The organism is Streptomyces sp. PsTaAH-124, from assembly GCF_000373685.1.
In the GTDB taxonomy this organism is placed as follows: Bacteria; Actinomycetota; Actinomycetes; order Streptomycetales; family Streptomycetaceae; genus Streptomyces; species Streptomyces andamanensis.
Genome location: NZ_KB892191.1, coordinates 56,589 through 112,958 on the forward strand (window position 1 = coordinate 56,589; position 56,370 = coordinate 112,958).

General features: G+C 72.4%; 51 protein-coding genes (2 of these 51 running past the window's edge). 18 read left to right on the plus strand and 33 right to left on the minus strand.

Features of this window, described 5'->3' with window-relative positions:
- The 5 genes from B086_RS0127850 to B086_RS0127870 form a co-directional block, all read right to left on the minus strand.
- Positions 1–320: the start of an NAD(P)-dependent alcohol dehydrogenase gene (locus B086_RS0127850; RefSeq protein WP_018569717.1), read on the minus strand. 787 nt of this gene lie to the left of the window's left edge; the window shows 320 of its 1,107 coding nt (coding positions 1–320); the start codon lies at positions 318–320; its stop codon lies off the left edge, out of view.
- Positions 317–1,726 (minus strand): aldehyde dehydrogenase family protein, encoded by a 1,410-nt coding sequence (locus tag B086_RS0127855; RefSeq protein WP_018569718.1) that lies wholly within the window; start codon positions 1,724–1,726, stop codon positions 317–319. The genes B086_RS0127850 and B086_RS0127855 overlap by 4 nt, the downstream gene beginning before the upstream one ends.
- Before the next feature lie 7 nt (positions 1,727–1,733).
- Positions 1,734–2,489, minus strand: coding sequence for a (5-formylfuran-3-yl)methyl phosphate synthase (locus B086_RS0127860; protein WP_026252835.1), 756 nt, complete (start codon positions 2,487–2,489; stop codon positions 1,734–1,736).
- Between the two features lie 236 nt (positions 2,490–2,725).
- Complete coding sequence (locus B086_RS0127865; RefSeq protein WP_018569720.1) at positions 2,726–5,449, minus strand: molybdopterin-dependent oxidoreductase; 2,724 nt, start codon at positions 5,447–5,449, stop codon at positions 2,726–2,728.
- Positions 5,446–6,267: an FAD binding domain-containing protein gene (locus B086_RS0127870; protein WP_018569721.1), complete on the minus strand. Its 822-nt coding sequence runs from the start codon at positions 6,265–6,267 to the stop codon at positions 5,446–5,448. The genes B086_RS0127865 and B086_RS0127870 overlap by 4 nt, the downstream gene beginning before the upstream one ends.
- Positions 6,268–6,480: 213 nt before the next feature.
- Here B086_RS0127870 and B086_RS0127875 point away from each other — a divergent pair, with 213 nt between their 5' ends.
- Positions 6,481–8,106 carry a PucR family transcriptional regulator gene (locus tag B086_RS0127875; protein ID WP_051115943.1) on the plus strand — a complete coding sequence of 542 codons (1,626 nt, stop codon included), beginning with the start codon at positions 6,481–6,483 and terminating at the stop codon, positions 8,104–8,106.
- Here the strand turns inward: B086_RS0127875 and B086_RS0127880 are convergent.
- Both B086_RS0127880 and B086_RS0127885 read right to left on the minus strand, forming a co-directional pair.
- A complete protein-coding gene (locus B086_RS0127880) occupies positions 8,054–8,452 on the minus strand; it encodes a TOBE domain-containing protein (RefSeq protein WP_026252837.1) in 399 nt (132 codons plus the stop codon). The genes B086_RS0127875 and B086_RS0127880 overlap by 53 nt on opposite strands.
- Before the next feature lie 111 nt (positions 8,453–8,563).
- Entirely contained in the window at positions 8,564–9,283 is a 720-nt protein-coding gene (locus tag B086_RS0127885; RefSeq protein WP_018569724.1) for a type 1 glutamine amidotransferase, read from the minus strand.
- Between the two features lie 365 nt (positions 9,284–9,648).
- Between B086_RS0127885 and B086_RS0127890 the strand changes: the two genes are divergently transcribed.
- Positions 9,649–13,686, plus strand: a complete 4,038-nt coding sequence (locus B086_RS0127890) for an endo-alpha-N-acetylgalactosaminidase family protein (RefSeq protein ID WP_018569725.1) — start codon at positions 9,649–9,651, stop codon at positions 13,684–13,686.
- A gap of 87 nt (positions 13,687–13,773) precedes the next feature.
- On the opposite strand, the gene B086_RS42115 is transcribed toward B086_RS0127890, so the two are convergent.
- From B086_RS42115 to B086_RS41030, 4 genes are all read right to left on the minus strand, one after another.
- Entirely contained in the window at positions 13,774–15,237 is a 1,464-nt protein-coding gene (locus B086_RS42115) for a DUF4157 domain-containing protein (RefSeq protein WP_018569726.1), read from the minus strand.
- 222 nt (positions 15,238–15,459) lie between these two features.
- Positions 15,460–16,731 (minus strand): phosphatase PAP2 family protein, encoded by a 1,272-nt coding sequence (locus B086_RS0127900; RefSeq protein WP_018569727.1) that lies wholly within the window; start codon positions 16,729–16,731, stop codon positions 15,460–15,462.
- A 207-nt stretch (positions 16,732–16,938) separates the two neighbouring features.
- A complete protein-coding gene (locus tag B086_RS0127905; RefSeq protein WP_018569728.1) occupies positions 16,939–18,459 on the minus strand; it encodes a UbiD family decarboxylase in 1,521 nt (506 codons plus the stop codon).
- Positions 18,456–19,094, minus strand: a complete 639-nt coding sequence (locus B086_RS41030) for a UbiX family flavin prenyltransferase (RefSeq protein ID WP_051115936.1) — start codon at positions 19,092–19,094, stop codon at positions 18,456–18,458. The genes B086_RS0127905 and B086_RS41030 overlap by 4 nt, the downstream gene beginning before the upstream one ends.
- A gap of 104 nt (positions 19,095–19,198) precedes the next feature.
- On the opposite strand from B086_RS41030, the gene B086_RS0127915 reads away from it, so the two are divergent.
- The gene (locus B086_RS0127915) at positions 19,199–19,666 is read left to right on the plus strand and encodes a MarR family winged helix-turn-helix transcriptional regulator (RefSeq protein ID WP_018569730.1); all 468 of its coding nucleotides are present in this window, start codon (positions 19,199–19,201) and stop codon (positions 19,664–19,666) included.
- Positions 19,667–19,744: 78 nt separating this feature from the next.
- Positions 19,745–20,389: a dihydrofolate reductase family protein gene (locus tag B086_RS0127920; RefSeq protein WP_018569731.1), complete on the plus strand. Its 645-nt coding sequence runs from the start codon at positions 19,745–19,747 to the stop codon at positions 20,387–20,389.
- Positions 20,390–20,500: 111 nt separating this feature from the next.
- On the opposite strand, the gene B086_RS0127925 is transcribed toward B086_RS0127920, so the two are convergent.
- From B086_RS0127925 to B086_RS0127940, 4 genes are all read right to left on the minus strand, one after another.
- Positions 20,501–21,091, minus strand: a complete 591-nt coding sequence (locus B086_RS0127925) for a TetR/AcrR family transcriptional regulator (RefSeq protein ID WP_018569732.1) — start codon at positions 21,089–21,091, stop codon at positions 20,501–20,503.
- A gap of 163 nt (positions 21,092–21,254) precedes the next feature.
- A complete protein-coding gene (locus tag B086_RS0127930) occupies positions 21,255–21,671 on the minus strand; it encodes a hypothetical protein (protein WP_018569733.1) in 417 nt (138 codons plus the stop codon).
- 168 nt (positions 21,672–21,839) lie between these two features.
- Positions 21,840–23,045 carry a PP2C family protein-serine/threonine phosphatase gene (locus tag B086_RS0127935; RefSeq protein WP_026252838.1) on the minus strand — a complete coding sequence of 402 codons (1,206 nt, stop codon included), beginning with the start codon at positions 23,043–23,045 and terminating at the stop codon, positions 21,840–21,842.
- A gap of 11 nt (positions 23,046–23,056) precedes the next feature.
- Positions 23,057–24,688: a HAMP domain-containing histidine kinase gene (locus tag B086_RS0127940; protein ID WP_018569735.1), complete on the minus strand. Its 1,632-nt coding sequence runs from the start codon at positions 24,686–24,688 to the stop codon at positions 23,057–23,059.
- Positions 24,689–24,893: 205 nt separating this feature from the next.
- Between B086_RS0127940 and B086_RS0127945 the strand changes: the two genes are divergently transcribed.
- The gene (locus B086_RS0127945; protein ID WP_018569736.1) at positions 24,894–25,322 is read left to right on the plus strand and encodes a response regulator; all 429 of its coding nucleotides are present in this window, start codon (positions 24,894–24,896) and stop codon (positions 25,320–25,322) included.
- A gap of 129 nt (positions 25,323–25,451) precedes the next feature.
- Positions 25,452–25,574, plus strand: coding sequence for a hypothetical protein (locus B086_RS45980; protein ID WP_018569737.1), 123 nt, complete (start codon positions 25,452–25,454; stop codon positions 25,572–25,574).
- 96 nt (positions 25,575–25,670) lie between these two features.
- On the opposite strand, the gene B086_RS43275 is transcribed toward B086_RS45980, so the two are convergent.
- The 3 genes from B086_RS43275 to B086_RS43285 form a co-directional block, all read right to left on the minus strand.
- Positions 25,671–25,856: a hypothetical protein gene (locus B086_RS43275; protein WP_420712577.1), complete on the minus strand. Its 186-nt coding sequence runs from the start codon at positions 25,854–25,856 to the stop codon at positions 25,671–25,673.
- Positions 25,857–25,897: 41 nt separating this feature from the next.
- Complete coding sequence (locus B086_RS44770) at positions 25,898–26,170, minus strand: hypothetical protein (RefSeq protein ID WP_158690437.1); 273 nt, start codon at positions 26,168–26,170, stop codon at positions 25,898–25,900.
- A gap of 599 nt (positions 26,171–26,769) precedes the next feature.
- Complete coding sequence (locus B086_RS43285) at positions 26,770–27,663, minus strand: hypothetical protein (RefSeq protein WP_078531234.1); 894 nt, start codon at positions 27,661–27,663, stop codon at positions 26,770–26,772.
- Between the two features lie 198 nt (positions 27,664–27,861).
- Here B086_RS43285 and B086_RS0127970 point away from each other — a divergent pair, with 198 nt between their 5' ends.
- Positions 27,862–29,112, plus strand: a complete 1,251-nt coding sequence (locus B086_RS0127970; protein ID WP_018569741.1) for an MFS transporter — start codon at positions 27,862–27,864, stop codon at positions 29,110–29,112.
- Positions 29,113–29,519: 407 nt separating this feature from the next.
- Here the strand turns inward: B086_RS0127970 and B086_RS0127975 are convergent, their stop codons facing one another.
- The 5 genes from B086_RS0127975 to B086_RS0127995 form a co-directional block, all read right to left on the minus strand.
- A complete protein-coding gene (locus B086_RS0127975; RefSeq protein ID WP_078531222.1) occupies positions 29,520–30,869 on the minus strand; it encodes an MFS transporter in 1,350 nt (449 codons plus the stop codon).
- A gap of 229 nt (positions 30,870–31,098) precedes the next feature.
- A complete protein-coding gene (locus B086_RS0127980; RefSeq protein ID WP_018569743.1) occupies positions 31,099–32,610 on the minus strand; it encodes an amidohydrolase family protein in 1,512 nt (503 codons plus the stop codon).
- Positions 32,607–34,070, minus strand: a complete 1,464-nt coding sequence (locus B086_RS0127985) for a chlorohydrolase family protein (protein ID WP_018569744.1) — start codon at positions 34,068–34,070, stop codon at positions 32,607–32,609. Before B086_RS0127985 ends, B086_RS0127980 begins: the two co-directional genes overlap by 4 nt.
- Positions 34,067–35,125: a sugar phosphate isomerase/epimerase family protein gene (locus B086_RS0127990; RefSeq protein WP_037874062.1), complete on the minus strand. Its 1,059-nt coding sequence runs from the start codon at positions 35,123–35,125 to the stop codon at positions 34,067–34,069. Before B086_RS0127990 ends, B086_RS0127985 begins: the two co-directional genes overlap by 4 nt.
- A gap of 32 nt (positions 35,126–35,157) precedes the next feature.
- The gene (locus tag B086_RS0127995) at positions 35,158–35,982 is read right to left on the minus strand and encodes a hypothetical protein (RefSeq protein ID WP_018569746.1); all 825 of its coding nucleotides are present in this window, start codon (positions 35,980–35,982) and stop codon (positions 35,158–35,160) included.
- Between the two features lie 237 nt (positions 35,983–36,219).
- Between B086_RS0127995 and B086_RS0128000 the strand changes: the two genes are divergently transcribed.
- The gene (locus tag B086_RS0128000) at positions 36,220–37,170 is read left to right on the plus strand and encodes a LysR substrate-binding domain-containing protein (protein ID WP_018569747.1); all 951 of its coding nucleotides are present in this window, start codon (positions 36,220–36,222) and stop codon (positions 37,168–37,170) included.
- A gap of 59 nt (positions 37,171–37,229) precedes the next feature.
- On the opposite strand, the gene B086_RS0128005 is transcribed toward B086_RS0128000, so the two are convergent.
- Complete coding sequence (locus tag B086_RS0128005) at positions 37,230–38,441, minus strand: carboxylesterase family protein (protein ID WP_018569748.1); 1,212 nt, start codon at positions 38,439–38,441, stop codon at positions 37,230–37,232.
- Positions 38,438–39,694, minus strand: coding sequence for an MFS transporter (locus B086_RS0128010; RefSeq protein WP_018569749.1), 1,257 nt, complete (start codon positions 39,692–39,694; stop codon positions 38,438–38,440). The genes B086_RS0128005 and B086_RS0128010 overlap by 4 nt, the downstream gene beginning before the upstream one ends.
- A 394-nt stretch (positions 39,695–40,088) precedes the next feature.
- On the opposite strand from B086_RS0128010, the gene B086_RS0128015 reads away from it, so the two are divergent.
- The 6 genes from B086_RS0128015 to B086_RS0128040 are packed head-to-tail and all read left to right on the plus strand — an operon-like array spanning position 40,089 to position 44,471.
- Positions 40,089–41,564, plus strand: coding sequence for a 2-hydroxymuconic semialdehyde dehydrogenase (locus tag B086_RS0128015; RefSeq protein ID WP_018569750.1), 1,476 nt, complete (start codon positions 40,089–40,091; stop codon positions 41,562–41,564).
- Between the two features lie 40 nt (positions 41,565–41,604).
- A complete protein-coding gene (locus B086_RS45115; RefSeq protein WP_018569751.1) occupies positions 41,605–41,760 on the plus strand; it encodes a hypothetical protein in 156 nt (51 codons plus the stop codon).
- Positions 41,757–42,521, plus strand: a complete 765-nt coding sequence (locus B086_RS0128025) for a 2-keto-4-pentenoate hydratase (protein WP_018569752.1) — start codon at positions 41,757–41,759, stop codon at positions 42,519–42,521. Before B086_RS45115 ends, B086_RS0128025 begins: the two co-directional genes overlap by 4 nt.
- On the plus strand, positions 42,521–42,958 hold the full coding sequence (locus B086_RS0128030) for a RidA family protein (RefSeq protein WP_018569753.1): 438 nt from the start codon (positions 42,521–42,523) through the stop codon (positions 42,956–42,958). Before B086_RS0128025 ends, B086_RS0128030 begins: the two co-directional genes overlap by 1 nt.
- Complete coding sequence (locus tag B086_RS0128035; protein ID WP_018569754.1) at positions 42,955–43,476, plus strand: 3-hydroxyanthranilate 3,4-dioxygenase; 522 nt, start codon at positions 42,955–42,957, stop codon at positions 43,474–43,476. The genes B086_RS0128030 and B086_RS0128035 overlap by 4 nt, the downstream gene beginning before the upstream one ends.
- A gap of 2 nt (positions 43,477–43,478) precedes the next feature.
- Positions 43,479–44,471 carry an amidohydrolase family protein gene (locus tag B086_RS0128040; protein ID WP_018569755.1) on the plus strand — a complete coding sequence of 331 codons (993 nt, stop codon included), beginning with the start codon at positions 43,479–43,481 and terminating at the stop codon, positions 44,469–44,471.
- Here B086_RS0128040 and B086_RS0128045 read toward each other — a convergent pair.
- The 4 genes from B086_RS0128045 to mhpD form a co-directional block, all read right to left on the minus strand.
- Positions 44,456–45,442, minus strand: a complete 987-nt coding sequence (locus tag B086_RS0128045) for a LysR substrate-binding domain-containing protein (protein WP_026252840.1) — start codon at positions 45,440–45,442, stop codon at positions 44,456–44,458. The two genes, B086_RS0128040 and B086_RS0128045, sit on opposite strands and share 16 nt — an antisense overlap.
- A gap of 191 nt (positions 45,443–45,633) precedes the next feature.
- A complete protein-coding gene (dmpG, locus tag B086_RS0128050; RefSeq protein WP_026252841.1) occupies positions 45,634–46,650 on the minus strand; it encodes a 4-hydroxy-2-oxovalerate aldolase in 1,017 nt (338 codons plus the stop codon).
- Positions 46,647–47,594, minus strand: a complete 948-nt coding sequence (locus B086_RS0128055) for an acetaldehyde dehydrogenase (acetylating) (protein WP_018569758.1) — start codon at positions 47,592–47,594, stop codon at positions 46,647–46,649. The genes dmpG and B086_RS0128055 overlap by 4 nt, the downstream gene beginning before the upstream one ends.
- Positions 47,591–48,412 carry a 2-keto-4-pentenoate hydratase gene (gene mhpD / locus B086_RS0128060; protein WP_018569759.1) on the minus strand — a complete coding sequence of 274 codons (822 nt, stop codon included), beginning with the start codon at positions 48,410–48,412 and terminating at the stop codon, positions 47,591–47,593. Before mhpD ends, B086_RS0128055 begins: the two co-directional genes overlap by 4 nt.
- Positions 48,413–48,593: 181 nt before the next feature.
- On the opposite strand from mhpD, the gene B086_RS0128065 reads away from it, so the two are divergent.
- A complete protein-coding gene (locus B086_RS0128065; protein ID WP_018569760.1) occupies positions 48,594–49,337 on the plus strand; it encodes an IclR family transcriptional regulator in 744 nt (247 codons plus the stop codon).
- Positions 49,338–49,916: 579 nt separating this feature from the next.
- Here the strand turns inward: B086_RS0128065 and B086_RS0128075 are convergent.
- A complete protein-coding gene (locus tag B086_RS0128075; RefSeq protein WP_018569762.1) occupies positions 49,917–50,894 on the minus strand; it encodes a pirin family protein in 978 nt (325 codons plus the stop codon).
- 248 nt (positions 50,895–51,142) lie between these two features.
- Here B086_RS0128075 and B086_RS0128080 point away from each other — a divergent pair, with 248 nt between their 5' ends.
- Complete coding sequence (locus tag B086_RS0128080; protein ID WP_018569763.1) at positions 51,143–51,715, plus strand: DUF3558 family protein; 573 nt, start codon at positions 51,143–51,145, stop codon at positions 51,713–51,715.
- A gap of 176 nt (positions 51,716–51,891) precedes the next feature.
- Here the strand turns inward: B086_RS0128080 and B086_RS0128085 are convergent, their stop codons facing one another.
- Complete coding sequence (locus B086_RS0128085; RefSeq protein ID WP_018569764.1) at positions 51,892–52,329, minus strand: universal stress protein; 438 nt, start codon at positions 52,327–52,329, stop codon at positions 51,892–51,894.
- Positions 52,330–52,523: 194 nt separating this feature from the next.
- Between B086_RS0128085 and B086_RS0128090 the strand changes: the two genes are divergently transcribed.
- Positions 52,524–53,573, plus strand: a complete 1,050-nt coding sequence (locus B086_RS0128090; RefSeq protein ID WP_018569765.1) for an aldo/keto reductase — start codon at positions 52,524–52,526, stop codon at positions 53,571–53,573.
- A gap of 67 nt (positions 53,574–53,640) precedes the next feature.
- Here B086_RS0128090 and B086_RS0128095 read toward each other — a convergent pair whose 3' ends face one another.
- Both B086_RS0128095 and B086_RS0128100 read right to left on the minus strand, forming a co-directional pair.
- Positions 53,641–54,357 (minus strand): SDR family oxidoreductase, encoded by a 717-nt coding sequence (locus B086_RS0128095; RefSeq protein ID WP_018569766.1) that lies wholly within the window; start codon positions 54,355–54,357, stop codon positions 53,641–53,643.
- 159 nt (positions 54,358–54,516) lie between these two features.
- A complete protein-coding gene (locus B086_RS0128100) occupies positions 54,517–56,052 on the minus strand; it encodes a ricin-type beta-trefoil lectin domain protein (protein WP_018569767.1) in 1,536 nt (511 codons plus the stop codon).
- A 160-nt stretch (positions 56,053–56,212) separates the two neighbouring features.
- Between B086_RS0128100 and B086_RS0128105 the strand changes: the two genes are divergently transcribed.
- On the plus strand, positions 56,213–56,370 hold the 5' portion of the coding sequence (locus B086_RS0128105) for a thioesterase family protein (RefSeq protein ID WP_026252842.1). It continues 238 nt past the right edge of the window; only the first 158 of its 396 coding nucleotides appear in the window; its start codon is at positions 56,213–56,215; its stop codon lies off the right edge, out of view.

The following is a 56,370-nucleotide window of genomic DNA, read 5'->3' on the forward strand; positions in this document are numbered from 1 at the left end:
TCGCAGTAGGCGGGGGCGGCGGCCCGGCAGCTGCGGCAGTGCCCGCAGGAGTCGAAGCTGAGGACGACGTGGTCGCCGACGCCGATCTCGGTGTCCGGGCCGCCGCCGGTGCGGACCACCACCCCGGCCCCCTCGTGGCCGAGGACCGCGGGCAGCGGGCTGCGCCCGGCCGAGCGGCGGACCGCCAGATCGGTCCGGCACATGCCGCTGCCCGCGATCTCGACCAGGATCTCGCCCGCGCCGGGCTCCTCCCGCAGGTCCACCTCCTCGACGGTGAACGGGGCGTCGCAGGAGCGCAGTACGGCCGCCTGGATCCTCATCGGGCGTCCTCCCGCGGGCGGTGGACGACGAACGGCCGGAGGTTTCCGTAGAGCCCCCACGGTCCGCCCGCGACGCCGACGCCGCTGTCCTTGATGCCCGCGAAGGGCTGGGCGAGGGAGAGTTCGGCGTGGTGGTTGATCCAGGCGGTGCCGCATTCGAGGCGGTCGGCCACCGCCTCGGCCCGGTCGAGGTCGGTGCCCCACACCGAGCCGCCCAGTCCGTAGCCGGTGGAGTTGGCCGCCTCGACGGCCTCGTCCAGGTCGCGGTACGGCAGCACCGGCAGGACCGGGCCGAACTGCTCCTCGGTGACGACCGGGCTGCCGGGCGGGACGTCGGTGAGGACGGTGGGGGCGAAGAAGTGCCCGGGGCCCTCCAGCCGGTGGCCGCCCGCCGCGGCGCGGGCGCCGTCCGCCAGGGCCCGCCGGGTGACCTCCTCGACGCGGGCCAGCTGCGGGGCGTTGTTGACCGGGCCCAGCCGGGTGTCCGGGTCGAGGCCGGGGCCGACGACGACGCTCTTCGCGCGCTCGGCGAGGGCCTCGACCACCCGGGAGTGGATGCGGGCCGGTGCGTAGACGCGCTTGACGGCCATGCAGACCTGCCCGCAGTTGCGGAACGCGGCCCAGAACAGCCGGTCGGCGAGGCCGTCCACGTCGGCGTCGTCGAGCAGGACGGCCGCGTCGTTGCCGCCCAGTTCCAGGGTGACCCGGGCCAGGGAGGCCGCCGCGCCCTCGGCGACGGCCCGTCCGGTGGGCACCGAACCGGTGAAGGTGACGTGGCGGATGCCCGGGTGGGAGACGAGGCGGGCGCCGAGGGGTTCGCGTCCGGTGACGACGGTCAGGACGTCCTCGGGCAGCGCACCGGCGAGGACGGAGCCCAGCAGCGAGGTGGCGAGCGGGGTGAACGGGGAGGGCTTGAGGACGACGGTGTTCCCGGCGGCCAGCGCGGGCGCGAACTTCGCCGCCGCGAGCTGGAGCGGGAAGTTCCACGGCACGATCGCGGCGACCGGTCCCAGCGGGCGCCAGCGGATCTCGCTGTGCACCGGCCGGCCGTCGGTGATCTGCCGGGTCCTGGGGGCCAGGCCGGCGAAGTAGCGCAGGCGGGCCGCGGTGCGGGTGGTCTCCGCGTACGACTCGGCCAGGGGCTTGCCCTGTTCGCGGGTGAGCAGCCGGGCGAGGTCGTCGGCCGCCGCCTCGACGGCGTCGGCCGCCGCGCGCAGCGCGGTGGTGCGGGCCGCGGCGTCGGAGCGCCAGCCGGGCCAGGCCCGGTGGGCGCGGCCGACGACGGCGTCCAGCTCGTCGGGGTGCTGGTCGGGGGCTTCGTCGACGGTCTCGCCGGTGGCGGGGTCGAGGACGGCGAGAGCCCCGGCCCGGTGTCTCGGGACGGTGTCGGCTCGGAGGTCCGGCATGCCGGGGTCAGTTCGCGGCGGGGACGGCGGCGGCGTGCTCCCGGGCCTGCCGCTCCATCTCCGCCCGGAAGGCGGCCACCAGATGCGGCTGAATCCTTCCTGCGGTGCGGTCGCCGCCCTCGCAGACCGCGCCGCGCACCCCCACGATGTCCGTGCCGATCCGGGTGAGCGGACCGAGGTCGGCCTGTTTGACGCTACCGGCGAGGGCGGCGAGCAGACCCATGTCGTGCGCGAGCCGTACGAACTCGGCGCAGACGTCCGGCGGGACGTGGTCGAACAGCCTGCTGCCGTCCTTGATCGCGGTGTCCAGCATGGCCGCGTCGGCGCCGGAGCGGGCGGCGATGTCGGGCAGGGCGAGCGGGTTGACGCAGCCGATCCGGTGAGCGTCCGCGTAGCCCGAGGCGACGACGAGCGCCTCGGGACGGTGGTCCTTCACCGCCCGCACCACCCCGCGCATCACCTCGACGGCCTGCTGGGGCGTGGTGCAGCCGTAGAGCCCGACCTTGATGTACGTGGCTCCGGAGACGACCGCGCCGAGCGCCGCCTGGGCCACCGTGCCGGGCTTGTAGGGCACGTCGCCCACCGTGGCGGAGACCGGCTTGCCGGCCGGGACCGCCTCGCGGATCTCTCTGATGACCCAGGGGTAGTTGGCGCCCAGCGAGCCCTCATCGGGCTTCTTGACGTCGACGATGTCGAGGTGTTCGGCGGCCTTCGCACAGTCGAGGGCCTCCTCGACGCTGTCCGGGGAGATGAGAAGCAACACCATGGGCTCCTTCCGCCGCAGGTCCGCCTGCCGTGCGGGCAGGGGTGCGGATCGCCTGGTTCGTGCGCGGTGTGCTCATCATTTACTCCGTCCGCGAGCGCCGGTAGAGCGTGCGGAGTCCTCATGGGGCGCCTGTGACCACGCGCAGTGCGCCGTGCGCACCGGCGTGAACCGGTCCCGCCGGTGCGCACCCGGCCGGCCCGCCGGAGTGCGGCCGGCCGGTCACCGGCGGCCGGTCAGCGCACACCCCGCTGGTGCAGCGCCAGCCACACCCGGTCGCGGGTCAGCGGGAGTTCGGTGAAGCGGACGCCGGTGGCGTCGCGCAGCGCGTTGGCGAAGGCGGGGGCGACCGGGTTGAACGGGCTCTCGCTCATCGACTTGGCGCCCAGCGGGCCGATGGTGTCGGCGGTCTCCATGAAGTGCACCTCGGTGCGTGGCACATCGGCGTACTGGGGCAGCCGGTAGCGGCGGAAGGCGGCCGTCTCCACCGCGCCGCGCCCGTCGATGCGGACGTTCTCGAAGAGGGTGGCGCCGAGCGCCTGGGCGACGCCGCCCTCGACCTGGCCGCGGCACTGCATCGGGTTCATGACCTGTCCGGCGTCGGCCGCGTGCACGCTGCGCAGGATGCGGATCTCTCCGGTGCCGGGGTCGACGGCGACCTTGAACCACTGCGCGTTGAAGGCGACCGAGCGCGGGGTGCCGCCGAAGTGGCCGTCGGCGGCGCACTCGACGCCGACCGCGCGGGCGCTCTCGTACAGCTCCTTGAGCGGGAGCAGTCCGCCGGGGTGGGCCACGGCCTCCTCGGTGAGCCGGCAGTCGGCGCGCGGCACGCGCAGCTGGGCGGCGGCGAAGTCGAGGAGCAGGTCGGCGAGGGCGCGGGCGGCGCGCAGGGTGGCCTTGCCCGCGACCACGGTGCCGGTGGAGGCGAAGGCTCCGGTGTCGTGGCGTACGACGTCCGTGTCGGACTGGCGGACGGTGATGCGCTCGACGGTGGTGCCCAGTTCGCCCGCGGCGATCTGCCGGTGCACGGTCGTGGTGCCGTTGCCGAACTCCGCCGTGCCCACGGCCAGGTCGAAGGTGCCGTCGGGGAGCAGGCAGGCGCGGGCGTCGGCGAGGTGGCCGCCGGGCGGACCGGTGGCGATCATCGCCAGGGCGGTGCCCTCGCCGACCAGCCAGCCGTCGGGGGCGGGCTGTCCGGCCCCGGTCTCCGCCTGGGCCCGCCGGACGACGGCGACGCACTGGTCGAGGCCGTAGCTGGCGATGTGCAGGTCCTCCTCGTGGCCGCCGGGGGTGACCATGGCCTCGCCGGGTCCGATGATGTTGCGGGCCTTGAACTCCAGCGGGTCGATGCCGAGCAGCCGGGCGAGTTCGTCCAGGGCCGACTCGACGGCGAACATCACCTGGCCGAGTCCGTAGCCGCGGAAGGCGCCCGCCGGGACGGTGTGCGTGTACACCGAGTAGGCGTCGACCTTCTTGTGCGGGGCGCGGTAGACCGCCAGGGACTCGCCGACGCTGTGGAACATCACGGCCGGGCCGTGGTTGCCGTACGCGCCGGTGTCGGCCACGACGCGCAGCCGCAGCGCGGTGAGGGTGCCGTCGCGGCGGGCGCCCGCCTTGACGTGGACGGTGAACGGGTGCCGGGTGGTGGCGCCGTAGAACTGCTCGGCGCGGGTGTACTCCAGTTTCACCGGGCGGCGCAGCCGGAGCACGGCCAGGGCGACGATGTCCTCGACGAGCATCTCCTGCTTGCCGCCGAAGCCGCCGCCGACCCGGCCCGCGACGACCCGCACCTGTTCGGGCGGCAGGTCGTACAGGGCGCACAGGGCGCGGCGGGTGAGGAAGGGGGTCTGGGAGCTGGTGCGGACGGTGAGCCGGCCGTCCTCGTCGATCCAGGCGACGGCGCCGTGGGTCTCCAGGCTGGCGTGCTGGGCGCGCTGGGTGCGGTAGGTGGCCTCGTGGACGGCGTCCGCCGCGGCGAAGCCCGCCTCGACGTCGCCGATCTCGCCGTGCGCCTCGCCGACCACGTTGTCCCGGGGGCGGGCGATGCGTGCCGTCGCGGCGTCCTTGTCGTGCACGACGGGTGCGCCCGGCCGCATGGCCTCCTCCGGGTCGAGGACGGCCGGGAGGACCTCGTAGGTCACCTCCACCCGGCGGCAGCCCTCCTCGGCGGCGGCCTCGCTGTCGGCGACGACGGCGGCGACCCGCTGGCCGATGTACCGGACGGTGTCGTCCAGGACACGGGTGTCGTCCGGGTCCTCCTCGGGGTGTTCGTGGCGGGCGGTGGAGAAGTGCCGTTCGGGGGCGTCGTGGTGGGTGAGCACCGCGTGGACGCCGGGCACGCGCAGCGCGGCGGAGGTGTCGATCGCGGTGATGCGGGCGTGGGCGTGCGGGGAGCGCAGCAGCTTCATGTGCAGCAGTCCGGGCACGGTGATGTCGAAGGTGTAGCGGGCGGTGCCCGTCACGACCTGCGGTCCGGCGGGGGCGGGCAGGCTGCGTCCGACGGCCTCGCCGGGCGCCGGGGCCTCCACGTTCCGTACGCCGCGTACGGCGTCCTCGATGGCGCGGTAGCCGGTGCAACGGCACAGGTTGCCCTTGAAGGCGCGGGGCAGGTCGGCGAGCTTGTCCTCGTCCAGGGCGGCCGTGGTCATCAGGAATCCGGCGGTGCAGAAGCCGCACTGGAAGCCCTGGGCGTCCAGGAACCGCTGCTGCACGGGGTGGAGGTCACCCTCGGGCGAGGCGAGGCCCTCGACGGTGGTGACGGCGGCGCCGTCGGCGCGGAAGGCCGGGTACAGACAGCTGTGGACCGGCCTGCCGTCGACGTGGACGGTGCAGGCGCCGCAGTCCCCGGCGTCGCAGCCCTTCTTGACACCGAACCAGCCGCGCTCGCGCAGATAGGTGCGCAGGCACTGGCCGGGCCGGGGCTCCTCCTCGTGGTGCCGTCCGTTGACGTCGATCCTCATCGTGCCGCCTCTCCCAGTTCCCGGCGGATCTCCTCCGCGTACCGGAACGTCATGTGGCGCCGCCACGCGGGCAGGCCGTGGATGTCGTCGAACCACTCGTCGTCGGCGACGGCCGAGCCGATCGCCCCGCGCAGGGCCGCCGCGGTCGGCGGCAGCGGGAACCACAGCCGGACCGGGCGGACGGTGGACGCGGTGACGGTGACGGCGAGGGAGCCGTCGAGCGGGTCCAGGGCGCCGATGACCAGGACACCGGAGCGGCCGAGGCCGTACAGGGACGCCTGCCGGAAGGCCGTGCGGCAGGCCAGGGAACGGGCGGGCAGGGTGACCGAGCGCAGCAGTTCGCCCTCGGCGAGGTCCTTGCGTCCCGCGCCGGTCACGAAGCCGGTGACGGGGCGCCGCCGCCGGGTGCCGTCCTGGGCGAGCAGCAGGCACTCGCCGTCGAGCGCGGCAGTGAGGGAGGTCATCGGGCCGGCCGGCAGCGCGTTGCAGAGGTTGCCGCCGACGGTGGCCATGTTCCAGATCTTGAAGGAGGCGAGGAACGCCCGGCAGCACTGCTCGAACAGGGGCGCCGCCGGGTCCGGGAGCGTCTTCGCGTACCGGGAGAGCGTGGCGATGGTGCAGGTGGCGGCGATCTCCAGCGCACCGTCCGGATGCCGGTGCACGGGGGTCCAGCCGGTGCGGCTGAGGTCGACCAGGCGGCGCAGGTGCGGCTGCGGTTCGGAGAACAGGTAGGTGCCGCCGCCCAGCCAGGCGTCGCCCGGCCGCCAGGGCGCCGGGTGCCGGGCGTCGCGTATCTCCGTCACCGTGTTGAGGTCCATGGCGGCAGTGAAGCAAGCCACAGGGGCCTGGGACGACTGGTCCGGAGCACGGAAAACACCGCGGCGCCGCCTTGTTGTCTGGGTGATCCTCCAAGAGGCATTCCGCTGGTGTCGTCTGGCATTTACCATGCGATGACTCGCAGGCACCTGGTGAATGTGAGATGCCGGGTGTCAGGCACCCCCATCCGGCAGGCGTACGAGGAGCAGGAGCACATGCACGTCGAACACCTCCTGGAGGACGAGTCCCTCGGTCTGCGCCTGCTCTGGGCCGAGGACCCGCTGCTGCGGCGGGAGATCAGCGGGGTCACCGTCACGGATCTGGAGGACCCCGCCCGTTTCGTGCGGCCCGACGAGGTGGTGCTCAGCGGGCTCGTCTGGTGGAGCGCGGACGGCGGCAAGGGCAAGGCAGAACGTTTCGTCTCCGGGCTGAAGGACGCGGGCGCCGCTGCGCTGCTGGCCGGTGAGGAGACCCACGGGCTGGTCCCCGGCGAGCTGGTGGAGGCGTGCGCGCGGCACGGGCTGCCGGTGGCCGGGGTGCCGGCGCATGTGATGTTCCGCGCGATCACCGACACGGTGTACCTGCGGCAGTGGGGCGAGCTGGGCCGCCACCGGGCCCTGCCCGAGCATGTGCGCGACCGGCTGGACCGGCTCGTCGCCCAGGGCGAGGGGCCCGCCGCGGTGCTCACGGCCGCCTTCGCGCAACTGGACGCGGCCCCGGCCTACGTCCTCACCGCGGCGGGCCGCACGGTGGCCGCCACGCCGGGCGCCGTCCCGCTCCCGCCGCGCGAGGCCGCCGCCCTGCCCGGGAGCGGCAACGGCGCGACGGTGCCGGTGGAGGCGGACGCCGACGCGGTCGGCGGGTACGAGCGCTGGTGGCTGCATCTGCCGGACGCGGTCGCCGCGCCGCCGCGGCTGCTGCACGAGATCACCACGGTCCTGGGCCGCTGCCAGGAGGCGCTGGCCGCCCGCCGGGCCGCCGAGCGGGACGCGGCGGCCGGGCTCGGCCGGGTGCTGGCCGCCCCGGAGTCCGGGGACCTGCCCGCCGCCCTGCGGGCCTGCGGACTGCCGGAGCGCGGACCGTACCGCCTGGTCGTGGCCGGCACCGGCGCCCGGCACCCGGGGGCCGCCGAGAGCGCGCTGTCGGAGGCGGTGGCCGGGGCGCTGGAGGCGGCGGGGCAGCCGGTGCCCGCGTGCGCCGCCGTGGGCCGGCTGCCCGACGGGAGCGCCTTCGCGGTACTCCCCGAGGAGACCGCCGCCGCGCTGGCCGAGGTCTGGCCCCGGGTGGCCGGCTGCGATCCGGGCCTCCTGCACGGCGGCCTCGCCGCGCCCACCGCCGAGGCGGCAGGGCTGCCCGGGGCCCTGGCCGAGGCCCGCTACGCCCTGGCGTCCGCCCGCACGAGCGCACCGGACGCCTCCGGGCTGACCGACGCCCGCGCCCTGACCACGCTCGGCTCGCTCCTGACCGGCATACCGGCCGAGGTGCGCACCGCCTACAGCCGTACGGTCCTCGGGCCGCTGCTCGGCCCCGCGGACGCCTCCGTCGCGCTGCTGCGCACGCTGGAGGTGTTCCTCGCCCACGACGGTTCCTGGGCGCGTACCGCCGAGGCCCTGCACCTGCACGTCAACACGGTGCACTACCGCATCGGGCGCATCGAGCACTTCACCGGCCGCGACCTGTCCAGCCTCCGCGACCGGCTGGACCTGTGGGCGGCGCTGCTGTGCCGTACGGGTCCGGACGGGGCGCCGGCCGCCCGGCCCGCCGGGACGCCGGAGGAGACCGGAGCGGCTAGGACCGGTCGACGTGCACGCTCGTCGACTTCACCCGCGCGACGACCGTGACCCCGACCGCCAGGTCCAGTTCGTCCACCGCCTCCCGGGTCACCAGGGACACGACCTGGTGCGGGCCCGCCTGGACCACCACCCGGGCCACGACGTCGTCGGCGACGAGCGCGGTGACGATGCCGGTGAAGGCGTTGCGCACGGAGGTCGCCGGGCCCACCGCCGCATCCCGCGCGTCCTCGGCGGCGCGCTCCTCGGCCAGCCGGGCGAGGCCCACGCCGTCGATCACCCGGTTCCCCGCGCCGTCCCGGCCCATCGGCAGCCGGCCCGCGTCGGCCCACCGCCGCACGGTCTCCGGGCTCACCCTCAGCAGGCGCGCGGCCTGGCCAATGCTGTACGTCGGCACCGTAGAACCCTAGCCCGTCGCCGGGCCGGTGACGGAACCGCCGTCCCCGGGGCCGCGCCCCTGGTCCGGCGATGCCGTCCGGGCGCGGCGGGGCCGCTCGCGCGGGTCCGGTCAGGCGCGGCACACCCGCGCGAACCGCCGGGTGAACACGGACCAGGCGGCGGCCGACGCCGCCTCGTCGGCCACGGCCCGCGCGTGCAGCCGGTCCGCGTCGACGCCGCGCTCGGCCAGGTACGCCCGGTCCCACGCGGCGACGGCGGCGGCGTCCGCCTCCGGGTGGAACTGCACGCCCCAGGCCCGCTCCCCCACCCGGAACGCCTGATGGGGGCAGTCGTCACTGGCCGCCAGCCAGACCGCCCGGGGCGGGAGTCGAGTGATGGCGTCGACATGCCGCTCGATCGCGGGCACCGTCTCGCCGAGTCCCGCGAGGAGCGGGTCGGCTGCGGCCTCGGGGCGCAGCCGGACGGTGGTGCTGCCGTACTCGGGCGTGCCGTGCGCGGCGCGCACCGTGCCGCCCGCGACCTGGGCCAGCATCTGTCCGCCGAGGCAGATCCCCAGCATCGGTGTGCCGTCGGCCAGCGCCTCGGCCACCAGGTGCCGGGTCGCCGGGAGCCAGGGGGCGCGCTCGTCGTCGTCCGGGAGGAAGCCACCGCCGAGCACCAGCAGCGGTCGCCCGTCCAGAGCCGCGGGCAGAGCCTCCCCGGCCCAGGGGTGCCGGACCTCCAGACCGAGTCCGGCCGCACGCAGCCAGGCACCGACGCGGCCCGGTCCGCCCCGCTCGGTGTGCTGCACGACCAGCACGGAGCCGGGACGCCGTCCAGCGAGTGCCATGCGCGACTCCCTTGCCGTGCGGGTCCGGTGACCGCGCCAGCAGAGCAGGGCGCGGTGCGCGGCGTCAACAGGGCGCGTGGTCGGCCCGCGTGGATCCGCCGGGGGCGCGCGCCGCCGCCCTCGTATCCGTTGAACCCGTAGACGCGCAGGTCCCTCGGTGGGCCGCCTGCCGCCTGCTGCCGGCGCACGCCGAGCCTGCCGGAGCGGCCCGGACGCCGCCATCTGTTATCGATAGCACCCGCCTCATCTTCCCCGCGAGCCAAGGCGATTGATCGGTGCCGAGATCTATTGTTATCGATAACTTTCCCTTACTGTCTTCCTCACCCCCCGTCTCAGAGTCACGAGGAAGCTCCCAGGTGGATCCCATGCCCCTGCACCACTCCCGGCGCTCCCGGCGCACCGGCCGGCCCAGATCCGGTGCCGCCGCCGCGACCGCCGCGCTCATCGCCCTGGGCACGCTGTCGGCCGGCGCCCTGCCGGCCCACGCGGGCCCGGACCGGCCGCCGGCCCCGGCCGCCCCCGCCTCCCCCGAGAACCCGGCCACCCCGGTCACCCTCAGCGCCGCGGGCCTGACCGTCCGGGTGGCCAAGGAGTTCCCCCAGGTCATCTCGTACACGATGGGCGGCAGGACGCTCGGCGGCCAGGCGCGGGTGCTGGACACCTTCACGGTCAACGGCACGGCGCACACCGCCACCACGACCATGAAGGCGTACCGCGCCCAGGCCGTCTACACCTCCACCTTCGCCGACCTGCCCGGCCTCACCATCACCTCGACGATCACCGTCACCGACCGGAAGACCGTCGTCTTCGCGGTCAAGAGCATCACCGGCCCCGCCGCGTCCACCGTCGACCAGCTGGCGATCCCGGACCAGTCGCTCGTCTCGGTCGACTCCTCCGCGGCCCACGCCACCCTGGCGCGCACCAGGATCTCGACGGACTCGACCACCACGGCGGACCAGTTCCTGCCGATCACCGCGGACACCGCCCCGGACAAGGCGGCCGTCGGCACCCCCTACGGCTTCGTCAGCAACGGCGCCCTGGCCGCCGGGATCCTCACCAACGCCACCGACGACTCCGCGCAGGACAACAACGACAACGGCAACAACCGTCTGAAGTCGCGGATCGTGGACGCCGGGAACGGCGCCCGCCGCGCGGAGCTGTCCGTCGGCACCTACACCTACGCCCCCCGGGGCGCCACCGACGCGCGGGTGAAGACGTACGCGCTGCCGCAGGCCACCGTCGTGCTCGCCGCCGACGCCAACGGCGACGGACAGGTGGACTGGCAGGACGGCGCCATCGCCTACCGCGCCCGCATGACCCGTCCGCTCGGCGCGGAGCGCGTGCCCGAACGGGTCGTGCAGCACATCCCGTTCAACTTCGCCAGCCAGGCCACCAATCCGTTCCTGAAGACGCTCGACAACGTCAAGCGGATCTCCCTGGCCACGGACGACCTGGGCCAGTGGGTGCTGGAGAAGGGCTACGCCGACGAGGGCCACGACTCGGCGCACCCCGACTACGGCGGCAACTACAACGACCGGGCGGGCGGCCTCACCGACCTGAACAAGCTCACCCGCACCGGCGCCGGCTACAACGCCGACATCGCCGTGCACGTGAACGCCACCGAGGCCTACCCGCAGGCCAAGACCTTCAGCGAGGCCCTGGTCAAGGGCCAGGTCAACGGCTGGGACTGGCTGAACCAGTCGTACCACATCGACCAGCGCACCGACCTGGGCAGCGGCGCGATCATCGACCGGTTCAAGCAGCTCCGCAAGGAGGCGCCCGGCATCAGGACCGTCTACATCGACGCCTACTACTCCAGCGGCTGGCTGGCCGACGGACTCGCCGCGCAGCTACGGAAGATGGGCTTCGAGGTCGCCACCGAGTGGGCGTACAAGTTCGAGGGCGACTCGGTGTGGTCGCACTGGGCGAGCGACAAGAACTACGGCGGCGTCACCAACAAGGGCATCAACTCCAACATCGTCCGGTTCCTCTCCAACACCGACCGCGACGTGTGGAACGTGGACCCGCTGCTCGGCGGCAGCAGCGTCAAGGAGTTCGAGGGCTGGACCGGCCACGACGACTACGACGCCTTCTACCGCAACATCTGGACCGACAACCTGCCGACCAAGTTCCTCCAGCACTACCAGGTCATGGACTGGGACTTCGGCAGGTCCGCCACGCTGAGCGGCGGGGTGCGGGTGGCGCTCCAGGACGGGCGGCGGCAGGTGTCGATGAACGGCGCTGTCGTGCTCGACGGCGACACCTATCTGCTGCCCTGGGGCGAGGCGAAGGGCGGCGACGGGACGTCCTCGCCGAGCCGCGCCGACAAGATGTACTACTACAGCGGCTCGGGCGGTACGCACACCCTCACGCTCACCGGGCAGTTCGCCTCCACCCGCTCCTTCACCCTCTACAAGCTGACCGACCAGGGCCGGGTGAAGGCCGGGCGGATCACCGCGCACGGCGGGAAGGTGACGCTGACCGGCGACAAGGACCAGCCCTACGTCCTCGCGCCCAACGGCGACCGGGCCCCGCACACCGACGCCCGCTACGGCGAGGGCGGCCTGCTGGCCGACCCCGGTTTCAACTCCGGGAACCTGAAGGCGTGGAGCCCGCGCGGCGGCGCCGCCCTCGCCCGCACCGACACCGGTGACAACGTGCTGCGACTCGGCACCGGCGGCGCCTCCGGCGTCTCCCAGCGCGTCAAGGGCCTCACCCCGGGCAAGCGCTACACGCTGAGCGCCGACGTCGAGGTCGCGGCCGGACAGCGCCGCACCGTCACCCTGGAGGCGAGCGGCCACCGCGTACAGGCGCGCAACGCGTTCGACACCACGCCGCTGCGCAACACCGTGGCGGCCGACGCCAAGCAGGGCACCTACGCGCAGCGCGCCTCGGTCGCCTTCACCGCACCGGCGGACGGACAGGTCACCGTCGCGCTGGGCGCGGCGGCCGGGACCGCCCCCGTCACCCTGGACGACGTACGGGTCATGGCCGACACCTCGGCGCCCGCGCCCGGCGGTGCCGTCGTCGCCCAGGACGACTTCGAGGGCAACCAGCCCGGCTGGGGCCCCTTCGTGAAGGGCGACGCTGGCGGGGTCACCGACCCGCGCACCAGCATCAGCCGGCTGCACGCGCCGTACAGCCAGAAGAGCTGGAAGAACACCTACTCGCCGTACAACTCCGGCACCCTGAAGGGCAAGGCGGTGGACGACGTCCTCGACGGCGGCCACTCGCTCAAGGCCCACGAGGAGAACACCGGTCTGGTGTACCGGACCGTGCCCGCGACGGTGCCCTTCGTCGCCGGTCACCGCTACAAGGTCTCCTTCGACTACCAGACCAACCTCGACGGCCAGTGGGCCTGGGTGACCGGCGCCGACCGGATCGCGGGCGGGAAGACCACGGCCCGGGACATCGGCCGGGACACGCTCGCCCCCGCCCTGGACACCACGGCGTACTCCAAGGAGATCGTCGCCGGGTGCGGCGACACCTGGGTGGGGCTGCGCAAGCTCGGCGGCGCGGCCGGAGCGGACCTGGTCCTCGACGACTTCCGCGTCACCGACCTCGGTCCGGTCACCGGCGGCGCGGCCTGCGCGAGCGTGACCACCCCCGCGGGCACCGATCTGAGCCCCGGCGTGGCGGGCGAGTACGTCACCTCCTTCACCAACAGCGAGGAGGGCGACGCCACGAACGTCGTCACCCGCTTCGAGGGGCTGCCCTCGGGCTGGACGGTGCAGGTCAAGGAGCGCGACGGCAACCGCTTCGAGCGGGTGAAGCCGGGCGCGACCGTCAGCACCACCTGGGTGCTGACGCCTCCGGCGGGCGCCGCGGGCACTCCGGCGGCGTGGAAGGCCACGGCCGTCTACGACGAGGCGGGCGCCACCAAGACGGTCTCGGCGGACGCGCGGGCCGCGGTCGCGAGCGAGCCGGTCCTCTCGCCGGGTTCGATGACGGCGAGCGCCGACTCGGAGAACCTGTCCTCGGGGGCCGCGGAGGGTCCGGTGTCCAATGTGCTGGACGGTGACCCGGGCACCATCTGGCACACCGACTACACCAAGTCCGAGGCGCCCTACCCGCACTGGGTGACGCTGAAGCTGGGCGGCCCGGCCGACGTGGACGGCTTCGGCTATCTGGGCCGGCAGAGCGGCGGGCAGAACGGCCGGGTCGCGGGCTACCGGGTGGACGTCTCCGACGACGGCACCACGTGGAAGACCGTCGCCGACGGCACGCTCACCGACTCGCCGCAGACGCAGCGGATCTCGTTCTCCCCGGTGCGCGCCTCCTCTGTGCGCTTCACCGCGCTGAACGCGCTCAACGGCCAGCCGTTCGCCGCGGCCGCCGAGATGCGGGTGTACGGGGCTCCGGTGGACGCGCCGACGGGGTATCCGCCGGCCGAGCGGTCGTAGCACCGCACGCACCGCACGCGGGGCCTGCCGCGACCGGCTGTTCCATGGCTGGTCGCGGCAGGCCCCTCCGTGCGTCCGGGCCGGTGGTCAGCGGCTGCGGTCGACCTGGGGGCGGTTGTCGTGGAACAGCTCGATGCCCGCGCGCAGCCCGGCCGCCTCGACGGCGGGGGCCGACCGCAGCCACTCCAGCGCCGTCCGGCACGTCGGGGTCTCCTCGACCAGCCCGTAGACGCGCAGATATCCGGCGAGGCGGTTCAGCAGCGCGCTGTCGTCGACGGAGAGCGCGGAACCGAAGGCGCCCAGGGGCTCCTTGGCGGCCCGCAGATAGCTGTCCATCTGGTGGAACTCCAGGGCGAGCTGCTTGCGCTCGCTGGAGAGTCTGCTGTCGGGGAGCGCCCGGATGATCGCGCTGGGCTTGCCCTCACTGGCCGGGTAGCTGTCCCCCACGGCCAGTTTGAAGGCGGCCGCCGCCTCCGTGCCGAACGCGCGCAGCTCGGAGGAGATCCACCGCTCCTTCATCGTCTGCTTCGGCGTCTGGGCCTTGAAGGCGCGGGTGACGGAGTCCAGGGCGTGCTGCATCTCGTGCGCCACCGTCGCGGCGAACTCGCGCAGCGCGGAGGCCGGGGCGTCGGCGGGCGGCGGCTTGATGTGCAGGACGCCGCCCTGGGCGGTCAGGTCGTCGATGACGAACTTGGCGCGTGCTCCCTGGTAGGACGTCTGGTCGTCGATCTCCACGGTGACGGAGGACTGTTCCAGGGCGCGCAGCAGCTGTGCGTAGGGGACGGCGAAGGTGGCGCCGCGCTGTTCGCCGGGGGCCGCCTTCTCCAGCAGTTCGGCGAAGCGGTCCGGCGGGAGGTTCTCCTGGGACCAGCGGCCCTTGGAGTAGTCGACCGAGCGCTGGAGCGCCGGGGCGGCGCCGGGATCGGCGGCCGCCGTGTCCTCGGCCGGGCGGTGGGCGGGGGCCGGGCCGCCGAGCACCCGGGTCGCGTTGGCCTCGGCCTCCTGTTCGAAACGGTCCGAGGGCGAGGAGACCTTCAGCCCCTGGCCGTTGTCGGTGCCCGCGACCGGACCCCGGCGCTGCTGGACCACATGGGTCAGTTCGTGCGCGAGGGTGTGCCGGTCGCCGCCGCCGTCGCCGATGACCACATGGCTGCCCATGGTGTAGGCGCGGGCGCCGAGCGCCTCGGCGGAGCGCCGGGCGTCGGCTCCGGTGTGCAGCCGCACGTCGGAGAAGTCCGCGCCCATCCGGGCTTCCATGTCCTTCCTGACCGGCTCGGCCAGGGGCGTGCCGGAACCGCGCAGGACCTCGTCGACGGCGGAGCGCTGGACGGCCGCCTCGTCGGGGGCGGAGCGGTGGCCGCAGTGATCGGAGTGCTGGTGCCGGGCCTCCTCCAGCATCCGGGCCACGGCGGCGTTGCCCGCGGTGCGCTGGAGGGCCAGCAGCGCGGGCCGCTCCCCCGTGGCGGGGCGGGCGGCGGGCGACGGGGCGCGCCGGGTCCTCGGGGAGCGCTCGGCGGGATCCGGCGTCTTGTCATGGGCGTGGGCGGGCATGGATGAGTCCCTTGTCGCGGCGCGGACGGGCGGTTCCAGAGGTACCGGGCGGAGCGCCGTCGCGCCAGAGCCGCGGGGGCACAGTGTGCTGCCCCGACGGCTCGTCCGCGGGCGTGCGGTGATCGTCCGGCCCGCCCCTGCGTACGGAAAGGGGCGGGGCCGGGACGCGTACGGCGTCCCGGCCCCGCCCTCGCGGCGCTCGGCCCCCGGTCGGCCCGGGGGTCACACGGGTTCGGGCTGCGGTTCCGGGCGGGGCACCAGGGCCGGTTCCGGGTCCCAGAGCCTCATGGTCCGGACGTAGCCGAGGATCACCGAGCCCATCGCCAGCAGGAGCAGGGGTCCGAACAGCCACGGCTGTCCGGCCAGCTCGGTCGCCAGATAGCGGTACGCGACCAGGAGTGCGGCGAAGACCACCGTGCCGTGGGCGACGAAGCGGGTGGCCGACCGGTCCCAGCCGCGGGCGAGCGAGCGCATCGTGGCCTCGACGGTCAGTGCGAAGACCACACCGGCGACGAGGTCGGCGCCGTAGTGGTAGCCGAAGCCCAGCGTCGCGGTGAGGGTGGCGACCAGCCAGAAGGTGCCCGCCCAGCGCATGGCCCGCGAGCCCTTGCGGGAGTGGATGAAGAGCGTGGTGGCCCACGCGGTGTGCAGGCTGGGCATGCAGTTGCGCGGGGTGATCTCGTCGAACGGCATCGCGTGCGGGGTGCCGAGCGGCGCGAGGGTGTCCGGCCACAGGTCGGCCGTCGCCCAGTGGCCGCCGTCGGGGCCGTAGGCGAAGACCGGTCCGACCACCGGGAAGATCATGTAGATGGCCGGTCCGATCAGGCCGATGGCCAGGAAGGTGCGCACCAGGTGGTGGCTGGGGAAGCGGCGCTCGGCCGCGACGTTGCGCAGCTGGTAGAGGCCGACGAGGGCGGCCGCCAGCGGGAGCTGGCCGTAGACGAGGTGCAGGAGGTGGGAGCCGACCGGTCCGGTGGCCTCCAGGGCGCGGCCGACCAGCCAGGAGGGGTTGCCGAGCGCGTGGTCGGTGGTCGCCACGTACTGGTCGAGCACCGACGGGCGGGTCTTGGAGGTGATGAGCAGCCAGGTGTCACCCGTCTTGTGGCCCGCCACCAGCAGCAGGGCCAGTCCGACGCCCTTGAGCAGCAGCGCGCGCTCCTGGCCGGTGCGCCGGGTGAACGCGAGGACCGCGCAGCCCAGGACCACCCACAGCGCGCCGTTGCCGAAGGCCGGTCCGGCACCGGCCGCCCAGCGCACCAGCAGGAACACGACGTCGATACCGAGGGCCGTGCACGCCGCGACGAGCCGCTGCCGCCAGGTCAGCACCACCATCAGCAGCGCGAGCCCCGCGTACAGCAGCGGGCCCGAGCGCGGCGCGAAGACGATCTCCCGGGCCTGGTTGGTGATCGGCCCCGGAACGCCGTATCCGCGTGCGGCGATCTCCAGCGCGACGAGGAACCCGACGACCGCCACGCCCGCGGCGGTCCACAGCACCGCTCGGGCGGATATTCGCTTCGATGTGTTCTTCAATTGTTTAGCCCATTGAGTAGGTTGTGGACATATTGCTGGCTAATGATGCTGGTTGGCATGGTTTTCCGGTGAAGAACGGGTGATCAGGCCGATGGTCATGAGTTCGAACATGCTAACCGGTGGCCGTTCGCGCCCTTCTCCGGGAGGCGTTCGCGGCAGATGCCGCCCCGCTCAGGCCGCCGGGCGCGGTGTCTCGGAGGGGGCCGGGAATCCGTACGCGGTCCACCTGTCGGTCACCCGGCGGCGCACGTCCTCGGGGAAGGAGTTCCGGAAGGACGCGGTGACGCCTCTGGTCTCGCCCTCGAAGTCGGCGGGGAGCAGGCAGCTGACGACGGACTTGCCGCCCCGCCCGGCGCGCACCTCGTCGTCGGTGAGATAGGGGACCATGGGGATGCCCGGCGCCTCGGGGTAGACGTAGTGGCCGGTGGCGGGGTGGTGGCGGGTGGCCAGGGCCCACACCACCTGGTCGATGTCGGTGATGTCGATGTCGTCGGCCACCAGCAGCACCTTGGGCACCAGCCAGCCGGTGTGGGAGCCGAAGAGCGCCTCGGCGACGGCGTCGGCGAGCCGCCGTTCGGTCAGGCCCGTCGCGGCCAGTTTCCGGGTGTCGACGGCGACCACGATCCAGCAGGTCGCGGCCTCGTAGGAGCACCAGGCCAGCGAGACGGGCAGGCCCTGGGCGCGCAGCCGGTGCAGGCTCGCGGCCGAGATCATGGTGCCCCACACGGTGTGGTTCTCCTCCGGGGGGACGCCCGCCACGCAGAAGGGCAGGATCGCGCGGTCCCGGTGGGTGACGGCCTCGACGTGGAAGACGGGCTGCGGCCTGCCCTCGCTGAAGGCGTACCCGTGGTACTCCCCCATCGGTCCTTCGGGGGCCGTCTCGTCGGGGCTGATGTACCCCTCCAGCACGATCTCGGCGTTGGCCGGGACGTACAGGCCGTTGGTCTCGGTGCGCATGACGTCGACCGGGGTGCCGGTCAGGGCGCCGACGTAGCCGTCCTCGTCCACCTCGGCGGGCAGCGGCATACCGGCCGCGGCCAGGGCGGCGGGCGGGGCGCCGAGCACCATGGCCCAGGGGGTGCGTTCGCCGCGCTCGCGCCACATCCGGTGGATCATGCCGAGGTGCTGCTGCGGCATGGCCGGGCCGACCAGGGTGGTGGGGCCGTGCAGCATTGTGCGGCTGACCGACCAGCTGGTCCAGGATCCGTCCGGGGTGCGCACCACATGGAAGCCGTACGTCCCGAAGTACCGCCCGCCGTCCTGCTGGTGCAGCAGCGGCACCGGGAAGCGCGTCAGGTCGACGGCGTCGCCGGTGAGGACGTTCTCCTTGCAGGGGCCGGTCGGCACGATCCGCGGGGGGACGGGGGCCGCGTCCATGGCCTCGACGAGGTGTTCGAGCAGGTCGCGCGGGGTGGTGTCGCGCCCCAGGCCGAAGTGGGCGGCGAGGCGCCCGTAGGTCTGCCCCGGGCACGAGCCGAGCCCGGCGGGGGCGCCGAGGAGACGGAATCCCTCGTCGCCCTCGGTCAGCCGGCTGAACAGCGGGGCGGGGCTCCTGGTGTCGTAGACGCGCCGGGTGACGGCCGCGGCCTCCAGGGTGGGGCTGACCGGCTCGCGGATGTCGACCGCGTCGCCGGCGGCGAGCAGTTCGGACACGAAGTCCCGGAAGTTGAGCGCGCTGCCGTGTTGGGTCATGAGAGGTCCTTTGCTGCGGAGGAGGCTGCGGGCGGGAGGGGTGCGAGGGCGGTGCCGGGGGCCGGGTGCGGGGCCGCCTTCATGCCCTGCCAGCGCCGCGCGGTGGGCAGGTCCAGGCCGAACTGGTCGAGGACGCGCGCGACGATGTGCTCGACGAGGTCGGCGACGGTCTCCGGACCGTTGTAGAACGCGGGGACGGGCGGCATGACGACGGCGCCCATCCGGGTCAGCTCCAGCATGTTCTCCAGGTGCACGGCCGACAGCGGGGTCTCCCGGGCCACCAGGACGAGCCTGCGCCGCTCCTTGAGCATCACGTCGGCGCAGCGGCTGATCAGATCGGCGCCGTAGCCCGTGCGGACGGAGGCCAGGGTCTTCATGCTGCACGGTGCGACGACCATGCCGTCGACCCGGAAGGACCCGCTGGAGACCGGCGCGGCCTGGTCGTCCGGCCCGTGGCACACCGAGGCCATCTCCCGCAGGTCCCGCATCGAGTACGGGGTCTCCTGGGCCAGGGTGGCCCTGGCCCAGCGGCTGACCACGAGGTGTGTCTCGACGCCGAGCTCTCCCAGCGCTTGGAGCAGGCGCACGCCGATGGGCGCCCCGGTGGCCCCGGTCATCGCGACGACGATTCTCACTTCGCCACCCTTCCTGTCACAGTCAGTTATGACGTACACGCCCTACTTCCTCGGACGGTATAGTACGTACACGTCCTGAATCAAATGCGGCGGAGGCGGCACCCATGACCGACGAGAGCGCACCCGGGCCCACTCCCCTGGAGGCGCTCGACGGACCGGGACCGCTGGCCCGCCGGCTGAACCAGGTGCACACCCGGCTGTGGTACGAGGCGGTGCACCAGGACGTGACGGGGCCGCAGTTCACCGTGCTGAGCCTGCTGGACGCCCACGGCGACATGGACCAGGGCACCCTCGGCGCGCGCGCCCATCTCGACAAGTCGACCGCGGCGCCGCTGCTGCGGCGGCTGCGGCAGCGGGGCCTGGTGGACATCGCCCAGGACGCGGACGACCGCAGGCGCAAGGTGGTGCGCCTCACCGAGGAGGGCCGCGCTCTGGCCGTCGCCCTCGCGCCCCGGGTCACGGCCGTGAGCGAGCGGATCCTCGCGCCGTTCACCCCGAAGGAGCGGGAGCAGTTCCTCGCACTGCTGCGGCGGGCGGTCGAGCGGTCACCGGGACAGGGCGGCGACGCCTAGAAAGGCGGGCGCACGGCGATGAGTTCCACCGGTTCGCGAAGTCTCACCCGTGACATCACCGCCCCAGGGAGGATCCCCATGGCCCAGTTGCTGAGAGTGCAGAACTTCAACGTGTCGAGCGACGGTGTCGCCGCCGGCGAGGACCAGACCTTCGAGAGGCCGTTCGGGCATGTCGATCCCGAGCGGCTGTTCTCCTGGGCCGGTGCCACGGCGAGCTGGCCCCGGCGCACCGAACCCGGCGGCAGCCGGGGCCTCGACGACTACATGACGCGGGACTTCGGGAACAACATCGGCGCCGAGATCATGGGCCGCAACAAGTTCGGGCCCCAGCGCGGGCCCTGGCAGGACCACGAGTGGCAGGGCTGGTGGGGCGACGAACCGCCGTTCCACACACCGGTGTTCGTCCTGACCCACCACGAGCGGCCGCCGATCACCCTGTCCGACACCACGTTCCACTTCGTCGGCGGCGAACCGGCCTCGGTGCTGGAGCGGGCCCGGGAGGCGGCGCGGGGCAAGGACGTGCGGCTGGGCGGCGGGGTGACCACCGTCCGGGAGTTCCTGGACGCCGGTCTCGTCGACACCCTGCACGTGGCGGTCTCGCCGGTGAAGCTCGGCTCCGGACTGCGGCTGTGGGACTCGCCCGACGACCTGCTCGACCGGTTCCACCTGGACGTCGTGCCCAGCCCGAGCGGCGTCACGCACCACCTGTTCTGGCGCCGGTAGCCCGGCGTGCCCGCGCGGCCGGGGCCGACCGGCGACCGGCCGCGCGGGGGTGCCGTGCCGCCGCCCGGCCCGGCGCCGCTCCCCGGCTCCCGGGCGGTCCCGGGGCCGGGGTCAGCCGTCGAGGTTGCGCATCCACCGGTCGACATAGGCGCGGTGCTCGGGGACGAGTGCTCCGGCGGGGAACATCAGCGAGGTGACGTTGGCGCCGACGGCCAGGCCGATGATCTCGCCCGCGAGCGTGTGCACGGCGGGCGCGTCGGGCGCCTCGCCCCGGCCGCGCGCCTCGGCGATCCGTGCGGCAAGCCTGCGGCGCCACTCCATGAGGTGTTCGCGGTAGAGCGTGGCGAGGTCCTCGTTGTCCAGCGAGTGCTCCCACAGCGCGAGCAGCACCCGGGCGGAGTCGATGCGGTACTGGTCCAGCGGCAGGGTGGCCTCCAGATCGCGGCGCAGCGCCTCCCTGGGGTCCGGCGCCGGTTCGCTCGCGACCATCCGCTCGTTCATCTCCGCGAGCACGCTCTCGAAGGTGGCGGCGACGATGCTGTCCTTGCTGGGGAAGTAGCGCTTGAGCGCGCCGTTGGCGAAACCCGCCTCGGCGACGATGCTCCTCATCGTCGCGGCCTCGAACCCGCCCTGGATGATGAGCTTCTTCGCGACCGCGACGATTTCCCGGCGTCGCTGATCGTGGTCGATAATCTTCGGCATAGTTGTTCCTACGGTACTGGCGATCGGCTCGCCGTACGTAGTACCGGCGCACCGGAGATCGGCGTCCGGATCTCCGGGCCCTCCCGGGCCGCCGTGGTACGACACCGGCACCGGGCCTGGACGGCCCGGTGCCGGTGTCGGGGTGTGCTCGTGGCGGCGAGGGTCAGCGGACGGTCACCTGGAAGACCGGGGAGGCCGTCGTGCCGCTGACGATGCGGAGGTCGTTCCTGCCCTTGAGGCCGAGCTTGACCCCGAGGGAGTAGGAACCGGTCCGCGAGGTGTTCATGGACGCGGGCAGGCTGACCCACGTGCCGTGCTGCTTCTGCTGGAGGGTCACCTTGCTGCCCGCCTTGAGCCCGGTGGTCCGGCCCGTGACCCGGAACAGCTCCCAGGCGCGGACGGAGGTCGCGGACGGCGTGGCCGTGATGCCCGCCGTGGCGGCCACGGACTTCTGTGCGACGACTCCGGAGGCCGCGGCGGGTGCCGCGGTGGCTGCCGTCGCGGTGCCCGCGAGGGCGAGGGAGGCCGCGCCGAGAACACCGACGACGGCCGTGCGCAGGGAGCGCCGCTTCGAGACCATCACAGATCTGCCCCTTTTCTGATCAGAACCGCGTTTCGCGCCGACCGTCACGATCGTGCCGATTGGCGCACTCATCAGTTACGACGACGCCCTGGGCGCGGGCGTTCATCGGCGCTTTGTCCTGGTCCTGTAACAGCGCGTGCGACAGCGGCGGACGCGGCTTGGGCCCTACCGCTCGGGGCTCCGGCCGGCGGCCGGGACACGGCCGGTGTCCCAGTCCAGGCGCAGCACGGCCAGGTCGTCGGTGTGCCGGTCGGCGTTGAGGGTGCGGGTGCGGGCGATCAGCCGGTCGAGGTGGGCGCCGGGGTCGGGATCGTCGATGGTGTCGATGATGCGCAGCAGGCCCTCCACCCCGAGCCGGGCCTCGGTGCTGTCGGCGAACCCCTCGATCAGGCCGTCGGTGTAGACGATGAGCCCGCCGCGGGGCGGGAGTTCGAGGGTGGTGGGGGTCCACTTGCCCAGTCCGGGGGCGATCCCGAGGGCGATGCCGTGCGCGGCGGTGACCTGGCGGGTGCCGTCCGGGGTGACGAGGAGCGGTTCGTGGTGGCCGGCCAGGTGCAGGGTCAGGGTGGCCGCGTCCGGGTCGAGGGTGATGAGGGTGCAGGTGGCGAACAGGTCGCTGCCGGTGCGCTCGGCGATGTGGATCTGTTCCAGCAGGGTGAGCAGGTGCTGGTCCCGGTGGCCGCCGAGGGTCAGGGCGCGCCAGGCTATGCGCAGGCAGACCCCGAGGGCGGCCGCGTCGGGGCCGTGCCCGCTGACGTCGCCGATGACGGCGTGGACCTGCCCGTCGCCGGTCTGGACGACGTCGAGGAAGTCGCCGCCGAGCAGGGCCTGCGCCCGGCCCGGGTAGTAGCGGCTGGAGGTGGTGACGACGGCGGAGGACAGCAGCGGTTCGGGCAGCAGCCCGCGTTCCAGGCGGGCGTTCTCCTCGGCGCGCAGGCGTCCGATCTGGAGGGCGGCGTTGGCGCGTTCGGCCTGCTTTCGCTGGATGGCGTAGCGGACGGCGCGCTGCATCAGGTCGGGTTCGACCTTGCCCTTGACCAGGTAGTCCTGGGCGCCCGCGGCCAACGCGTCGACACCGGCGCGGGGTTCGTCGAGTCCGGTCAGGACGATGATGGCGGCCTGGGTGTCCGGCTCGATCGCCTGGACCGTCTCCACCCCTGACGCGTCGGGCAGATGGAGGTCCAGCAGGACGCAGTCGACGGGGTGCGCGGCGAGCGCGCCGCGCGCCTCGGCGGCCGTGCGGCAGCGGGTCAGAGTGTGCGGCAGGTCGGTGTCGTAGAGGAGTTCCTCGACCAGGAGCGCGTCCCCGTCGTCGTCTTCCACCAGCAGGATGCGGAACCGGTCCACGCGGCCGGCGTCTCGGTCGGTCACGGCGGGATCGGTCACGGCTGGGTCGTTCCCTCCGGGGACTCCGGGCGGCCCGGGGACGGAACGGTGAGCGGGGGCTCCGGTCTCTGCCCGGACGCCGTGTCCGCGGCGGAGGCGGGGAGGGTGAAGATCACGCGGGTGCCCAGTTTGTAGTCGGGGTCGATCCGGATCCTTCCGCCGTGGAACTCCACGACCTTCTTGCACATGGCCAGTCCGATGCCGGTGCCCGGGTAGGCGTCCTTGGTGTGCAGCCGCTGGAAGATGACGAAGACCTTCTCCCGGAACTCCGGGGCGATGCCGATGCCGTTGTCGCTGACGGCGAACTCCCAGGTGCCGTCGTCCTCGGAGGCGCTGACATGGACGTGCGGCGGGTGGTCGGGGCTGCGGAACTTGATGGCGTTGGACAGCAGGTTCTGCCAGAGGATGCCCAGTTGGGTGGCGTCCCCGACGACGGTGGGCAGCGGGTCGTGGGTGATCTCGGCGCCGGTCTCCTCGACGGCCACGCCGAGGTCGTCGAGGGTGCGGCCGAAGACCGACTCCAGGTCGACGGAGCGGTGGTCGTTGTGCACCCGGCCGACCCGGGAGAAGGCCAGCAGGTCGTTGATGAGGGTCTGCATGCGGTTGGCGCCGTCGACGGCGAACGCGATGTACTGGTCGGCCCTGTCGTCCAATTGGCCGCCGTAGCGGCGTTGCAGCAGCTGTGTGAAGCTCGACACCTTGCGCAGCGGTTCCTGGAGGTCGTGCGAGGCGACGTAGGCGAACTGCTCCAGTTCCGTGTTGGAGCGGCGCAGGTCCTCCGCCTGCTCGTCCAGCAGGGTGCGGGACTCCTCGCTGAACTGGAGCTCCTTCACCAGGCGCAGCCGCATGGACTCCACGTCCTCGGCCAGCCGGCGCAGGTCGGCGGGTCCGGTGCCGGTCAGGGCGTGGTCGAAGCGGCCGCCGGCGACGTCCCGGGCGTCCGCGCTCAGCCGGCTGAGCGGACCGGTGATGCCGCGGCGCAGACCCTCGAAGACCAGCGCCGCCACCAGCACGATGACGACGGCGATGCCCGCGAACGTCCAGTTGCGCAGGGCCACCGCCTGCCGCAGGTCGTGGATGCCCGCGGCGTTCTCGTTCTGGAGGTGGGACTGCTGGCGGGACATCGCGGAGCGCAGCGCGTCGAAGGCGCCCTTGCCGTCCCTCGCCCGCTGGGTGGCGAGCCGCACGGCCTCCTCGGCGGAGGCGGCGGCGACGGGGCGGGCCACGCGCCGCTGCCAGTCCTCGGCCAGCCGCTCGACCTCGGCCAGGTCGGCACCGGCGCGGTCGTCGTCCGCGACCAGGGTGCGCAGCCGCCCGAGCGCGGCCTGTTCGTCGCGTACGCCCTGGGCGTAGGGCTGGAGGAAGTCGGTGCGGCCCGACAGTCCGTAGCCCCGGATCCCGGTCTCCTGGTTGACCAGGCCCTGTTCCACCCGCAGGGCCTGGACCAGCGCGGGCGAGCGCCGGTCGACCAGGTCGGCGGTGAGCTGTGAGGTGCGCCACGTGGCCCAGCCGCCCAGCGATCCCAGGACCGCGAGGACGGCCAGGGTGGTGAGGACCCCCGTACGCAGCCAGCGGCGGGTGGTCCAGCCGGAGAAGGCACCCGCGGTGTCCGACGGCTTGCTCTGCATCCCGGCTCGTGTCTCTCCCTCAGCGGTTGCGGCCCCGGTCAGGCGCGGGCCAAGCACACTGTACCCACCGTCCGCCAACACATGTTGTCCACGGCGAGATCGACGCCTTAGCCTTGCCGGTGCCCGGTCCGGTTCGGTCCGCGACCGGGCGGAACACCCACGACGCACCTCTCATCCGCCGCCCACCCCCCGGAGCCCGTGACTCATGGCCGCCACCACCCGCCCCCACGACGTGCTGCTGGTCGAGGACGACATCGCCGACGCGATGCTCATCCAGGACGCCCTCGCCGAGCGGGGCACCCGCAACCTCACCCAGGTCTCCGACGGGATCGCGGCCCTGGACTATCTGCGCGACACGGCCAACGAGCGGCCCGATCTGATCGTGCTCGACCTCAACATGCCGCGCATGAACGGCCGGGAGTTCCTGGCCGTCGTCAAGGAGGACCCCGACCTGCGGACCATCCCGGTCGTCGTCCTCACCACGTCGGCCGCGCCCGACGACGTCACCGGCGCCTATCACCACCACGCCAACGCCTATGTCACCAAGCCGGTGAACCTGGAGGAGTTCGAGGCGGCGGTCCGCAGCATCGACTCCTTCTATCTGGACATCGCGGTCAAGCCTCCGAGGGAGTGAGGACGGGCGGCCGCCGGCCGCCCTCCGACGTGCGCGTTACCCCATTCGGCCGCAGACTGGAGATGCCTTGCCGCGTGCCGCCGGCCGGGCCGGGTGAAGGGTCCGCTGGTGCTCCCCTCGGGAGGCTCCATGGTTCTGGTAGCGCTGTGCACGCCGATCGCGATGTTGCTGCTCCTGCTGGGGATGGACGCTTTCGAGGAGCTGCTGTCCAAGTGGCCGACCGAGTCCGACGACGAGCCCCCGGCTCCCTGACCGACCGCCTCCCGGCCGGTCCGCCGCCGCGCCCCGGCGCGGCGGCTCCGCCTTGCGGTCCCCGCCCTCGCGTGCCGTCGGCGCGGGCGGGCGGGGTCAGGCCCGCGGCGGGTTGCGGCGCGGGGTGAGGATGGCGTGGGGCAGCGCCGGGACGGGCAGGGGCGCCCCGGGGTAGCCCTCGACGGCGCCGAACCGGTCGGACGCCTCCTCCCACTCCTGCCGGGCCCGGACGATGTCCGCGTGGCTGCGCCCGACGAAGTTCCGCCACATAGCGCACTTCATCAGGGTTTCCGCACGTCAGCGGCGTGCCCGATGCCTGGCGGTCAGCAAACTGTCAGCATCAGTCGCGGGAGTCGGTTTGCAACGCCAGGAAGCAGGCCGGGCCGCAAAGCCGGACGAAGGCGGAGCGGGGCGCGGTCCACGGGGCGATGCGCTTCGGTGAGTACGCCGCCGTCAACCTGCGCAACATCGTCGCCGACGACGTCCACCGGATCACCGAACAGGTCAACCGGACCACCGGCCACTACGCCCGCCTCGAACACCGCAAGAACGGCGAATACCGCGACGTGCCCCTGCCCGCTCACCGTCAGGGACACGATCCAGTGGTACGCCGACAGACACGGAACCGTCGACGGCCGCCTGCTGCGCCACCCCCAGGACTGAAGGAGAGGCCCTCCACAAAGGAGAAGCCCTCCACCTAAAACGTGCTGACCTGCGCCGTCAACCCTTGCGCAAAAGACGGCTTCGGCGACGTCAGCCTGTGGGGCGGAGCCGTTCGGTCGGCGATCGAGCAGAGGCCCGCGTCTCCCACGCCGCGGTACTGCGCCGTGCCCGGGGCGACCGCGCCGTCTGTCAGGTCGGTGCGGCGACCGCCGTACTGCCCGGCGTAAGGCGGGCTGGTGTCGGCATGGAAGGGCACGGCTCGACCGCTCCAGCAGCAACCGCCTCATGAGGGCGCGGCTGTTCGACCAGGCCCGATGACTTCGAGGGTCCTCACCATCTCGTGAGGGCCCTTGACCTTTCTCGCCACGCCTCTCGGGCGTCGCCCGAGCCGGTAGCCGGCGCTCTCACGTGTTCCGACCACCCACCGGCCCGCGTGTGCCTACTTTCATGGTCGCTTCCATGATCTGGCCGATGCCACTTCGGCCCTGGGACGCGAGGGCTCGTCCAAGGCTCGTCGACCTGCCCCGGCGCGTCATCCGGGGATCGTCCTGTTCCGGGGTGCCCGGTCGCGCAGGACAAGCAGGGTCCAGCCGCGGCCCGCTGGATCGAGTGGTCTGGTCGCAGCGGTGAAGAGCTCCGCGGCCCGGCGGTAGGAAAGCCGTCTTCGGCCGGTCACCGGGCAGCGGTCAACTGCCGGCGTGGAGGCGGGGGCCCTCCGGTCGGTGACGAACACCGGCCCCGCGGTGCGCCCGGCCAGCAGCATGGGCAGCAGGCGTGCCGTGCCCCATCCCCAGCTCAGGGCTGCTGCCGCGGGCGCCCTGGTACGTCGGCTGGGCAGGTCGAGGTGGTCGATGTTGAGGGCGAGTACCTGTTCGACGGGGGCTCTCGACTCGTGGAGGAGGTGCCACAGAGTCAACTCCCTGAGCGAAGCCCGCAAGGCGAGGGCGGCGCCGGCCCGATCCTGGTCTGCGGCAGTCGCCCTCGCAGCCGCGGACGCACCAGAAGGGTCCGGTGCCGGTCCAGGACGCAGCGTCGGCGGTGCCAGTCCGGCAGCCGGGTCTGCGGTGATCCAGCCTTCTGCCAGCCACCACGCCGTAGCTGCTCGGAGGCAGGCCAGTTCGCGGGCCAGTGTGCGTGGTTCAGCAGCGGCGGCGCGGTCGGCCAGTGCCCGTTGCAGCCGCTGCGGGGCCTTCGGGTCGTCGAGCAAGGCAAGAGGAACAACGGGCGCATGGGCGCCCCGGCGCTCACGACCGGTCGGAGCCCGGCGATCGACCAATGGCCAGGACCACCCGAGCAGCGAGATGCGGTAGACGCGTCGGGAGGCACTGCCGAGATCGGCCGCGGCGAGATAACGGTCAACGGCTGCGCTGTACTCGACCGGCGCCGGGCGAGGCGTTCCCACTCCGTCGGTTTGCTGCTGACTCATACTGGCCATCCGCAGTAAATAGGCCCCATGGAGCCTGCCCCATCCTTCTACAGCCGAGCCTACCATCAGGCATGTTGCAGTAAATTCAGGCTATTTACTGCACCAATCACCCGGAAAGGAAATTGCCCGGGAAAGATTCGGATTTCTTTCTCGGAAACGCTTGCAGGGAATAGGTTGACGGAGGGAAAGTGCGGGGGCATGACGCTTCGCACTCGCCCGCCCGCTGCACCCAGGCCCCGAACGGCGCCTCACCGCCTGCGCACGCTGCGGTACTCCCGGTACCGCCGCTTCCTCATCGGCCAGAGCACATCGTTGCTCGGCAGCGGGATGAACACGATCGGAACGGCCTTCGCCGTGCTACAGATGCCTGGCGGCGGGGTCAACGCCGTCGGCGTGGTGATGGCGGCGCGGATCCTCGCGGTGCTGGTCGTACTGCTGCTCGGCGGCGTGTTCACCGATCGGCTCGGAGCCCGTGCGGTCATGCTGACAGCGGATCTGCTCCGGTTCACCGCTCAGGGCGCGCTGGCCGTACAGCTGCTCACTCATAGCGCGAAGGTATGGGAAGTGATCGTACTGGCGGTGGTCCTCGGAATCGGTGAGGGGGCGTTCAGCCCCGGCCTGACGGCTCTGGTGCCCGGCCTCGTTCCCGCAGGCGACCTTGCGGACGCCAACGCGCTGCTACAGATCACCCAGGCTGTGGCCTCGGTCGCAGGTCCAGGTCTGGCCGGTCTGCTCATCGCTGTTTCTGATGCGGGCATCGTGGTCGCTGTCGACGCGGTCAGCTACGGCCTGAGCGCTCTGGCTCTGGCTGGGCTGCCCCTGTCACAGTTGGCCGCGCCCCGCCATGGGTTGTTCACCGATCTCGGACGCGGCTGGAAGGAGTTCACCTCCCGGACGTGGCTGTGGGTCACCACCCTCCACATCAGCCTCTTCAACTTCGTCCTCTGGGCACCGTTCCTGGTGCTGGGACCGACTCTTGCCCAGCAGCGGCTCGGTGGTGCCAGTGCCTGGGGGCTGGTGCTGGCCCTGTACGGTATCGGCTCGATCGGCAGCGGCCTGGCACTGCTCGGCAGGAACCCCAGCCGGGCCCTCGTCTGGTCCGTGGCCGCATCCGTGGGCTGGGCACTCCCGGCAGCAGCGTTGGCGACGCGATTGCCGCTGGGCTGGGTGGCCGCGGCCGCACTCCTCGCGGGAGCTGGTGCAGCGGTGTGCAACACCCTCGTGACGACCGTCATCCAGCGTGAGATCCCCGCCGAGGTCCGCGGACGCGTCAGTGCGTTCGACAGCCTGGGCGCCTTCGCCCTGGGGCCGCTCGGGCTGGCGCTGGCCGGGCCCGTGTCGAAAATCGTGGGGGCAGACCGGCTCCTCGGGTTCGGTGTGTTGTGGCAGCTGACCGCTGTCGCGGTGGTCCTGGCGTTCCCGTCTGTCCGACGGTACGGCGCAAGGTGACAGGAGAAGCCGGTAGGGGTGGCGATCTGCTGGAGGGACCGGTGTTCGTCGAGGTAGAGCTGAGGGGGACGAAAGCCAGAGGTAAGCACCGGCCGTGCCGCGCGAGACGGACCTTGCTGGTCGGCCCACGCCGAATTCGGTCGCGGGCTGGGCGCAGGTGTGACCCGAAGGCAGGCGGGCGAGAACGAGCAGGGCCTGGTTCTCTTCTCCGGAGAACCAGGCCCGGCTGATCTGCCGGCATGAAGGTTCGGAGTCTCTGTGAGCGCCCGTCCTTCTCCGTACTCCGTAGGGCGGTCATTCAGGACCGGGGAGCGCGTCTGAGGTTCTTCTCCAGCGGACGGGCGCTCTTCGCCGCGGCCGTCGGTCCTCTCCGCGGGTCCCGGTGACGATGCGTTGCCGCTCCGGGTTCAGACCGATTCGTTCTGGGGCTCGCGCGTCGGGACCGGTGCGGATTCCGTGTGGGTCTGCGGTGGCATCCGGAACATGAAGACCGCCGCGACCAGGCTGATCAGGCTGATCGAACCGGCATAGACGGTGACGCCCAGGGATGATCCGGTGGCGTCCTGGAGGGCGACGGCGATCATGGGTGCGAGACCGCCTCCGATGATCGCCCCGGTCTGCATCACCAGCGAGGAGCCGGAGTAGCGGACGTGTACCGGGAAGGTGTCGGCGATGATCGCTCCCTGCACGCTGTGCGTGATCGGCATGACGAGGCCCATCAGAAGGAACGCGACGAGTGTGACCGCCCGGGAACCCGAGTCCATCAGGGGCAGGAACGCGGAACCTGCGACCATGAGCGCGACCGAGCCGGCCAGGAACATCCGGCGACGGCCGAAGCGGTCGGCGATCGTCGTCCAGAACGGGATCAGGCAGCACCAGACGGCTGCGGCAGCGGTGACGCACAGCACCAGGAACTGCCGGTCGAATCCGACGGTCGAGGTGCCGTAGGAGAGGCTGTAGACCATGAACACGTACCCCACGGCGCCGCTCGCCACCGCGGCGAACAGGGTGGCCGTGAGGCGCGGGAAGCCGGCCTTGAGGGACTCGGCCAGGGGGTTGGCCACCACTCGGTCATGGGCGACGGCGGCCTGGAACGACGGCGATTCGGCGACCCGGAGGCGTACGAACAGGCCGACGACGACCAGAATGCCGCTGAGCAGGAACGGGATGCGCCATCCCCAGGAGGTGAAGGCCGCGTCCGGCATGACGGTGGAGGTGGTGAGGATGACCAGGTTCGCCAGGACGAGGCCGGCCGGCGTGCCCATCTGCGGGAACCCCGCGAAGAGGTTCTGTTTGCCGTCCGGGGCGTGCTCCATGGAGAGCAGGGTGGCGCCGGCCATCTCGCCGCCGAGAGCGATGCCCTGCACGAAGCGCAGGATCACCAGCAGGACGGGTGCCCAGATGCCGATCACTGCGAAGTTGGGGACGAGTCCGATGAGGGTCGTGGCGATGCCCATCATCAGGAGGGAGACCACGAGGGTTCCCTTGCGGCCGAACCGGTCACCGAAGTGTCCGAATATCAGGCCGCCCACGGGGCGGGCGGCGAATCCCACCGCGAAGGTGCTGAATGCGGCGAGTGTGCCTGCCGTGGGACTCAGCGAGGGAAAGAACTGCGAGTTGAATATGAGGGCGGAAGTCGTTCCGTAGACGAAGAAGTCGTAGCCCTCGAGAACGGTTCCGCTGAGGGTCGCCAGTGCGACCCTGCGGGATTCTCTCTTGCTCCGCTTGCCGCTTCCGGCACTTTGTCTGTTCTTCATACCGTGGCCCTGTCAGGTCGGCTGGAAGGTGAATTCAGCAGTCCGTTCGCCGCGTACCACGGTGCGGACCGGACTCTCAGATCGATCTGGTGTCGATGCACTCTGTCAACATGTCTGTGACCGAACACGTCCGGGAGCCGTCCGAATTTCGGTCCTCTATTCGTTCGAATTCGGACGGCAGACTAAAATCCTCAGGGGCGGGGCGAGGCGACTGGTCGTCATGCGCGGTTCACTCCTCGAAGGGGACCGGGTGGGGGAAGGACTGCCGTGAGGTGCCCCAGACCGGGGCGGTCATGAAGCGGTCGAGTCGGCCTCGGGCCATGACTCGCCCGGCCTCCTCACCCGCCTCGGCGATCACCTCGGCCTCGTCGATGTGGGCCGGGCGGCCTTCGCGCAAGAGGACCCGGCCGGCCACGACGACGTGGCTGACGTCCTGCCCGCTGGCCTTGTAGACCAGTGCGTGAACCGGCATGTGCAGGGGCTGGAGGTGCGGTCGGCGGGTGTCGACGACGATGACGTCGGCTGCCTTGCCCTCCTCCAGCGAGCCGATTTCGTCGTCCCAGCCGATGGCGCGTGCCGCGTCGATCGTCACCATCTCCAGCAGCTTTCCCGGGGGCAGCACGAAGGTGTCGCGCAGTTGCACCTGGGAGAGTGTCTGGGCCTGGCGTACGGCGGTGAACAGGTCGAAGCTCGACATGGGGGCGCAGCCATCGGTGGTGACCGCCACGGTGACTCCGGCGTCCAGCAGTTCGGGAACCGGGCAGCGTCCGCGCAGGGCTCCGACCACTACCCCGGGGCCGTGGGTCAGGCTCGTGCCCGTGTCGGCCAGGATGGCCACTTCGCGGGGGCTGAGGCCGAAGCCGTGCTGGAAGTGGACGTCCGGGCCGAGCAGCGCGTCCGGGTCGAGCCGGTGGGCGAGTTCCACCATGCCGCCGAAGGCGTCCGTGTGGATGCGGGTGCCGTAGCGGGCCGCGAGGTCGCGTACGCGTTCGGACTGTTGCCGGTCCTGTGCGGTCAGGCGGGTGGCGCGGTCGGGGGTCGTCGGGCCGCTCGGGTCGAGAGAGGGAATCATGGTGTACGGGGTGACGCAGACCCGTACCCGGCCGTCGGCGCCGTTGTGCCAGGCGGCGACGGTCTCCTCGGCTCCGGCCATCATGCGGTCGAGGCCGACGCGTTCGCGGTGGTGCGTACCCGTGTCCGTCCAGTGGCCGACCTCCCGCGGCCAGGGCAGGCCGCACGGTCCGACGCCGAGCACCTGGCGGATGCCCGACTCGGCGTAGGCGCGGGCGTGGGCGTCGCCATGGGCCGGCTGGTCGGAACGTGGCTGGGATCCGAGGACACTCACTCCGCAGGTGACGCCGAACTTCAGCCGCTCCAGGGCGGCCAGGCGCCCGTCCGCGTACCAGTAGCCCGGGGAGACGTGCTCGAAGTACGTCCGGGTCGCGATGCGCATCCACCAGGACAGGGAGTCGACGCCGATGGTCCTCAGCAGGGCGTGCCCGCCGTGGCCGTGTGCGTCGATGAGCCCCGGCAGTACCACCTGTCCCGTGCAGTCGATCGATTCGGGGGCCGTCCAGCGGGCCAGTACCTCCCGGGTCGGGCCGACGGCGGTGATGCGGCCGTCGGAGACGGCGACCGTGCCGTCGGTGAGCAGCCGCCGTCGCGGATCCATGGTGATCACGCAGCCGCCGGTCAGGAGGAGGTCGGCCGCACGCCGGCCGGGGGCACCGTTCGTGGTCATCGTGCGGCCCTCCTGATGTCGTAGGTCGGCGGGAAGAGCTCCTGCTCCGTGCGGCCGAGGTGGTCGCGCTCGGAGTAGCCGGCCCGGTAGCGGTCGAGGTACGCCTGGGCGCGTTCCCGGTCGTCGTGGCGTGCGCCGAGGAGTGCGCCGCCGTCGACGACGGTGCGCCCGTTGACGACGACGGTGCGTACGTCCCTGCCGTTGGCGGCGAGGACGAGGGTGCGTATCGGGTCGTCGACGGGGCCGGTCCTGGTGGCCGACAGGTCGACGACGGTGATGTCCGCACGGGTGCCCCCGGCCAGGCGGCCGAGGTCGGGGCGGCCCAGCGCATCGGCTCCCGCGATCGTCGCCGCGCGGTACAGGTCGCGGCAGGAGCCGGCGGAGCGCCGCCGTTCGACCGCCTTGGTGAGGACCATGCCGGTGTCCATCGCGCGGATCATGTCCGGTGGGGCGGTGTCGGTGCCCATCGCCATGCGGATGCCGTGGGCGAGGTAGCGGTCGAAGGACTCCAGGACCACGGCGTACCGTGCTACCGCCATGGGACAGAAGATCACGGTGGTGCCGCTGTCGCGCAGGAGGTCGAGGTCGTTGCCGGGCACCGGCAGTTCGCTGTGTCCCGCGACCGCCCAGGCGTGCGGAATCAGGGTGCGTGGCCCCAGGAAGCCGATGTCGTGCAGGAGTTCGATGGGGCGGCGGCCGTGGGCCTCACGCAGGAGTCCGACCTCGAACATGGTCTGTCCGGCGTGCAGCCTGAGCGGGCAGTGCAGCTCGTCGCTGATGTCGCGGGAACGGCGCAGGAGTGCGGGCTCGACCGTCTCGATACGGGAGGGGGCGAGCATTCCGTGCACCAGGCCGTGGCCGGATCCGTCGAAGTCGGCCACGAACCGGGCGGCGCTGTCCAGGCCGGCCTCGCCGAGCCGTGGCTCGTGGTGCAGCCGGGTGCGGCCCTGGGCGTCGACCACCGGAACGGCCGAGCGGTAGCTCGGGCCGAGGTAGACACGCAGGCCGAGTTGCACCGCGGCTTCGGCCGCGTCGGCCATCTCCTCGTAGGTCTCCGCCCAGGCCTTGGAGATCTCCGAGGCGATGGGCAGGGCGGTGGTGACGCCGTTCAGGAGCAGTTGGCCGAAGGCGTAGCGGCGTTTGAACGCCTCTTCCGCACGGCTGAACACTTCGTGGCGTCGTTCGAGGTAGGCCTGTGACCACCGCTGGCCCGTGGCGAGTGCGTCGTCCTGGTAGGTGTCGAACACCGCGTGGTCGATGTCGCCGAGGGCGTTGAGGTCGACGAAGCCGGGCCCGACCAGGGCGAGCCCCTCGTCACGCTCGACGTCGACGCGCCCTTCGAAGCCGTGGCCGACGTGGATGACGGTGTCGTCCTCGTAGACGACCGCGCCGTTCTCGTGGACGACGTGGTCGGTGCCGTCGTAGCCGACGACGAACCGGGCCGATATGCGGGTCCTCATCGGGCTGTCCCGTCGGGACCGCCGGCGGAGGCGAGGATCTCGCGCAGGTGGGCGGCGGTGCGGGAGATGAACCGGAGCTGCTCGGGCCCGTCGCACGGGGTGCCGGTGAGGTGGTCGAACGTCGGCCGCTCCCCCGCCGCGGCCATGTCCTCGTAGGCGTGGGTGAGGCGGAAGGTCTCGGCGAGTTCGGTGGTGGTGAGGTCGGGGTGCGCGGCCAGCCACGCGGGGTCGTACACGTGCATCGGCATGACCGTGCGGTCGCGGGAGTTCTCGATGGACAGCCTCAGGTCCGGCCGCTGCTCGCCCAGGGCCGCGAGGATCGCGGGCCAGTCCATGACGCCCTCGCCGCACGGTGCCAGCATGCGTCCGATGCCGTAGTCGGTGCGGAACAGCGCGACGTCCCGGACATGGCTCATCCGCACGTACGGCGCCACCCGGCGGGCGGCCTCGACGGGATCCTCGGCACGGGCCACGACGTTGGCCGAGTCGTAGGTGATGCCGACGGCGTCCGGGCCGACGGCTTCCACCAGCCGGACCACCTCGAAGGACGTGATCTCTTCGTGGGTCTCGATGTTGAGGTGGCAGCCGAGGTCGAGGGCGGCGGGACGGAGCGTGCCGAGGAACTTCTCGATGGCGCCGAGCTGGTCGCTCCAGGGCGCGTCGGTGCGGAACCGGTCGAAGACGTGGTAGCCGGGCAGGCGGGGTTTGTAGTTGGCGGTACCCACCCAGAGTTCACGGCAGTCGATCTCGGCACAGGCTTCCATCATCCGGACCATGCCGGCGGTGTAGTCGCCGCCGCCGAGTTCCCGGACCTCGGGTGCCTCCGCGTTGGCGTAGGGGTTGACCTTGGCCAGTCCCATCTCCAGGTAGAGGCCGAGTTCGTCCGCACGCCGGCGCAGTTCCTTCAGGATGTGGCGGTCCAGCGTCGGGGTGATGTCGAGGACGGTTCTGAAGAAGACCCCGTCCATGCCCAGTTCGGCAGCCGCCTCAAGGCTCTCCACCGCCGGGCGCGAGGACGCCCCGGGAAGCTTGCGGCCGTCCACTCCTACCTTCATGTGTGTGTTCTCCTTGCGCTGTTCCGTGGCATTCATGGCGTGGGTGCGGCCGGCGCCGGAAAGTGGCACTTCACGGTGACCGAGCCGTGCGGCGAGACGAAGGGCGCGGGCCCGGGGAGATCGTGGCGACAGCTGTCGTGGCCCCGGCCCCGGAGGCAGTGCGGCTCGTAGAAGCAGCCCCGCCCGGTCCCCGCACCGTGCGGGGGCGCGGCGGCTCCCGCGCGCAGTGCCACGGTGAGGCGGTGTCGTGGCCGGGCGCGGAGTTCGGCGGCCGGCCCTCTCTCGACGATCCGCCCGCCCGCGACGACCTGAAGCGTGTCGCAGAACCCGGCGACGGTCTCGAAGCGGCCGCCCACGACGATCAGTGCGATGCCGTCCTCGTCGAGAGCCGGGGCCGTCTCCCGTAGCCGGTCGGTACGGGCCTTGGCCTCGTCGGGGGGCAGGGCCGTCAGGTCGGCGACGAGAACCCGTGGCGCGGCCGCCGCGCGCTCGGTGTGCGGGGCCCCGAGGACTGCCGGGTCGTGCAGGGTGACGGTACCGGTGTCCCCGGGTGCCGGCTCCCCCGGCGCCGCCAGGTGGAGCGCGGTCCCGGCAGTGAATCGGGCGGTGCCTGCGAGGACGCGGTCCCCGGGGGCCGGGCGGCCGGTCAGCGCTCGGGCGAGCAGCGGAAGGGCGAGACCGGTCTCCCCCAGCACTCCGAGGCGTTCGCCCCGGCGCAGGTCGAAATTCACGTCGTCGAGAACCGGGCGCACCGCGCCGCCCTGGGACACGGCCGCTCGGAGGCCGCGCACCTGGAGCAGTACGTCACGGGCCGCGACCCGGGGGCCCGAGGAGGCGGGTATGTGGTGCGCCGTCACGTCGTTCTCCCAGTCCGCCGGGGTGGTACGGACCGACCCGGCCGTTCGTGCTGTGTTCGCTCGTTGTGAGTTTCAGCGCCGGGAGCCATGCGTGTCCAATGCTTGTCGTGGCCGGTTGCATAGCCGTATGGGCATGATGGCGCGCTGGGCCCACACCGGTTCGTTCTTTGCGCCACCCTTGCCTGTTCGGTATGCCGAACCCCTTGTGCCATAGCCGTCGAGGCATACCCTGATGCGATGGATCCCGAGAGGCTGTTGGACGGCCGCCTGAAGTTGCGCCACCTGGTGCTGCTCACGACCATCGCCGAGCACGGCAGCGTGATGCGGGCCGCCGAACACCTGAGGGTGACCCAGCCGGTCGTGACCCGTGGCCTGCGTGAACTGGAGGCGATCCTCGGCGCCGAGGTCTTCGACCGCGGTCCGCGCGGGGTGACGCCCACTGTCTGCGGAGAGGCGTTCATCGAGCACGCGCAGGTGGTTCTGGCGCACATCCGCAAGGCCGGCCAGCACGTGGCCGAACTGAACAGCGGCCAGGTGGGCACGGTCACGGTGGGTGCGCATCTGGCCGGGGCCGGTTTGCTGCTGCCCAAGGCCATCACCCGGCTCAAGCGGGAGCGCCCTCGGGTGACCGTCGTCGTGAAGGAGGCCCCGCCGGACGTGCTGCTGGCCGACCTCATGGCCGGACGGGTCGACCTGACCGTGGGCAGGCTCAATGGCGCGGACCACGGCGGCCGCACCCGGCAGATCCAGATGTACAGCGAGCCGGTGAAGCTGGTCACGCGAGCCGGTCACCCGGCTCAGGCCCTCGACGCACCGCGGCTGGCGGACCTGATGCAGTTCCCGTGGAGTCTGCCGGTGGCCCACACGGCCCTGCGCCGGGAGGTGGAGCGGGTCTTCTTCGAGGCGGGACTGCCGCTGCCCGAGGACCGGGTGGAGTGCACGTCGATCCTGACGCTGCGCACCCTGCTGGAGGAGTCGGACACCGTGGCCACCCTGCCGGTGCTCATCTCGCAGCGTGACGACCGGCTCGCCGTCCTGCCCACCCCGTTGCCGTCCGTTTCCCGGCTCGTCGGTGTGACACTGCCGCGCGACCGTGCTCGCAGCCCCAGCACCCAGGCGCTGCTTCAGCACCTGCGGGACGTGTCGGTGGACATCCGACGGTCGCTGCTTCCCGCGACCGACGCCTGAGGGAAGGCGGACGGCCGGCTCCCGCGGAGGTGGTCCGCGGGAGCCGGCCGTCCGCGCCGTCAGCGCGGAAGCGCGACGAGGGGTGCGGGCAGTTCTCCCGGGTCGCCGGTACGGGCGAAGGAGGCCCAGGCCGCACGTACTCTCCGACCGGCCGCGTCCACCTCCGCCCAGGTGAGGTCGCCCAGCATCGGCGCGTGCCGCCAAGCGTGGGCCGTCCCGAGGACCAGCGGGATCTCGACGCAGTGGGTGGCGCCGTGGGGGGCACCGGGGGGCCGCCAGTCCAGCCGGTATCCGAAGGCGCGGCCGCCCTGGCGTTCCCAACGCTCGTGCAGGTCCCGCAGCGGCTCCTGGTAGACGCGCCGGGTGCGTTCGGCGACGCTTCCCCTGTCCGACGGGCCCTCGGGGAAGGCCGACATGTCGTCGGCGTTCCATCCGTACAGCATGTCCGGGGCGTGGCCGCCGAAGGCCGGAGTGCCGGATTCGGCGGGCAGCGGCGGGACGCCCCTCACCGGGCCGAACGGCGGCGCCAGGGAGTTGCCCGTCCGCCGCTGGTGGTCGGCCGCGGTGCGTCTGTGGGCAGCGAGCAGCTCCTCCGCCGAGGCGGTCCGGAGGTCGGTGCCGAGGTGGGCGGCGAAGATCCGTCCGGTCTCCCGGGCCTCTGCCGGGGTGCGGGTGGCGATGGACAGCGGCGGGCTCTGTAGGATCACCCGGCCGAACAGGCCGGCGGCTTGGGGCGACAGGAGGAGCAGCAGGGCGGACAGGGCCCCGGCCGACTGGCCGAATACGGTGACGTTGGCGGGGTCGCCGCCGTGGTCCGCGATGTGTGCCTGTACCCAGCGAAGCGCCTCCACCTGGTCGTACAGGCCGAGGTTGCCCTCGCTGACCCCCTCGTGGAGGAGAAAACCGAGTGCGCCGAGCCGGTAGCTCGCGCTGACCACGATCACGTCCTGCTCCGCGGCCAGGGAGCTGCCGTCGTACCAGTCGAGGATGCCCGCACCGCTGCTGAAACCTCCGCCGTGGAACCACACGAGGACAGGGCGGCCCGTCCCCGGGGCGGCGGGGGCGGTGACCGTGAGGTGGAGGCAGTCCTCGCTCTGCGGGTGCCTGCCGGGGGGCGGGCCCATCAGCGCTTCGAGGCGGGACGGCGGCTGAGGGCAGATCCCCTCGGACGGCGGCGAGGTGTACTCGGCCGGTACGGGGCGGGGCCGGGCGAACCGTGCCGCGGTGGCGTATCGGATGGGGCCGGTACGGACCGTGTGCGGGCTGTTCATGCTTTGCCTGCCGTTTCGGGGACGAGTCGGGGCCGTTCGACAGGAGTCTCGGGAACCATGCGGAACAGCGCCACCGCTCCGACGAGGCTGAGGGCGCAGATCCCCACGAGATACCAGGTCACACCGGTCGAGGATGCGCCGGATCCGAGGAGTGCGCTGGAGATCACGGGTGCCAGGCCGCCGCCGAGCACCGCGCCGACCTGGAGGACCAGGGAGGTGCCGGAATAGCGCACCCGTACGGGGAAGGTGTCGGCGATGATGGCGCCCTGGACGCAGTGGGTCACCGGGATGATCAGGCCCATGCCGGCGAGCGCGAGCAGGGCCGAAGCACGGTTGCCGGTGTCGAGCAGGGGGAAGAACACCGCACACCACAGCAGGATGGCGACGGACCCGCCGATGAAGAGCGTGCGGCGTCCCTTGCGGTCGGCGATCCTCGTCCACACCGGGATGGAGACGAACCACAGCACGGCCGCGCCGCTCACCCCGAGGACGAGGAACTGCTGGTCGAAGCCGAGGTGTTTGGTGCCGTAGGACAGCGTGAAGACCATGAAGACGTACGCGACCGCGGAGTTGGCCAGCACGGCGAGGAGAGTGACGGCCAGCCGGGGCATCCCGGTCTTCAGGGCCTCCGCCAGCGGGAAGCGGACCACCTCGTCGTCCTGCCGGGCCCGGTCGAAGGACGGCGATTCGGTGACCCGCAGCCGGACGACCAGTCCGACGCCGACCAGGACGAAACTCAGCAGGAACGGGATGCGCCACGCCCACGCGGTGAACGCCGCGTGCCCCGCGAGCGAGTTGGTGGCCAGGAAGACGAGGTTCGCCAGCACCAGGCCCGCCGGCGTCCCCATCTGCGGGAAGCCCGCGTACAGGTTGCGCCGCCCCTCGGGTGCGTGCTCCATCGACATCAGCGTGGCACCGGCGCCTTCGCCGCCGAGGCCGATGCCCTGGACGACGCGCAGGACCACCAGGAGCACCGGGGCCCACAGGCCGATGGTCGCGTAACCCGGCACCACGCCGATGAGAGTGGAGCCCAGCCCCATCATCACCAGGGACACCACCAGCGTCGAGCGGCGCCCCAACCGGTCACCGAAGTGCCCGAAGACGAGGCCGCCGAGGGGCCGGGCGACGAAGCCGACCGCGAGGGTGGAGAAGGCGGCCAGGGTGCCCGCCGCGGGACTCAGCGAGGGGAAGAACTGCTTGTCGAAGATCAGGGCGGCGGCCGTGCCGTACAGAAAGAAGTCGTACCACTCCAACGTGGTTCCGAGAAGAGTGGCAAGCGCCGTCCTGCCCGCGCCCGTGGAACGGTCCGCGTCGCTCATGGAGTACCTCGTCGTCTGCTGGGGAGAGCGGGTGAAAGCCTCGCTTCCGGTGGATCCTGGGCCCCCGGGCAGAGCGGAACAAATGCCGTTTCCCGAGGTCGCTATAGCGGGACGGGTATACCGGGCGACGGAACCGGTCGTGCCGGGCAGAGCCGATGCCCCCGGACCCGCCCGGCCCGAGGGCGTCGGACATGCGCCTGGCCTGCGCGAAGGCCGGGTGGCGGCCCGGGTGACCGGGCAGGCGCCGAGGGGGACATACCGAGATCGGCATAGCTGAACCCCGAAACGTCATTTGTCGTCATGGCTGCGTGCTCCCAGGGTGGAGCCCATGACGGCACAGACTCCGCGGTGGATCCGCAACTTCGTCGACGGGCGCTTCATCGATCCCGACGACGGTGGCAGAAGTTTCGATGCGACGGACCCGGCGACCGGCCGCGTGCACTCCCTCGTCCACGAGGCCGACGCTCCGCTGGTCGACCGGGCCGTCATGGCGGCGCGCACGGCGCTCGGTCCCTGGTCGGCCACCCCCGTGCGGGAGCGGACGCAGGTCCTGCGCAGGGCCGCCGACCTGATCGAGGCGCGGTTCGAGGAGTTCGTGGCCGCCGAGGTGGCCGATACGGGCAAGCCCGTGGCGCTCGCCCGTGACCTCGACGTGGCCAGGGCCGTCGCCAATTTCCGTACGTTCGCCGACGTCGTCGCGGCCGCCGGCCAGGAGTCCTTCCTGACCGACCTGCCGGGCGGGCGTCACGCCCTGAACTACGCGGTGCGCAAGCCCCTCGGGGTGGTCGCGGTCATCGTTCCGTGGAACCTGCCGCTCCTGCTGCTCACCTGGAAGGTGGCCCCGGCCCTGGCCTGCGGCAACACCGTCGTGGTCAAGCCCAGCGAAGAGACGCCCGGTACCGCGGCCCTGCTCGCCGAAGTGCTCGGCGAGGCGGGGCTCCCCGCGGGCGCCTACAACGTCGTGCACGGCTTCGGCAGCGGTTCGGCCGGGGAGTACGTCACCACGCACCCGGGAATCGACGGCGTCACCTTCACCGGCTCCACGGCGACCGGCGCCCACGTGATGAAGACCGTGGCACCGCGCGTGCGCCCCGTCTCCTTCGAGCTGGGCGGCAAGAACGCCGCACTCGTCTTCGCCGACGCGGACATCGAGGAGACCCTGGACGGTCTGACCCGGTCGGTGTTCGCCAACACCGGGCAGGTGTGCCTGTGCACCGAGCGGGTCTACGTCCACCGGTCGGTCTTCGCCGACGTCGCCGACGGCCTGGTCGAGCGCGCACGCTCGCTGCGGCTGGGCAGCCCGCTGGACCCGGCGACCACGACGGGGCCGCTCATCTCGCAGGCCCACCGGGAGAAGGTGCGCGGCTACCTGGACCTGGCCGGACAGCTGGGCGCGAAGGTCCTCACCGGCGGCGGCACGCCCGGCCTCGGTGCGGAGCTGGACGGTGGCTCATGGATCGAGCCGACCCTGTGGACGGGCCTGACGAACACCGACCGCCCGGTGCGCGAGGAGATCTTCGGCCCCGTCGCGGCGCTGATTCCCTTCGACACGGAAGAAGAGGCCGTCGGCCTGGCCAACGACACCGAATACGGTCTCGCCGCCTCCGTGTGGACCCGCGACCTGCGCCGCGGGCACCGTGTGGCTCAGGCCATGAACGTCGGCATGTCCTGGGTCAACACCTGGTTCCTGCGGGATCTGCGGTCGCCCTTCGGCGGTGTCGGTCTCTCCGGTCTCGGCCGTGAGGGAGGCGCCTCCTCCCTGCACTTCTACACCGAACCGACCAACGTGTGCGTGCACCTGTGACGCCGCCCGCCACCCCGCGGGCCGGGGATCCCCGGCCTCCGTGACCGTGACCGAGCAGGCCGCCCGTCTCGCGGACGGCCGGAAGGACGTGACCATGGGCGACAACGCCCCGCACCGCGGCCGGGCCCCCGCGCCCGGCGCGCATCCGACCACCTGCGCGCCCATCGCGCACCACCGCGAAGGAAACATCCGATGATCCCCGAGGAGACGGTCCGGACGCTGGCCGCACGGCTCGATGCCGCCCAGCGCACTGTCACGGACACCCTCAGTCTCGCCGACACCCACACCCTGGCCGTCGAGGACGCCTACGCCGTCCAGACCGCCCTCCTCGCCCTGCGTGAGGGGCGCGGTGAGCGCGTCACCGGCGTCAAGCTGGGCTTCACCAGCAAGGCCAAGATGGAGCAGATGGGGGTCTCGGAGATCATCGTCGGCCGGCTGACCGACGCCATGTGCGTGGCTGACGGCGGGGAGATCGAGCTGGCCCGGTTCATCCACCCCAAGGTGGAACCGGAGGTCGCGTTCCGGCTGAGCCGTGACGTGGACCTGGACGATCCGGACACGGACATCGTCTCGTGTGTGGACGCCGTCGCACCCGCCCTGGAGGTCATCGACTCCCGCTACCGGGACTTCCGTTTCACCTACGAGGACGTCGTCGCGGACAACACCTCGGCGGCGGGTTACGCCATCGGCCCGTGGCACCCCGTCCAGGACGTGTCCGACCGCGCCGTGCGGCTGCACGGCGAAAGCCGTGAGGTACGGGGTTCGACCGCGGCCGTCCTCGGTGCTCCGGTGAACGCCCTGCACGCCCTGCTCGACATGGCCCGGCGGCGGCACATCCCCCTGCGCGCCGGTGAGGTCGTGCTGGCCGGGGCGGCCACCGAGGCGATGCGCCTGGAGCCGGGTTGGACCACCTGCGAAGTCGACGGCCTCGGCCGGGTCGGCGTGAGGGGGATCTGATGGACCAGGCACGGGTCATCCCCGGCAAGGCGCGACCGCGCGGCCGGTTCCCCCACTTCCGCCGCGCCGGAGACCTCGTCTTCGTCTCCGGCACCAGCTCCCGCCGGCCCGACAACTCCTTCGCCGGAGTGGCGACGGACGAGCTGGGCACCACCGACCTCGACATCCGCGCGCAGACCCGCGCCGTCATCGAGAACATCGGCGACATCCTCGCCGACGCGGGCGGCACTCTCTCCGACGTCGTCCAGGTCACCGCCTATCTGGTCTCCATGAACGACTTCGGCGGCTACAACGAGGTCTACGGCCGGTACTTCGACGAGAACGGACCGGCCAGGACCACCGTCGCCGTGCACCAGCTCCCCCACCCCCACCTGCTCATCGAGATCCAGGCCGTGGCGCATCTGCCGGCCGCGACCACCACGAAGGAGACACCATGACCGACATTCCCGAGGTCATCGACTTCCAGGGCTGGATCGACGACCACGCCCACCTGCTGAAGCCCCCGGTGAACAACCGCACCATGTCGCTCGGCAACGACTTCATCGTGCAGATCGTCGGCGGACCCAACCAGCGCACCGACTTCCACCTGGACCCGTACGAGGAATGGTTCTACCAGGTCAAGGGAGACATGCACGTCAACCTCATGACCGACGACGGCCCGCGGACCGTGCACATCAAGGAAGGCCAGGCGTGGCTGCTGCCGGGCAACGTCCCGCACTCCCCGCAGCGCCCCGACCCCGACTCCATCGGCCTGGTGATCGAGCGGGTCCGTGATGAGGGCACACTGGAGAAGTTCCTGTGGTTCTGCCCCTCCTGTTCGGCGACCGTGTACGAGGTGGAGCTCCAGGTGCGCGACATCGTCGCCGATCTCCCACCGGTCTTCGAGCGGTTCTACGGCGATGAGCAGGCCCGGGTCTGTTCCGGGTGCGGAGCGCTGCACCCCGGGAAGGGCTGACCGTGGCAGACCTGATCGACGTCCACACCCACTACGTGCCGCGTGGCTGGCCCGACCTGTCGGCCCTGGGCGGCCCGGACGCCCCGTGGCTGCGGATCGAATCCGAGACCGACGCCATGATCATGACCGGTTCGACGGAGTTCCGCCGCATACAGGCGGACTGCTGGGACGCCGGGACCCGGCTGCGGGACATGGACGCGGACGGCGTGCGGGCCCAGGTGGTCTCCCCCACTCCGGCGTTCTTCTCCTACGGCCGCAGCGGAGCCGAGGCCGCGAAGATCGCCCGGATCTTCAACGACCTGGCCCTGGAGATCACCGCCCCGGCCCCGGACCGGCTGATCCCGTTCTGCCAGGTGCCCCTCCAGGACCCGGACGCGGCCTGCCGGGAGGTGGAGCGGGCCGTCGCAGCCGGCCATCGCGGCGTGGAGATCGGCAACCACGTCGGTGACCAGGACCTGGACAGCGAGGGGGTCGTCACCTTCCTCCAGCACTGCGCGTCGCTCGATGTGCCGGTGTTCGTCCACCCCTGGGACATGGATTCCTCGCCCCGGCTCGACCGGTGGATGGCGCAATGGCTCACGGCGATGCCGGCGGAGACCCATCTGTCGATCCTCGCGCTGATCCTGGGTGGTGTGTTCGACCGCATCGACGAGCGTCTGAAGATCTGCTTCGCTCACGGCGGCGGATCGTTCGCCTTCTGGCTGGGCCGGATGGAGAACGCCTGGCACGGACGCAACGACGTCATCGGCACGTCGCAGTACCCGCCCTCGCACTACCTGGGCCGGTTCTATGTGGACTCGGTCGTCTTCGACGACCGCGCGCTGCGGCTGCTGGTGGACACCGTCGGCGAGGACCGGGTCATGGTGGGCAGCGACTACCCCTATCCGCTGGGCGAGCGCCCGGCGGGCGCGGTGGTACGCAAGAGCCGTTCGCTCACCGACGCGGCCCGGCAGAAGATCACCCGAGGGAACGCGGAGCGCTACCTGGGGCTCTGATCCCGCCGCTCGTCCGGCCCCCGGTCCGCTCCTCGCGGGTCCGGGGGTCCCGTCGTCATACCCGCGGCGGCCGCCTTCAGGCTCTCCATCAGTGCCTGCACCGACGGGCTCAGGGTGCGGTCGGACGACAGGGTCAGTCCCACCCGGTGACCGATCCGGTCCAGCGGCACGGGAAGCTCGGCCAGTCTGCTGTCGTCCCGGACGAGGGAGCTGGGCAGTACGGCCACCACGTCGGTCTCCAGGAGCAGTTGACGCACGGTCAGGAAGGATGTGGCCTCGACCTGGTTCCGCGGCAGGCCGAGGCCCTGGAGCGCGAAAAGTTCCTCCACCTCCCGGCGCAGGACGGTCTGCTGGCCGGGCAGGATCCAGGGGAAGCCGAGGGTGTCCGTGAGTTCCGCCCCGGGCGTTGCGGTCAGGGCGTGGCCGGCGCGAACGACCAGCCCGATGGACTCGTCGTAGAGGGGCAGCCGGATCAGGCCCTCACCGGAGGAGGCGGTCAGCCGGCCCACGATGAGGTCGACGCGCCCGGCCTCCAGGTCCAGCAGCAGGTCCTCGGGGGACGCCTCGCGCACCACTACCGTGAGGAAGGGATGGTCACGCTTCAGCCCGGCCACGGCCCGCGGCAGCAGGATGTTGGAACCGGCCAGGTGGGTGCCCACGACGACGGTCCCCCGGTCCGCCTCGGCGAGCTCCACGACATGCCGGCCCGCCTGGGCGAGCTGGGCGAGGACGGCTCGCGCGTGCTGGGTGAACGCCTCGCCGAAGACGGTCGCGCTGACTCCGCGGGGCCCGCGTTCGAAGAGCGGGACACCGAGGATGTCCTCCAGCTCGTGCAGGCTCCGGGTGGCCGCGGGCTGGGTGGTGTGCAGCTCGGCCGCCGCCGCTACGACCGATCCCTGCCGGGAGAGGGCGTCCACCAGCAGCAGGTGCCGCATCTTGAGCCGGCCGTCGAGCAGGCGGGGAATGTCCACGGGCACGACCCTAACGGAGTGTTCTCCGCCCCTTCTTCCTTCATCGGTACTGCGTACGGCGTCCATCGGTACGCGTACGGCGTCGCGGCCCGGCGGCCCGGCGGCTCGGCCGGCCGCGGGCGTCCGGCTCGGAGCCGAGCGACGGCGGGCCCGGTCGCCACGTCTGGGAACGACCGGGCCCGCCCCGTGCCTCACGCGGAGGCGTCGGCCGCCGTCAGGTCCAACGCGATGTCGGTGATCATGTCCTCCTGGCCGCCGACCATCTTGCGCCGTCCCACTTCCACGAGGATCTCGCGGGTGTCGAGCCCGTACCGGCGGGCGGCGGCCTCGGCGTGGCGCAGGAAGCTGGAGTAGACGCCCGCGTAGCCGAGCGTGAGGGTCTCCCGGTCGACGCGCACCTCGCGGTCCTGGAGGGGGCGTACCACGTCGTCGGCGGCGTCCATCAAGGGGAACAGGGCGCAGCCGTGCTCCCAGCCCATGAGGTCGGCGACCGCGACGAACGCCTCCAGCGGGCAGTTCCCCGCGCCGGCGCCCTGCCCGGCGAGGGAGGCGTCGACGCGGGTGACGCCGTTCTCGACGGCCACGACGGAATTGGCCACCCCCAGGCCGAGGTTGTGGTGGGCGTGGATACCCAGTCCGGTGGCCGGGTCGAGGACGTCCCGGTAGGCGCGGACGCGGTCGCGTACGCCGTCCATGGTGAGCCGCCCTCCGGAGTCCGTCACGTAGACGCACTGGGCGCCGTAGGACTCCATCAGCCTGGCCTGGCGGGCCAGCTCGGCCGGCTCGGCCAGGTGGGACATCATCAGAAACCCGGCCACGTCCATGCCCAGCTCCCGGGCGGCCGCGATGTGCTGGGCGGAGATGTCGGCCTCGGTGCAGTGGGTGGCGACCCGGACGGACCGGATGCCGAGGGCGTGGGCCTGCCTCAGGTCGTGGAGGGTCCCGATGCCGGGCAGCAGCAGGGTGGTGGGGACGGCGTGCCGGACGCTGTCGCAGACCGCCTCGATCCATTCCCAGTCCGTGTGGGCTCCCACGCCGTAGGTGATGCTGGAGCCGGAGAGACCGTCGCCGTGCGCGATCTCGATCGCGGCGACCCCGGCGGCGTCGAGCGCCGCGGCTATGGTGCGGGCCTGGTCCACGGTGTACCGGTGGCGGACGGCGTGCATACCGTCGCGCAGGGTCACGTCCTGAACGTAGAGAGAAGTCATCGCGAGGCCACCTCCGTGGCACGGTGTGCGGCCATGCGTTCGGCGGTGCGCAGTGCGGCCGATGTCATGATGTCGAGGTTTCCGGCGTAGGCGGGCAGGTAGTGTGCGGCGCCTTCGACTTCCAGGAACACCGACACCTTCGCGCCGTCCCCTGGCCGGGAGTCGGGCGGGAGGAGCGAGCGCAGCGGGTCGTCGTCGGCGACCCGGTCGAACTGCACCTTCTGCTTGAGGCGGTAGCCGGGCACGTAGGTCTGCACCCGGGCCACCATCTCCTCCACCGAGGCGGTGACAGCGGCGTCGTCGCAGTCGCCGACCAGGCAGTGCACCGTGTCCCGCATGATGAGCGGAGGTTCGGCCGGGTTGAGGACGATGATCGCCTTGCCGCGCGCGGCACCGCCCACCTGCTCGATGGCCGACGACGTGGTCTCGGTGAACTCGTCGATGTTCGCCCGCGTCCCGGGACCGGCCGAACGCGAGGAGATCGAGGCGACGATCTCCCCGTAGTGCACCGGTGTCACGGAGGCCACCGCCGCGACGACCGGGATCGTGGCCTGGCCGCCGCAGGTGACCATGTTGACGTTGGCGGCGTCCAGGTGTGTGTCCCCGTTGACGGGGGGCACGACGTACGGTCCGAGGGCGGCCGGGGTGAGGTCGACGACCGTACGTCCCAGTGCGCGCAGCACCTCGTCGTGGCGGCGGTGCGCGCCCGCCGATGTGGCGTCGAAGACGATCGACACGTCCGCGAACTCGTCCAGCTCCACCAGGCCGTCGACGCCTCGGTGGGTGGTGGCCACCTTGAGGCGGCCGGCCCGGGCCAGCCCGTCGGAGGCGGGGTCGATGCCCGCCATGGCGGCGATCTCCAGTGTCTCGGAGAGCCGCAGCACCTTGATCATCAGGTCGGTTCCGATGTTTCCGGACCCGATGACGGCGACCTTCGTGGTCATGCTTGCGCTCCTTGCGGGGTGGCGGACGCGAACGCGGCCGAGACCGTGCCCAGCCCTTGGATGCGGGCGGTGAACTCGTCGCCCTCGGCCGCGACGGCCATGGGGCCGAGCGCGCCGGTCAGGACGAGGTCCCCGGCCTTCAGCGGATCGCCCAGCCCGGCGAGGGCGGAGGCGAGCCAGAGCGCCGCGGTGAGCGGGCTGCCCAGGCAGTCGCGGCCGGTGCCCTGCGAGACGGTCTCGCCGTTCTTCGTGAGGTTCATCGCCACGTCGCGCAGGTCGACCCGGTCCAGGGGCACGGGGGTGCCGCCGAGTACGTACAGGCCGCAGGAGGCGTTGTCCGCGACGGTGTCGACGATGCCGATGTCCCAGCCGGCGATACGGCTGTCGACGATTTCGAGTGCGGGCAGGGCGAAGGCCGTGGCGCGCAGCAGATCGGCGACGGTCGGGTCGTCGTGCGGCAGGTCCTCGCCCAGCACGAGGGCGACCTCGGCCTCCACCTTGGGCTGCAACAGCCGCCCCGGGGCGATCGGCAGGCCCTCGGGCACGGCCATGTCGGCGAACAGGGCACCGAAGTCGGGTTGCCCGACTCCCAGTTGGCGCTGCACGGCGGGCGAGGTCAGGCCGATCTTGCGGCCCACCAGCCGGCGGCCCTCGGCGATCGAACGCTCGACGTACATGCGCTGTACGGCGTATGCGGCCGCGAGGTCCCCCTCGGGCAGAAGTGTGCGCACCGGGGGGCACGGCACGCCGGTGCGCGCGGCCTCCCGCAGGACGGCTGCCGCCTCGTTCACGGCGTCGGCGGGCCCGGGGGCACTCACGGCCGCCTCCCGTCGGACGTGGCACTGCGGTGTGGGACGGACATGCGCGTTACCTCCGGCAGGGATGGGGTGTGGCGGGACGGCCGGGCGTGGCCGGTCTTCGACCGCACGACAGGTATAGGCGTACGGTCCAGGGCGCGGCAAAATATGTTCCATGACACGGAACAGCGCGTCGGGAAACATGCTCGACAAGGCGGCAGCCGTCCTGGACTGCTACCGCCCGGACGGCGGAGCGTTCCGTCTGACAGAAATCGCCGCGCGTACGGGGCTGGCCAAGACGACCACGTTCCGCCTGTGCGCCGACCTGGTGCGCCTCGGCCTGCTCGACCGCGTGGGTGAGACGTACCGGCTCGGCGGCAAACTGTTCGAGCTGGGTTCCCTGGTGCCGCGCCGGCAGGATCTGCGGGAGGCCGCGCTCCCCTTCCTCCAGGACCTCTTCGAGGCGACGCACGAAACCGTGCACCTGGGCGTGCGTGAGGGCTTCGAAGTGGTCTACGTCGAACGGATCCACGGCCATCAGGCCCTGGCCCTGCCGTCGCGCATCGGGGGCCGGCTGCCGCTGACCTGCACGGGAGTCGGCAAAGCCCTGCTGGCGTTCTCCGACGGCGCGCTGACCGAGGAGGTGCTGTCACAGCCGCTGCCCCGGCTGAGTCCCCACTCGATCACCGATCCGGCACGACTGCGCACCGTCATCGAGCAGATTCAGGTGTCCGGGCTCGCCTACGAGGAACAGGAGGCGGCCCTGGGCGTGAGCTGCATCGCCTCACCCGTCTTCGACGGCCCCACGGCGGTGGCGGCGCTGTCCGTGGCCGTGCCACGCGCCCGGTTCCGCCCCGCCCAGTTGGCGCCCGCGGTGCGCACGGCCGCCCTCGGGCTCTCCCGGGTGATGCGAGGCAGCGACACGGCACGCGGCCTCTCCTCCTGAGCACGGGCCGCAGCCGCGGGTCGCGTCTGGGGAGGCGAGGCGGGGCTCCCGCAGACGCGAGGACACCTCGTCCCAAGGCGGTGCCCTTGATCCAGACGCTGCGAGGAGGTCCGACTCCTGCCCCGCGGGCGGGAGGGCGCGCCTGGTCCCGACGTGTCCTTCCTGTCTCTCCTGTCTCTCCTGTCTCTCCGCACGCGGCAGGCACCCCCTACGGACCGTCGCGGACGACCGTCGGCTTGCTGCCGCGCACGCCGGTGAGCAGGGCGAGGCGTGCGAACGGGCCGGCGGGCGCCTGTGGCTGGACGCCCTCTCCCCCCGGCACCTCGCGCGCCTTCCGACCCGGGCCCGGCCCGCTCGCCACCTCTCCCTCGCACATCTGATGCCCCGTCAAGGAAGTCAGCAAAAGGTCAGCACCGGTACAGCCGAGCTCCCCTCAGATTCCCCTACCCTGCAACTCGCGACGGCTTCGGAGGTGCCCATGCAGCTGGCACCGGACGCAGACGCCGTGGGCCTCCCGCGTTGCCCGGCAGGTGCAGGAGCACTCACGGCATCTTGGCATTCGGTCCCTGTTCTCGCAGTTCAGCGCTTGCTTCCTCGTGGTTTCAGAGGGGCGTTCGGCAGCTCCGGTGCGGGCAGGGGGGACCCTTCGTAGCCCTGCACCTCGCCGAAACGGGTGCCCTTCATCCAGTCCTCGCGAGCCTGTACGATCTCATCGTGTGACCGTCTGACGAAGTTCCACCACATGACGATCTCCTCCTCGAACGGCGTGCCGCCGAGCAGGACGAGGCGGGCGGGGCCGTCCGAGCCGTTGACGAGGTCCAGGGTGTCCCGGCCCGGGTGGACGTACGCCAGTTCCGCCGGGCGCAGCCCCGTGCCGCCCAGCCGGACGGTGCCCCGGTCCACCAGGAGCCCGTGCTCGAAGCGGGGGTCCACGGGCAGGGTCAGCGAGGCGCCCGGCGCAAGGACGATCTCGGCGCCGAGCAGGGGCGTGAAGGTCCGCACCGGGGAGGCGGTCCCGGCCAGCGCGCCCAGGAAGACACGGATCTCGGCGCCGCCGACAGCGACCGGCGCGGGGATGTGGTGCTGGAAGTCGCGGGCGGTGTCCCGGTGCTCCGCGGGCAGCGCCACCCACAGCTGGACGCCGTGCAGGACGGTGGTCCGCGCGGTGGAGACCTCCGAGTGGCTGATGCCGTGCCCGCCGGTCATGAGGTTCAGCTCGCCGGGCCGTACGTACGCGTGGCTGCCGAGGCTGTCGCGGTGCTCGATCTCGCCGCTGAACAGCCAGCTGACCGTCTGGAGCCCGGTGTGGGGGTGCGGGGCCACGTCCATGCCGCCGGTGCGGGAGACGTCGTCGGGGCCGTAGTGGTCGGCGAAGCACCAGGCGCCGATCATGGTCCGGGAGCGCTGCGGCAGCGTGCGCCGCACGGTCATCGCCCGGGGGCCGCCGAGCGGCACGTCACGCGGGGTGAGCACCTCGACCGGCGGCCGGGGGCCGCTTCCGTCGCCGTCCGCCGCGCCGCACCGCGTCTCCACGGGTCTTGTCTCGGCGTTGCTCATCGGGCCTCCCACATCCTTGATGTTTCCAGATTCAACAATATGGCGCGCGGGTCCGGTCCGCGAGCGCGGCGCCCGGGGCGGCGGGCCCGGCGGGCGGCGGGGTCCGGGGGCTCCCGGCCCCGGCCCCGGCCCCGGGAACATGATGCGCGCCCTTCTGCGGCATGCGTGTGTTCGCTACGGTGGACGCGCCTCCCGGCGGCGGGGGACCCGCTCCCGGGCGCGGACGCGGGAGGCGCCGAGGAGTGGTGATGAGGGGTCGGAGCCCGCTGCTGGTCTGTGCCGTCGCGCCGGTGATCATGTGCTTCGGCGCCGTCACCGGGTGTTCGTCGGGACCCTCCGGTGGCTCCGGTTCGGCGCCGCCCGCGGCACGGCCCGCCGATGTCGGATCGATCACACCGTGCGACTTCTTCACCGGGGACGAACTCTCGGAGTACGCACTGCACGACGCCCGGCCCGTGAGCGACCCGCCCGGCTGCCTCTGGGAGGGTTCGGCGTTCTTCGAGGGCGCGAGCACCGCGCTGACGCTGACGCTGCTGCCGCGGTCCGCCGACGCGGAACTGCGCACGCTGCGCACCGCCTCCGGGGAGCGGATCACCGAGCGCTCCGCCATCGGCGGCCGGCGGATCTGGCGGAACACGACGCCGGGGAACGACGTCCGGTGCGAGCTGCTGTTCTCGATCGACGGCTCCTCGGCCGCCGTCGTCCGGCTCTCCGAGTTCCTCGGCGTCTCCGACGTCAGGCCCACCCAGCAGGACCTCTGCGACGGCCTCGACAAGCTGGCGCCCCGCGTGGAGGGGAAACTGCCCGCCGTACGCTCCTGAGCGTCGGGCACGGCCTCCCGCACGGGGCTCCCCGGCCGCCGGAACCGAGGCGGACCCGAACGTCCCGCGTGACGGTGGCCGTCCTCCCCGCCGCGCCCGGCCGGGGCGGCGGCGAAGGGGCCGCGCTCCGGGCATCCGGAGCATGTACGGGTACGGCCGCCGCCACGGCGTGGACCTCAGGCTCCGGTGCCGGGGCCCTCCTCCGGGGCCAGCAGGACGGCTGTGCGGCCGGTGTGCGCGACGGCGTCGCTGACCCGGGGGCTGAAGATGCCTTCGAGGAAGCCCCGGTGGTGCGGGCTGAGGACCACCAGGTCGGCGCCGAAGTCCTCGGCGGCGGCGGAGATGGTGGTGGCGATCTCGGTGGTGAGGCCGCTCGCGACGGTGCCCTCGGCCTCGACACCCGCATCGCGCAGCGCGGTGACGGCCTCGTCGACGAGGGCCTCGGCCTCCGCGTCGCCCTCCAGCGGGACGACGACGGCGAGCGTCGCCGCGGTGGGCGCGACGTGCAGCACGCCGACCCGGGCGCCGGTCAGCCGCGCCATGTCACCTGCCAGTCGTACGGCCGAGTGGCGGGCGGGGCTCGAGTCGACGGCGACGAGTACGCGGTGGAACATGTGCTTCCCTCTTCCGTTCGGATCCTGCCCGGCCGCACCGGGCGGTGCGGTCGAACACCGGTATGAACACCGGCCGGTGGTGATCTGTTCCGGGCGGCCCCGCGAGCGCGGCCGGACGACGACGCTTGCCCTGGAGCGGACTCCAACTCGTAGGGTCGCGCCGACATCTGAGGACGGCTCGCGAGGAGACACACATGCACCACCGCGTTCTGGGCGGTACCGGCATCGAGGTCAGCCCCTACTGCCTCGGCACCATGATGTTCGGCTCCGTGGGCAACGCCGACCACGACGACTGCGCCCGGATCATCCATGCCGCGCTCGACGAGGGCATCGACTTCGTCGACACCGCCGACATGTACTCGGCCGGGGAGTCGGAGATCATCGTCGGCAAGGCGCTGAAGGGACGGCGCGACGACGTGGTGCTCGCCACCAAGGTGCACTTCCCGATGGGGGACGGCCCCCACAGCGGCGGGAACTCCCGGCGCTGGATCGTCCGCGCGGTCGAGGACAGTCTGCGGCGCCTGGGCACCGACTGGATCGACCTCTACCAGGTGCACCGGCCCGACCACCGCACCGACGTCGAGGAGACCCTCTCCGTCCTCACCGATCTCGTGCGCCAGGGCAGGATACGGGCGTTCGGCTGCTCCACGTTCCCCGCGGAGCAGATCGTCGAGGCGCACCATGTGGCCGAACGGCGCGGTCTGCACCGGTTCAGGACCGAGCAGCCGCCGTACTCGCTGCTGGCCCGGGGCGTCGAACGGCATGTGCTGCCGGTGACCGAGCGTCTGGGCATGGGCGTGCTGACCTGGAGCCCGCTGGCGTCGGGGTTCCTGACCGGCCGCCACCGCAAGGGCCGGGACACCGATCTGAGCACGGGACGCCCCGCCCTGCACCCGGGCCGCTTCGACCCGTCGGCGCCGACCACCCTCGCCAAGCTGGAGGCGGTCGAGCAACTGGTGGCCCTGGCTGAGGAGATGGGCTGCACGCTGCCGGAACTGGCCGTGGCCTTCCCACTGGCGCATCCCGCGGTCACGTCCGTGATCATCGGCCCGCGCACCATGGAGCAGTTGCGCGCCACCCTGAAGGGCCGGTCCGTGGTCCTGGACGACGCCGCGCTCGACCGGATCGACGCGATCGTGCCGCCCGGGACCGACCTCTACCCGCCGGACGGTGTCTGGGCCCCGCCGGCGCTGACGAGCCCCGCGCTGCGGCGCCGTCCGGCCGGTTCGCGCTCCGCGGTCTGAGGGACGCGGCCGTCCCTGCCCCGGCCCCCGGGGCCGCGCCGCGCCCGGCGGCGGTACGGCGCGCGGGTCAGCGACCCGCGATGCTGCCGCCCCCGTCCACGCCCAGCGTCTGGCCGGTGATGTAGCCCGCGTCCTCGCCGAGCAGGAACGCGACGGCCGCGGCGACCTCGTCGGGGCGGCCGAGGCGGCCCGCGGGCACGGAGCGCAGCACCCGTTCCTCCTCCTCGCTCCCGGCCGGGTGCGAGGCGCGGAACAGATCCGTCTCCACCGGTCCCGGGGCGACGGAGTTCACGGTGATCCCGTCGGCGGCCAGCTCCAGCGCCCAGGTGCGGGTCAGGCCGTCCAGCGCGCTCTTGGCCGCCGTGTAGCCGCTGCGGTGGCGCGCGCCGAGCACCGAGCGGCTGGTCACGTTGACGACGCGGCCCCAGCCGCGCCGCCGCATGCCCTCGACGCACGCCTGGGTGACCTGCACGGCGGTGCGGACGTTCAGGTCGAGGACGGTGCGCAGCGTGTCGAGCCGGACCTCACCCAGCGGTTCGGGCAGCGCGACGCCGACGTTGTTCACGACGGCGTCCACCGGATGCTCGGCGGTGACGGTCTCCAGCACCCGCGCGGTCTCCTCCTCGTCGGCGAGGTCGCAGCGGTACAGCGCGCCGGGGAAGCCGCCCGCGCCCGCGGACCGGGCGATCCCGAGCACCCGGTGCCCCTGCCCGGCGAGGCGGCGGCCGGTGGCGAGCCCGATCCCGCGCGACGCTCCGGTGATCAGTACGGTCCTCGCGGGCATGGTGCCGGGCCCCTTCCGCTCGTCGACGGCTCGGGCCCGATGATGCCACCACCGCGGCCGTCCTGCCGCCGGGACCGGCGCGATCCGGTCGACGCGCGGGACCGGACCGCGCCGCGCCCCCGGACCCGGCACCGTGCCGGGTCCGGGGCGGGTCGCTGTCTAGGCGGTGAAGCGCTGTTCGGCCGAGCCGTCGCAGTTCTGAAGGCGCAGCGGCTCACGGGGTGCCGCGTGGGCCAGGCACAGGCCGGTCGCGGCCGCCGGGCGGATCGTGTCGCCGTCGCGCACGAACTTCTGGTTGGCGGAGCCCGAGCAGTTCCAGACGATCAGCGCGGCGCCCGCCTGGTACCGGGCGCCGGGGACGTCCAGGCAGCGGTCCTGGGTGAGCGCGGTGTGGAAGGTCCGGCCCGCGGGGTCGTACCACCAGTCCTGGTTGCGGGTCCCGGCGCAGTCCCAGCCGAGCACCGCGGTCCCGTTCGCGCTCTGGGAGGCGGAGACGTCCATGCAGCCGCCGGTTCCCCGGTTCTTCACCGGCGCGTACACGTCGTCCCAGGCGTACGGGTAGAGGGCGGGCGTGCCTGCGGAGTCGACGTCGGCGCAGGACGCCTCGCGCAGCCCGGAGTCGTAGAACCGGGTGAGGCAGGAGGCGAAGGCGGCGTGGCCGCGCGCGTTGGGGTGGAAGGACTGCCGCACCGAGTTGGCGTCCGGCAGGCCGGGCTTGGACAGGTCGATGTAGAGACCGCGGGCCCAGGTGTTCTCCGTGCACACCTCGTGGCCGTGGAAGAGGCGCGAGGCGTCCAGGTAGAGCGCGCCGGTGTCCGTGGCCGCCCTGCGGATGCCGCGTTCGAAGGCGGGCACGGCGACGTTGCGGCCCCAGGCGGTGTCGGAGTCGTAGCCGAGGCCGCCGCAGGCGAGCTTGCCGGGGAAGGCGGGGTTGTCGCGGAAGTCCGGGCCGATGGGGCTCGGGTAGCTCATCACGACCAGCTTGTAGTCGCCGTCGGCGTAACCGGCGTCGCGCATCACCGACTTCAGGTCGCGCACGGTCTGCTCGACCTTGGGGACCAGGGCGTCGACGCGGGACTGCCAGGACGGCGCGTACTTGGGCTCGCAGGGGCCCTGGGAGAGCAGATAGCGCTCGACGCAGTCGGTCATGACGGGGCCGAACTGGAGGTCGTCGTTGGCCCCGGCCACGAGGAGCACCATCTTGACCCGGGTGGTGCGCGCCTTGACCGCCAGGTTGTCGCTCTGCACGAGTTCGTCGGCGTACTGCTTGCTGCCGCCGATCTTGATGTTGCCCGTGTAGGCGCCGGAACAGGCCGCGTTGAAGGTGACGTCGGCGGGGATGCCGGTGCGGTGGACGGCGGCGTCGGGTGAGCGGTGGCACCAGTTGTCGGGGCCGTTGGTGGGTGGTTCGTAGGTGCCGACGCCCTCGCCGGAGATCTCGCTGTCGCCGAGGGAGATCAGTGAGGTCTTGCGGGCGGCGGGCGGGCGTTCGGCGGGGTCGCCGTAGAGCGCGGTGGCCTCCGCCGCCCGGACCGCCTCCAGTTCGGGCGGGAGTGCGGTGACGGCTGCCGCCTGCTGCTGGGTGGTGCCCGTGTCGGCCGCGACGGCGGGGACGGCGTTCGGCGCCGTGCCGAGCAGTGCGGCGGTCGCGACGGCGGCGAGGGTCCACCGGAGTCTGCGCCTGGTGCGTCTCATGAGGCCTCCTGGCAGAGTGGGGTTACCCACGGTTCTTACTGGCCGGTAAGAGTTTTGGGAATACCCGGGACCCGAACTCGCCGGATCCTGCCGGAGGTTGACGCGCCGCCCGGACCCGTCCCGGGTGGGCGCACGCAGGGACAGGCCCTAATGTGAGGGGATGCGACATGAGGTGACCGACGCCGACACGGCGGTATCCCTGGGCAGCGGTGATGTGCCCGTGCTCGCCACTCCGCGGCTGATCGCCTGGCTGGAGGCGGCGACGGTGCGGGCCGCCGCGCCGTTCACCGGACCGGGGCGGACGACCGTGGGCACGGA

Coding starts and splice junctions, on each gene's coding strand:
- B086_RS0127855 (WP_018569718.1), bottom strand. CDS start 1,726: ATGCCGGACCTCCGAGCCGACACCGTCCCGAGACACCGGGCCGGGGCT.
- B086_RS0127865 (WP_018569720.1), bottom strand. CDS start 5,449: ATGAGGATCGACGTCAACGGACGGCACCACGAGGAGGAGCCCCGGCCC.
- B086_RS0127870 (WP_018569721.1), bottom strand. CDS start 6,267: ATGGACCTCAACACGGTGACGGAGATACGCGACGCCCGGCACCCGGCG.
- B086_RS0127875 (WP_051115943.1), top strand. CDS start 6,481: ATGCACGTCGAACACCTCCTGGAGGACGAGTCCCTCGGTCTGCGCCTG.
- B086_RS0127885 (WP_018569724.1), bottom strand. CDS start 9,283: ATGGCACTCGCTGGACGGCGTCCCGGCTCCGTGCTGGTCGTGCAGCAC.
- B086_RS0127890 (WP_018569725.1), top strand. CDS start 9,649: ATGCCCCTGCACCACTCCCGGCGCTCCCGGCGCACCGGCCGGCCCAGA.
- B086_RS42115 (WP_018569726.1), bottom strand. CDS start 15,237: ATGCCCGCCCACGCCCATGACAAGACGCCGGATCCCGCCGAGCGCTCC.
- B086_RS0127905 (WP_018569728.1), bottom strand. CDS start 18,459: ATGACCCAACACGGCAGCGCGCTCAACTTCCGGGACTTCGTGTCCGAA.
- B086_RS0127915 (WP_018569730.1), top strand. CDS start 19,199: ATGACCGACGAGAGCGCACCCGGGCCCACTCCCCTGGAGGCGCTCGAC.
- B086_RS0127920 (WP_018569731.1), top strand. CDS start 19,745: ATGGCCCAGTTGCTGAGAGTGCAGAACTTCAACGTGTCGAGCGACGGT.
- B086_RS0127925 (WP_018569732.1), bottom strand. CDS start 21,091: ATGCCGAAGATTATCGACCACGATCAGCGACGCCGGGAAATCGTCGCG.
- B086_RS0127930 (WP_018569733.1), bottom strand. CDS start 21,671: ATGGTCTCGAAGCGGCGCTCCCTGCGCACGGCCGTCGTCGGTGTTCTC.
- B086_RS0127940 (WP_018569735.1), bottom strand. CDS start 24,688: ATGCAGAGCAAGCCGTCGGACACCGCGGGTGCCTTCTCCGGCTGGACC.
- B086_RS0127945 (WP_018569736.1), top strand. CDS start 24,894: ATGGCCGCCACCACCCGCCCCCACGACGTGCTGCTGGTCGAGGACGAC.
- B086_RS45980 (WP_018569737.1), top strand. CDS start 25,452: ATGGTTCTGGTAGCGCTGTGCACGCCGATCGCGATGTTGCTGCTCCTG.
- B086_RS43275 (WP_420712577.1), bottom strand. CDS start 25,856: ATGAAGTGCGCTATGTGGCGGAACTTCGTCGGGCGCAGCCACGCGGAC.
- B086_RS43285 (WP_078531234.1), bottom strand. CDS start 27,663: ATGAGTCAGCAGCAAACCGACGGAGTGGGAACGCCTCGCCCGGCGCCG.
- B086_RS0127970 (WP_018569741.1), top strand. CDS start 27,862: ATGACGCTTCGCACTCGCCCGCCCGCTGCACCCAGGCCCCGAACGGCG.
- B086_RS0127975 (WP_078531222.1), bottom strand. CDS start 30,869: ATGAAGAACAGACAAAGTGCCGGAAGCGGCAAGCGGAGCAAGAGAGAA.
- B086_RS0127980 (WP_018569743.1), bottom strand. CDS start 32,610: ATGACCACGAACGGTGCCCCCGGCCGGCGTGCGGCCGACCTCCTCCTG.
- B086_RS0127985 (WP_018569744.1), bottom strand. CDS start 34,070: ATGAGGACCCGCATATCGGCCCGGTTCGTCGTCGGCTACGACGGCACC.
- B086_RS0127990 (WP_037874062.1), bottom strand. CDS start 35,125: ATGAAGGTAGGAGTGGACGGCCGCAAGCTTCCCGGGGCGTCCTCGCGC.
- B086_RS0128000 (WP_018569747.1), top strand. CDS start 36,220: ATGGATCCCGAGAGGCTGTTGGACGGCCGCCTGAAGTTGCGCCACCTG.
- B086_RS0128005 (WP_018569748.1), bottom strand. CDS start 38,441: ATGAACAGCCCGCACACGGTCCGTACCGGCCCCATCCGATACGCCACC.
- B086_RS0128015 (WP_018569750.1), top strand. CDS start 40,089: ATGACGGCACAGACTCCGCGGTGGATCCGCAACTTCGTCGACGGGCGC.
- B086_RS0128025 (WP_018569752.1), top strand. CDS start 41,757: ATGATCCCCGAGGAGACGGTCCGGACGCTGGCCGCACGGCTCGATGCC.
- B086_RS0128030 (WP_018569753.1), top strand. CDS start 42,521: ATGGACCAGGCACGGGTCATCCCCGGCAAGGCGCGACCGCGCGGCCGG.
- B086_RS0128035 (WP_018569754.1), top strand. CDS start 42,955: ATGACCGACATTCCCGAGGTCATCGACTTCCAGGGCTGGATCGACGAC.
- dmpG (WP_026252841.1), bottom strand. CDS start 46,650: ATGACTTCTCTCTACGTTCAGGACGTGACCCTGCGCGACGGTATGCAC.
- B086_RS0128055 (WP_018569758.1), bottom strand. CDS start 47,594: ATGACCACGAAGGTCGCCGTCATCGGGTCCGGAAACATCGGAACCGAC.
- B086_RS0128065 (WP_018569760.1), top strand. CDS start 48,594: ATGCTCGACAAGGCGGCAGCCGTCCTGGACTGCTACCGCCCGGACGGC.
- B086_RS0128075 (WP_018569762.1), bottom strand. CDS start 50,894: ATGAGCAACGCCGAGACAAGACCCGTGGAGACGCGGTGCGGCGCGGCG.
- B086_RS0128080 (WP_018569763.1), top strand. CDS start 51,143: ATGAGGGGTCGGAGCCCGCTGCTGGTCTGTGCCGTCGCGCCGGTGATC.
- B086_RS0128085 (WP_018569764.1), bottom strand. CDS start 52,329: ATGTTCCACCGCGTACTCGTCGCCGTCGACTCGAGCCCCGCCCGCCAC.
- B086_RS0128090 (WP_018569765.1), top strand. CDS start 52,524: ATGCACCACCGCGTTCTGGGCGGTACCGGCATCGAGGTCAGCCCCTAC.
- B086_RS0128095 (WP_018569766.1), bottom strand. CDS start 54,357: ATGCCCGCGAGGACCGTACTGATCACCGGAGCGTCGCGCGGGATCGGG.
- B086_RS0128100 (WP_018569767.1), bottom strand. CDS start 56,052: ATGAGACGCACCAGGCGCAGACTCCGGTGGACCCTCGCCGCCGTCGCG.